The organism is Flavobacterium sp. Arc2 (genome assembly GCF_041431385.1).
In the GTDB taxonomy this organism is placed as follows: domain Bacteria; phylum Bacteroidota; class Bacteroidia; order Flavobacteriales; family Flavobacteriaceae; genus Flavobacterium.
The window spans coordinates 1-45787 of record NZ_JASMRH010000030.1; the positions used below are offsets into that span (position 1 = coordinate 1).

Sequence of the window (45787 nt, forward strand, 5' to 3'; positions counted from 1 at the left end):
TTAAATGTCCTTTCTTTTGAAAAAATTATCCTATCTTTTTTCCTGAGAGTTGCATTAATTAATTGAATCTAGTATATAAAAGATGATTACTAGATTTCATTCCCTTAACCTCCATTTGATTTCCCACAGATTTTAATCCGTCAATAGCCTCTTCACTACCTAAACCTCGCAAAGTAATCTTTTCAATATTTTTAAGACTCACATCACTTTGCTCTTCTAAGCTAAATAGAATAGTCTCCTTTACGCCAGAATCTAATAAAAAGGTCAACTCAACGCCGTTGACATTTATGGGAATAAATACTAGGTTATTAATTAATTTAAAAGGAATACTTATTTTGTTAACCTCTTTTTCAAATCGAAATCCACCCTGAGCCGAAATACTAAGGGTAGATATGAAAAGAAAAAGTAAAAAGATCCATTTTTTCATAGAGTAACGTTTCCATAAAATTACTGAAAAAACTAAAGAATATTGCACATTTAACAATAAATAGGCTAGATAGTTTATTTAGTTCAAAAAAAAAATCGCAAATTTGCATTTCAACAATTATTACCATGCCAAAAATATCGAACAAGGGTACACAAATGCCTGAATCTCCAATACGTAAATTAGTTCCCTTCTCTGAAATTGCAAAGAAGAAAGGAAACAAAGTATATCATCTAAATATCGGACAACCTGATATAAAGACACCAGAGGTGGCTATGAATGCAGTAAAGAATTTTGATATCAAGGTATTAGAATACAGCCATTCAGCCGGTTTTGAAAGTTACAGAACTAAACTATCTCAATTCTATAAAAATCAAGGATTACCTATTGATTTTGAAGACATCATCATTACAACTGGTGGGTCTGAAGCATTGCTTTTTGCAATGGGAAGCACTATGGATCCTGGTGATGAAATTATCATCCCCGAACCATTTTATGCTAATTACAATGGTTTTTCTACTGCATCAGGAGTTAATGTAGTTCCAGTTATTTCATCAATTGACACTGGTTTTGCTCTTCCTCCAATTGCTGATTTTGAAAAACTAATTACGCCAAAAACAAAAGCAATCCTTATATGCAATCCAGGAAACCCAACAGGTTATTTGTATTCGAAAGAGGAAATGATGCAGCTTGCTGACTTAGTAAAAAAACACGATCTGTTCTTAATCGCTGATGAAGTTTATCGAGAATTCACTTATGACGGAGACATTCATTATTCTGTAATGAACATTCCTGGACTTGAAGAAAACGCTATCATGATTGACTCTGTTTCTAAAAGATACAGTATGTGCGGTGCAAGAATTGGTTGCATTGTCTCAAAAAACAAGGAATTAATGACTGCTGCAATGAAATTTGCACAAGCAAGATTAAGTCCGCCAACATTTGCTCAGGTAGCAAGTGAAGGAGCTCTTGATACTCCTCAAAGTTATTTTGATGAAGTAATCTCAGAGTATAGAGAACGTAGAGATACGCTTATCGCTGAACTTCATAAAATTGAAGGAGCAAAAGTAGCGACTCCAAAAGGAGCTTTCTACTGTATCGCTGAACTTCCTATTGAAAACGCAGATGATTTTGCAAGATGGCTTTTAGAAAGTTATGATCTTGACGGAGAAACAGTAATGGTTGCACCAGCAGCTGGATTCTACTCTACTCTTGGTGTAGGTCTAAACCAAGTTCGAATTGCTTATGTCTTACAAAAAGAAGAGTTAATTAGAGCAGTACAAATACTTAAAGAAGCAATTGTAGTTTATAACGCAAAGTAATTAGCACTGCAATTTGAAAACAGTGATACTATAATGCTATAAAAATAGCGATATAGCTCTCTTAATTAAAACAATACCCTACAACGGCAATAACCATTATAGTTATTGCCGTTTATTTTTAATACAAAACCGTAAAAATCGCTTTACCCAATCACTATGTTAAAGCAATCATTAATTATTAAAAGGGATAGAAATTCTTTAGTATTTATTAATTATCTTTACGGCTTAAATATATACACCCACTATAATAGTAGCTTTTAATGAAACATAATGAAGAAATTCATGACGAAATAGGAGATAATCATATTGGTTCATGCGCAACAAACCCTTTACGAGAAGACGCTTTTGATATTACTGATGACGAAAAAATAGAAAGCATAAAAAAAGATGTTGAAAGCATTCTACTCACACTAGGAATGGATTTAACAGATGACAGCATAAAAGGCACACCCAATCGTGTTGCTAAAATGTTTGTAAAAGAAATTTTTGGAGGATTGAATCCTGCTAGAAAACCAAAAGCATCTACATTCGACAACAATTACAAATATGGCGAAATGTTAGTTGAAAAAAACATTATCGTTTACTCCACTTGTGAGCACCACTTGTTACCGATTATAGGAAGAGCACATGTTGCCTATATCTCTAATGGAAATGTAATTGGACTGTCTAAAATGAACAGAATTGTTGAGTACTATTCTAAAAGACCACAGGTACAAGAGCGCTTGACGATGCAAATCGTTCAGGAATTACAAAATGCTTTAGGTACAAAAGACGTTGCCTGCGTTATTGATGCAAAACATCTTTGTGTGAATTCAAGAGGTATTAGTGATATCGAAAGTAGCACAGTTACTTCTGAATTTGGTGGAAAATTTAAAGACCCTCAAGCTCGTAGAGAATTTTTGGATTATATTAAGTTAGAAACAAAGTTCTAAAGTAATCTATATAGTCAATTACCCACAAACCATTAGCCCTGATTAAAGTGGAAATCCTTTTTATTTTTTCTTTAAAAATAAAAAGATTGAAACGGAAAGCAGGAAACAGCTCCTAAAAAAACAAACATGCCTTTATATACTACCCAGAAGTTAAAAATATACAATTCTCTTTCAGGAGAGAAAGAAACATTCGTACCTATTCATGAAGGCAGCATAGGTATGTATGTTTGCGGACCAACGGTTTACAGTAATGTACATCTTGGAAATGTGCGAACTTTTATGTCTTTTGACATTGTATTCAGATACTTACTGCATTTAGGCTATAAAGTCCGTTACGTACGTAACATTACTGATGTAGGACATATTGTGGACGATGCAGAAGATGGAGAGGACAAAATTGCAAAAAAAGCACGTTTAGAGCAGTTAGAGCCAATGGAAGTTGTGCAACGTTACACCGTTGACTTTCATGAAATTTTAAAGGCTTTTAATTTTTTGCCTCCAAGTATCGAGCCTACAGCTACAGGACATCTTATTGAGCAAATTGAGATTATAAAAACAATTATTGATAAAGGAATTGGATATGTAGCCAATGGCTCTGTCTATTTTGATGTCGTTAAATTCAATAAAACCAATCATTACGGTAGATTAAGCGGTCGCAATATTGAAGACATGCTTGCTAATACACGTGATCTTGATGGACAAACTGACAAAAGAAATCCACAGGATTTTGCACTTTGGAAAAAAGCCGAGCCGCAACATATTATGCGCTGGCCTTCTCCGTGGAGCGAAGGTTTCCCTGGTTGGCATTTAGAGTGTACAGCCATGAGTACAAAATACCTAGGGAATCATTTTGATATTCACGGTGGTGGAATGGATTTAAAATTCCCTCATCATGAATGTGAAATCGCACAAAACGAAGCTTGTACCGGCCAAACTCCAGTTAATTACTGGATGCACGCTAACATGCTGACTTTGAACGGTAAAAAAATGGCTAAATCTACCGGAAATAATATTTTACCAAGAGAGATTTTAACAGGAGAAAATTCTATACTAAGCAAAGCCTTTCCCGCTTCGGTAGCTCGATTCTTTATGCTACAAGCACATTATAGAAGTATCCTTGATTTTTCTGATGATGCTATTGTTGCAGCCGAAAAAGGGTATAAAAGACTAATGGAATCATTAGCTACTTTAAAACAAATAAATGCGAGTCCTAACAGCACGCTGGACATAGCTAGCTGGAAACAGTCATGCTACGATGCTATGAATGATGATTTTAATTCACCTATATTAATTGCCCAATTATTTGAAGGAGTTCGTTTTATCAATTTACTAAATGATAGTAAAGAAACCTTAAATGCGGTCGATTTAGAAAATTTGTCAACAACAATGAATGCTTTTGTATTTGATGTATTAGGACTAGAAGATGAAAAAATAGCAGACGGTAGCAACGATAAACTGGAAGCAGTTGTAAATATGCTTATAGGCATGAGAAATCAAGCCAGAGCAGATAAAAACTTTAACCTTTCTGACCAGATAAGAGATCAATTGATTGCTTATGGAATTCAATTGAAGGATGGCAAAGAAGGAACTACTTTCAGTGTTTAGCGAAGAAACTCAAATGCTAATTATCTAAATATGTTTTCGAAAATAATCATATTTCCATTTATTGTACTAGTTCGCTTTTATCAAGTCGTGCTATCACCTCTAACGCCCGCAACCTGTCGGTTTGAACCAACTTGTTCGACCTACATGGTAGAAGCATTGCAAGTCCACGGATTGTTTTACGGAGGATTTTTAGGTATTAAACGAATTTTAAGCTGTCATCCATGGGGCAAGACTGGTTATGATCCTGTTCCTAAAAAGAAGTGCAATCACCATCAAAATACATAAAGCTAAAATTGTAATTTATAATTCTTGACTGCCTCAAGAAAACAAGGCATATCTTCAATATACTATTGAAACTCAAAACAAAAAATGTATTTTTACATAAAATAAAAAATAATGACACACGCTTTAAACATAGTTTGGAACCCATCAGAAGGTATTGATTTAGGTTTTTTTATAATCCGTTTCTACAGCCTAATGTTTGTAATTGCATTTGGATTGGGTTGGTACATCATGAAAAACATCTATGACCGTGAAAATGAATCTATCGAAAAATTAGACTCACTTTTCATTTGGACTGTACTTGCAACATTGCTAGGAGCCCGTTTAGGTCACGTTCTCTTTTACGACTGGGAATACTTCCGCAATCATTTATTAGAAATATTCTTACCAATAAGAGAAAATATTAACGGTACTTTATTTGGATTTATTTCAGGATGGGAATTCACTGGATTTCAAGGATTAGCAAGTCATGGCGCAGCAATTTCGATAATAATAGCCATGTACTACTACAGCAAAAAAGTATTAAAAAGACCATTATTATGGATTTTAGACCGTGTGGTTATCGCTGTTGCGAGTGGTGCTATTTTTGTAAGATTAGGTAATTTTTTTAATTCTGAGATTATAGGAAAAGAGACTAGTTCCGCTTTTGGAATTAAGTTTATTCGTGATCAATTCAGTCCTAGAGATGCTGTAAGTGCAACTCAAATAGCAAATCCAAACGAGGCATATCATGCTATTGCAACTAACCCACAATTTGCCAATTTACTGGAACAAGTTCCGGCTAGACATCCAGCTCAGCTGTATGAAGCATTTTGTTATATTTTTGTTTTTGCGATATTGTTCTTATTGTATTGGAAAACAGATACAAGACAAAAATCAGGTTTCTTATTCGGTCTTTTTCTAGTATTATTATTTTCTGTACGTATTGTTGTTGAATTTGTAAAAGAAAGTCAAGGCGGATTTGAAAGTTCTTTAGGGTTACTTTCAACTGGACAATGGTTAAGTATTCCCTTTATACTTATTGGACTTTATTTTATTTTCACAGCTAAAAAACCCGTTAACATTTAATATTTGTCTTAAAATATAATCAGACATAACAAAAAAAAGCTTCCGTATTCGGAAGCTTTTTTTGTTTTATCTCTTTAGCGAAAAATGAGATTTAAACTCCTTAGAAATATTGTCTTCTGTGTATTCGACAACAAACCAATAATCATTTCCCGGCATTGGACGACCGTTATAAGTACCGTCCCAACCAATTCCGTTAGGCCTAATTTCTTTTAGTAATTTACCATAACGGTCAAATATGCGAATTCTAGAAGCAACATCCGCTTGCAGTTCAAATATATTCCATCTGTCATTATAGCCATCTGCATTAGGGGTAAAAAATTTAGGATAGCCAATAACTAAAATATTATCATTTCGGTATTCACTACAACCATTTACGTCTTTAACCGTAATAGCATGTGTTCCCACAGAAACCATTTTAAAAATAGCTTCTTCCTGCAATGGACCATCATCCATTTGATACAAATAATTGGCCCCCAATGGATCTGTGATGGTGACTATTTGATCGTCGGAAAATGCGTCAGTAACAGTCCAGCCCAAACTCAAAATTGCGTTTGATGGATTTACGGTGACGTTTATTATTTTAGCGGTTGGTGCACAGGCTTGACCTGGATTTGGAGTAAAATAATAAGCTCCACTATTTACATTATCAATGCTTGAGGGCGCCCAAGTTCCAACTATCCCATTAGGTGACATAGTATTCAAACTAGGCGGTACCTCACCGGAGCAAATTGAAAAATCGGTAAAATTAGGATCAACTGGTCCGACTGTAACAGCTAACGTTTTAGTTTTCGCACAAGGAAAAAGTCCGGGGTTTGGAGTGAAAACATAATTTGTTGTGCCCGCTGTTGCCGTATTTACTTTAGCCGGAGACCAAGTTCCCGGAATTGCAGGACTATCTTCAGAACTAGTAGATAAATTTATTGTTGTTTCATTAATACAATAGGATGTTGGAATTAACGTAAATGTAGGCGTTATTGTGGAACTACCACAGGCTACACTACAAGTTTTAGATGCTGGAGGAATACAAGGAAAACCAACAACAGAAGTTATTGTCACGGTAACGGATTGACCAGGCAATACACCAGGCACTGTCAGGCTTGAATTATTTGCATTACCTATAAATAATGGACCTCCTGCTATTGAATAAGAATAATTATAAGCATTAGAAGGATGGTATAAAATATTTGCCCAATCAAAATAAATTGAATTGGGAGAAGGGTAGGTACAATTGATAAACTGAATGGTATCATAGGTATCAGCAACCACATTCACCACGATTTCAGCTTTAGGACTCTCGACAGTGCCGTCGGATTGACTTACATAGTATGTCGTTTGACCGGGATTAGTTGTTGAAGGAGTAGGCGCTATTGAGCTTCCAGTACCCCCAGTTACATCAGTACCATACCAAATTAAAGTAGCACCAGTAGAAGCAGTAGCAGTTAAAGCAGTTGCGGTACTATTTTGACATAAATAGACTAGAGAAGTGACAGTAGGTGCTAGCGGAGCAAAATTCATATTCCCTGTAGCGGATTTATCTGCTGAAAACAACATCAAAGAATCCTTTCCTTTGTTATTTAAAGAAATATTAGACTCAAGCCTTAAAGTTTCATTTCTTGTATTTGCGAAAATAGCATTATGGAATAAAAATGCGATTAACAACAAATAAGCTAATGACCTGAACTTTTTTTTCATTATTCGTGAGTTTTAAATTTGAGCAAACGTAAAAAAAGCTCATTAAATCAATAGCCCGTAAATATATAAATTTACCTAGTGTAATAAACTAAAAAACAAGATATTGTTGACCTATTCAAGAATAGCAAACCAAAAAAAAAGTTCCGTACGCTTCATAAAACTTCGTTTAATGCGATAAACTCATCTTGAAATTAATACTAATAACTAACGGTCACAATTACTTAAAATAATTAAAATGGCACTTTTAAACCGAATTCTAAATTAACCGAATTAAAACCATTATTCAACGGCTGCAGTCCAGCATTAGAAAGATGGCCAAAATTAGGTCTAAACTCTAAAATAGAATTGTATATTTTCAACGAAAACCCTACACATAAAACACTGGAAAAAGCAAATCCCTTAGAAAGTCTTTCCGTCTCCGTATCGGTAATCATAGGCCCAGTGCTAGCCAACATAAAAACATTTAATCTTTCAGACAAAGGCTTAGAAACTATCAGTCCAAAATTTAAACTATAATTTTTAATATTTTTCAACTTGCCATATTCCAACCTTTTTTCTTGATAATTTGGAACATCTACCTTAACGTAATACAAATTTAAAAGCTGATGTTCCGCAAAATCAACTTGCGGTTGGACTAGAAATTCATATTTCATTTTTTCTGATTCCTTAATTACTGTACAAAACTGCAATTTAAAATAACGACTACTATAGTTATAGTCTTTATTTTTAATATCATTCCCAAAACCATAATATACCCCAAGTGACATACTATGCTTTACATCCTGCGCATGTACTGCAGAAAAAATAAGCAATAACAATAAAGCAAAGCGCATATTTGTAATCATGATCAGTCTTATTAAAAAAACATATCCTACCAGATAATGCTATTAAAAATAATCAATTTAAAATTGATTGAAACAAAAATTATAAACAAAAAAAAGGCCCAACTTGCGTTGGGCCTTTTTAAATATGTTAAGAACATCTTAGCTTTCTTGATGTTGTTTTTCAATTAATTTTTTATCTTCTCTAGAGATTGTATCTACCAATACTGGAGTTGCAATAAATAATGAAGAATAAGTTCCAACAACAATACCTATAAGCATTGCAAAGATAAATCCTCTAATAGATTCTCCACCAAAAACAAACATTATTGCCAATACACCAATCATCGTTAACGAAGTATTAATTGTTCTTGACATTGTTGAGTTTATTGATTTGTTTACAATTTCTGAAAAAGTACCTTTAGTATTACCATCTAAGAATTCACGAACCCTATCAAATACAATTACAGTATCATTCATAGAATATCCAATTACAGTAAGAATTGCAGCGATAAAATGTTGGTCAATTTCCATACCGAAAGGCATAAACTTGTAGCATAAAGAATAAATCCCCAATACAAATATAACATCATGCGCTACAGCTGCGATTGCACCTAAACCATATTGCCATTTTCTAAAACTTACTAGCAAATACAAGAATACAATTAGCATAGCTCCAAGAACCGCCCAGTATGCATTAGTTTTAATATCTTCAGCTACAGTAGGTCCTACTTTTGATGCTTGTACAACACCGTATTTTTTACCTGCGTATGCATTTACAAATTTATCATACGTTATATCTGCAGAAAAATGATTTTTTAAACTTTCAAACAATAGTTTATTTACCTCTTGATCAGCCTCTACACCGTGATCTTCAACTTTATATTTAGTTGTAATTTTCAATTGATTATCATTACCAAATATTTTAGCTTCAGCACTACCAAATACCTTGGTAAGCTCTTCTTTTACAGCTCCTGCTTCAACTGGTTTTTCAAAACGAACCTGAAATGTTCGTCCTCCAACGAAATCAACACCTTGATCCAGTTTATTTGTTGCTAATGAAACAACGCTCACAACAACTACAATTGCTGAAAACAAATAAGCCCATTTTTTAACTTTCAAGAAATCGAAATCGAAATTTGTAAAAAAGTTTTTAGAAAAATTAGTTACAAATGTTAAATCAGCTTTTTTACTAATGTTTTTATCAATGAAGATTCTTGCAATAAAGATTGAAGTAAACAATGATGTTACAATACCAATTAACAATGTAGTTGCAAAACCTTTTATTGGTCCTGAACCAAAAATAAATAATACAGCACCAATTAAGATGTGCGTAACGTTCGCATCTACAATAGAACGCATTGCACCTGTCCAACTATAAGAAGATTTTACTGCTTCATCTAGTGATTTCCCATCTCTTAATTCTTCTTTTGCTCTTTCATAAATAATGATATTAGCATCCACTGCTGTACCCATCGTCAAAACGATACCTGCAATACCAGGCAATGTAAGAACGGCACCTAAACTTGCTAAGATTCCAAAAAGGAACAGTAAGTTAACCGCTAATGCAATATTAGCATACCAACCTGCTTTACCGTAATAAACCATCATCCAAAGCGATACTAAAAGTAACCCTACTATTGCTGAATTTGTACCGTGATCGATAGCTTCTTGACCTAAGGATGGACCTACCACTTCTGACTGAACAATATCAGCAGATGCAGGAAGTTTACCCGCTCTCAATACATTTGCTAAATCTTTAGTTTGTGTAACATCAAAAGATCCTGAAATTTCAGATCTACCTCCAGCAATTGGCCCACTAGATACTCCTGGTGCTGAATAAACAATATCATCAAGAACAATAGCAATATTACTTTTTTGTGTATAGGCTCTTCCTGTTAATTCTTCCCAAGCTTTTGCACCTTGACCATTCATTTGCATAGAAACAGCTGGCTTTCCTAACTGATCAAAAGTATCTTTTGCATCAGTAACAACTCCACCACTCATTGCAGCTACGTTATCTCTATTTCCTTTTAATGCATATAATTCTACTGACTCAATATCTTTTCCTTTTGCATCTTGAATGATAGAAGGAATACCCCAAACAAATTTAACGTAACGTTGATCTGCAGTCAATAAATTTTTAACATCTTGTCTTTTAAAGTAACCATTTACTGTTGCTGTATCTTGTGGTGAGAAAAGACCTAAAACTGGTCCTCCACCTTGAGCGATAATTTTATCAAGTAAAGGGTTATTTCCTTTTTTAGTAGCCGATGAATCTTTACCATCTGCTAATAAAGCACTCAATGAATCTTTAACTACTGGCTTAGACTCTACTGTAGTAATTTCGGTTTTTTTCAATACCTCATTTGCAGCCATTAAGAAATTACCAATTTCATCAACTTTGTAAGTTTCCCAAAACTCTAATTGCGCAGTACTTTGCAGTAATTTTTTAATTCTGTCTACATCTTTAGCACCTGGAAGTTCAACAAGGATTTGTCCTGTCTCTCCTAATTTTTGAATATTAGGTTGAGTAACTCCAAATTTATCTATCCTTTTTCTTAGTACTCCAAAAGCACTTTCAACAGATTCATCAACTTTTCTTTTAATTACTTTTTGAACTTCAGAATCTGACATTTGAAAATCTACTCCACCTTCACCTTGCAAACTTCTGTTTGCAAAAATATCTGGAGAAGCTAATTTCACAGTTCCTTTTGAATTAGCTTCAAAAGCATCAAAAAACTTGTCTAGGTAAGGCTTATTACCTTGTACTTCTGCCGTAGCATCAGCCAAAGACTTATTGAAAACTGGGTTTTTAGAATTATTAGATAATCCTTTCAATATATCCTTAACAGAAATTTGAAGTATCACGTTGATACCTCCTTCTAAGTCAAGACCTTTGTTAATTTGCTTATCACTTACTTCATTGAAGGTGAATTTTGTAAACCCAAGGTTAAATACGCTTTCCTTACCTATGGAATCCAAATATTTTGTTTCTTTTTCAGAATTACCTGCAGCATAAGCTTTGGCATCATTTTTTACTTTGCTTGCGACAAAAGTGAAAGAAAGTTGGTAAATACTCACCAATGCAAATAGAATTGCGAAAAATTTAATAAGTCCTTTATTCTGCATTATTACTAAAAATTAATTATTTTATATTTATTTGTTTATTTTCAACTCTTATAAAAGAACCCCTGACTACGATTTCGCTTCTAAAAAAGAAAACCAAGAATTATATTATTTATTTTTAACCGAGCAAATATATAATTAACGTTAAGATTAACCAATTTATTTATTAATTAATCTCAAAAAAAAGACTGCTAAAGTGCAGTCTTCTTTATTATATAAGGTATTGATTAACCTAAAATTGATTTAAGTGCATCGTTCATTGCTCGAACGGCCACTGCGCTTTTAGCAAACACGGCCTTCTCTTTATCATTTAGCTCAATCTCAATAATTTCTTCAACACCATTTTTACCTATTATACAAGGTACACCGATACAAATATCGTTTTGCTCGTACTCCCCTTCAACAAAAACAGAACAAGCAATCATTTTCTTTTGGTCATTCAAAATACTATCCACCAAATAAGCAACTGATGCTCCTGGCGCATACCAAGCTGATGTTCCTAAAAGACCTGTAAGCGTTGCTCCACCAACCATAGTATCAGCAGCTACTTTCTCTAAAGCCTCCTCTGAAAGAAACTGAGATACTGGAATACCATTATAAGACGCTAAACGTGTCAAAGGAATCATCGTAGTATCACCATGTCCTCCAATAACCATAGCCGAAATATCATTAGCTGGTTTACCCAAAGCCATTGACAAGTATGTTCTAAAACGTGAGCTATCAAGAGCTCCACCCATTCCTATAATTCTATTTTTTGGTAACCCAGTAGATTTAAGAGCTAGATATGTCATGGTATCCATTGGGTTTGAAACCACTACTATAATAGCATTTGGTGAATGAACCAATACATTTTCCACAACCGTTTTTACGATTCCTGCATTAATTCCTATCAATTCTTCGCGAGTCATTCCTGGTTTTCTAGGAATCCCTGAAGTAATAACTACCACACTACTATCAGCAGTTTTAGAATAATCATTAGTAACACCCGAAACTCTAGTGTTAAACCCTGTATTTGTAGCACATTGCATAATATCTAACGCTTTCCCTTCGGCAAAACCTTCTTTAATATCTAACAATACTACTTCACTTGCAATTCCTCTATAAGAAATTACGTCTGCACAAGTTGCTCCTACATTTCCTGCTCCTACAATAGTAACTTTCATCTTTATATATGTATTTCTGGTTAGTTAGTTGATTCGTATATTTTTATTATGCGTCAATATTAGCATAAACAGCATTTTTTTCAATAAATTCTCTTCTTGGTGGTACTTCATCTCCCATCAACATAGAGAAAACTCTGTCCGCTTCAGCTAAACTATCAATAGTTACCTGACGTAAGGTTCTGAAACTCGGATCCATTGTAGTTTCCCACAATTGCTCTGCATTCATTTCCCCAAGACCTTTATAACGCTGAATACCTGCGCTTCCACCCATTCTTTCATTGGCTTGATCTCTCTGTGCATCATTCCAAGCATATTCTTTCTTATTTCCTTTTTTAACTAAATATAAAGGTGGTGCAGCTATATAAACATGCCCTTCTTCAATTAGTTCCTTCATAAATCTAAAAAAGAATGTAAGTATTAAAGTAGAAATGTGGCTACCATCGACATCGGCATCACACATAATAATTACTTTATGGTAACGCAACTTAGAAATATTCAATGCTTTACTATCCTCTTCAGTACCAACAGTAACTCCTAGTGCTGTAAAAATATTTCTAATCTCTTCGTTTTCAAAAACTTTGTGATGCATTGCTTTCTCCACATTCAAAATCTTACCACGTAATGGCAAAATAGCTTGAAAAGCTCGGTCACGACCTTGTTTAGCCGTTCCCCCTGCCGAATCTCCCTCGACAAGATACACTTCACATTTTGCAGGATCTTGCTCTGAACAATCAGAAAGTTTACCTGGCAATCCACCGCCACCCATTACGGTTTTACGCTGAACCATTTCACGTGCTTTCTTAGCCGCATGACGTGCTTGTGCTGCAAGAATTACCTTTTGAACAATGATTCGAGCATCATTTGGATTTTCTTCCAAATAATTTTCTATCATTTCACTTACCGCTTGACTTACAGGAGAAACAACTTCTCTATTTCCAAGTTTCGTTTTAGTTTGTCCTTCAAATTGTGGTTCCGCAACTTTTACAGATATAATAGCTGTAAGTCCCTCACGGAAATCATCCCCAGAGATGTCAAATTTTAATTTGTCCAACATTCCCGAAGCATCTGCATATTTCTTAAGAGATCTAGTTAAACCAGTTCTAAAACCTTGTAAGTGCGTTCCTCCTTCGTGTGTATTGATATTATTTACATAAGAAAAGATATTCTCTGTGTAACTTGTATTATATATCAAGGCTACCTCAACTGGAATTTCCCCTTTTTCATGGTCCATAGAGATTACGTGCGCAATAATAGGCTCACGATTCCCGTCTAAATAACGTATGTATTCTTTTAAACCTTCATCAGAATGAAAAACTTCAGAAACAAAATTCCCGTCTTTATCTAATTCTCTTTTATCCGTAAATGTAATTGTGATTCCTTTATTAAGGTATGACAATTCACGCATACGAGCTGATAAAGTATCGTATGCAAACTCAGTTGTTTGAGTAAAAATAGTTTCATCAGGATAAAAAGTAACGATTGTTCCTCTTTTCGTTGTTTCTCCAATTTGTTTTACTGGATAAAGCGCTTTTCCTTTTTCATATTCTTGTTGATACACTTTTCCGTCACTACTATGAACAGTTGCTGTAAGATGATTTGATAGTGCATTTACTACCGAAACCCCTACACCGTGCAGTCCACCAGAAACTTTATAAGAGTCTTTATCAAACTTACCTCCAGCACCAATTTTAGTCATTACAACCTCTAATGCCGAAACTCCTTCTTTTTTATGAATCCCTACCGGAATACCACGACCATTATCTTCAACAGTAATCGAACCATCTTCGTTAATATCAACGCTAATGGTATCACAATAACCACCCATCGCTTCATCGATAGAGTTATCCACTACCTCATAAACTAAATGATGAAGTCCTCGAACCCCCACATCTCCAATATACATCGACGGACGCATTCTTACATGCTCCATTCCTTCTAATGCCTGAATACTATCTGCTGAATAATTGTCCTTCTTGATTTCTTCGCTCATATGATTTATTCTAATAATGTAATTTCGTCTAACACGCAAATATATAAAAATGTAAACTATATAACCGTTAAAATAGCGTTTTAAGATGTTAAGTTATTAACATCTTATTGATTTTTTCGCATAAAAAAACGCTCTCCAAATAGAGAACGTTCTTCTTTTTCATCAAACTTCATTTTTTTCTAAACATTTACGCCAGCCTTAGCAATTTCAGTATCTGCCTTTACGTGTGCCGAATTTGCTCTTCCACTTGGGTCTTGATTTTCCTGCCATTTCGGAATCCATTTTCTAACCGTTTGTGCCGCACTAACTTGCGGATAGTGTTTGTGAAAAATAGATCGGTAAAAATAGGCCTCTTTCGTAACTGGCGAATTGTATGGAAATTCCGCAATCGCTCCAGATAACTGTTCGTCGGTAACTTGAGAAGCACAATACTCTATCAATTGGTCTATCCAGTTGTAACCTACCCCATCAGAAAACTGTTCTTTTTGTCTCCATAACACCTCTGCAGGTAAATACGGATCTTCTGGAGTATCAAATGCTTTTCTTAATATGTATTTTTCTTTGCCATCATATGTTTTAGGCTGCTTCTCTTCTGGTTTAATACGCATTGCCACTTCCAAAAATGCCTTGTCCAAAAACGGTACTCTTGCTTCCAGTCCGTGAGCCATCGTAGATTTGTCAGCCCTTAATAAATCAGCCGTGAATAATTTCTGCACTCTTTCAATGGTTTCTTTTTGGAATTCTACCGCAGAAGGCGCACTTCTAAAGTACAAATAACCGCCAAAAATCTCATCAGCTCCTTCACCTGACAACACTACTTTTACTCCTGAATCACTAATTGCTTTTGACAAAAAATACATGGGCGTACTGGCTCTTATTGATGTCAAATCATAAGTTTCCAAATGCCAAATTAATTTATCCAAGATTTTTATACCGTCTTCAACTGTAAAATAAATTTCATGATGCTCAGTACCTAAAAAATCAGCTACTTTTCTTGCCGCTAAAACATCCGGAGCATCTGCATCTAATCCTATCGAAAATGAATGTAGTTTTTTCCCTTCCTCTGCCAACAATCTCGAAGCAATTGCAGACGTTAATGACGAATCCAAACCTCCTGACAACAAAACTCCGATAGGCACATCACTCATTAAACGCTTGCGAGTAGCCTCCGTCAAAGTAGTCCGAATTAATTCTAAGTCTAAGTTTTGATCAGCCTTTTCATAATCTTCGTATACTGGTCTATAATATTTAACAAAACCTGTTTTTTGCGTATAATAATGTCCTGGAGGAAAAGTAGAAAATGTTTTACATTGATCAGCGATAGATTTCATTTCTGAAGTGAAATAAATCCTACCTCTTTCATCTAAACCGTAATACAATGGCTTTACTCCTAACGGATCTCGAGCGGCGATAAAATCATCTCCGTTTATCACAACAAAAGCAAAATCACCATCTATCTTATTACAAAAATCATAACCAAATTCCTCGTATAAATGAACAATCACCTCCGAATCTGATTTTGTTCTAAAAGCGTGCTCTTTCAGAATACCATCTCTTAGTGCTTGATGATTGTAGACCTCACCATTATGAACTACATAAGCAGTGCTACTCCCTTGAATAGGCTGTTTACCTGAATGCAAATCGATGATCGACAAACGTTCATGACTTAAAATATGTCCGTTTTCCATAACGTGTAAATCACTTTCGTCAGGGCCACGGTGTGACATACTTTTTGAAAGCTTTTTTACCAGTTCCTCATCTTTTCCTTTTCCTATAATGGCCAGTATTCCACACATAATTCTACTATTTTCTTTGTTTTGATAAATCAAAGATGCGTTAGCGGTTATAAATACAAAACACAAGCAAGATATTTAGTTATACTTGAAAACCAAAAACAAGCAAATACAATAAAAATGAAATTAAAATAGACATAATCTAAAGGATTAGACTACAAATTGTAAAAGCTACTTTTAAGAAGTTTGTTTATTTGACTTTTACTCCTTTTAAATAGGTATTTGAAGGCTTCATTCTCAGAATTTCACTTTCTCGGATTGTCATAATATCTTTATTATACAAAACAAAGTCGGCCCATTTACCCACTTCAAGACTTCCTTTTTCTTTTTCTTCGAAATTAGAATAAGCAGCCCAAATAGTCATCCCTTTTAAGGTTTCCTCTCTCGTCAATGCATTTTCCATCTGGAAACCATCTCTAGGATACCCTTTACTATCTTTTCTAGCAACTGCCGCATGAAAAGTCAACATCGGATTCACTTCTTCGACAGGAAAATCAGTACCAAGGGCGATAACGCCCGCTTTTTTAAGTAATTTTTTATAAGCATAAGCATTTTTCAAACGCTCTTTTCCTAATCTTTGTCCTGCCCAGTACATATCTGAAGTAGCGTGCGTGGGCTGAACAGAAGGAATAATCCCCATTTTAAAATAATCAAAATCAGCCTCTTGTATTACTTGTGCGTGCTCAATTTTCCAGCGCCTGTCTTTTTTACCTTCTAAAGCGGCTTTATACACTTTCAATATTACTGTATTTGCAGAATCTCCAATTGCATGCGTATTTAGCTGAAAAGAAGAAGCTGCGATTCTATTTGCAATCACTTTCATATCCGTAATTGGAGTAATTAATGCACCATATTGTTCCGGACTGTCTGAATACGGTTTATGCAAGCAGGCGCCACGAGAACCTAGAGCACCGTCACCATACATCTTAAAAGAGCGAACATCAAGGTTATCCGTTTTGTAAATACCTTTTTTTAGATACAAATCCATGTTTTTTTGATTAACCGTAATCATTGCGTAGACATTAAGCTTCATCGCCTTTGCCTTTTGCAAGCTGTCCATTAAATCAATAACTTGAGGATCTAAACCAGCATCATTTACCGTAGTCAATCCATATTCGAACATTATTTTTTCAGCCTCCAACAATGCTGCTATTTGTGTTTTTCTGCTTGGTTTCGGAATTATATTAAAGACCAACTCCATTGGGTTATCAATTAAAATACCTGTTGGCTCTCCATTCACAATTTCTATCTGTCCGCCAATTGCTTTTGTGTCTTTTGTAATATTTGCTAATGCCAATACTTTACTGTTCACAACAATCGCGTGACCATCAACTCTATTTAGCACTACGGGAGTATTTGGAAAATACTTGTCTAAAATGGCTTTGGAAGGAAATTCTTTAACTTCCCAATCGTTTTGGTCCCAACCATTTCCAACAATAAATTTAAGGTTTTTCTTTTTTTGAAATGCCTGAATTCGACTTATCACTTCATTCATACTTTTAGTCCCCCTTAAATCGACCTCCTGCAGACTAAGTCCGTAGCCGTAAAAATGACAGTGCGCATCAATTAAACCTGGATAGATAAATCCTCCCTTAGCATCTATAGTATTATCAGACTTATACTTATTGCGTATCTCACCATTTGTACCTATGGCAACTATTTTACCATCATTGATAGCCATTGCCGAAGCAGTATCAAAAGAGTCGTTTACAGTATATATAGTGGCATCACTAATTATTGAATCTACAACGGTTTTGTCCTTTTTTAAACAAGAAACAAGAGTGAACAAAGTAAGAATTAAAATATAGCGTTTCATATTGTGCGGTTTAGATACGCTAATATAAAAAAGAAGAGCAAATAAAAAACAACAACTCCCTATTATTTTCGTAGCACCTAGTCCTAAAACTTCATTTTTTACTTCAATATATTTACACCAGTCTAAACATTCAAGAAAAACCAACCCTAAAAAAGACAATTGACCAATCCCGCCATATACTGGTTCAAACAAAAAAACGCTCTCATAAATGAGAACGTTTCCTTAACTAATTATAAATAAACTTTAATTTACGCTTTTGAATAAGCATCAGAATGCACATTAGCAACTGCTCTTCCAGAAGGATCATTCATGTTTTTGAAAGCTTCATCCCATTCCAATGCGATTTTTGTACTACAAGCCACGCTAGCTTCCTGCGGCACGCATAAGGCTGCAGCATCACTTGGAAAATGTTCATGAAAAATAGAACGGTAGTAATATTCCTCTTTAGATGTAGGTGTTTGTAATGGGAAACGGAATTTAGCATTTGCTAATTGCTCATCAGTTACCTCAACAGCTACTACTTCTTTTAATTTATCAATCCAACCATATCCTACTCCATCACTAAACTGTTCTTTTTGTCTCCAAGCAACACTTGGCGGCAACATATCTTCAAAAGCTTTACGAACTACCCATTTTTCCATTGGGTGTTCTTTGTTGATCATTTTGTCTTGTGGGTTGGTTCGCATCGCTACATCCATAAACTCTTTGTCTAAGAATGGAACACGTCCTTCAATTCCCCAAGCCGCTAAACTTTTATTCGCTCTTAAACAATCGTACATGTGTAATTTTCCTAATTTACGTACGTTTTCTTCATGGAATTCCTGTGCGTTTGGCGCTTTGTGGAAATATAAATATCCTCCAAATAACTCATCAGCACCTTCACCAGACAGTACCATTTTGATACCCATTGATTTAATTACTCTTGCCATTAACCACATTGGAGTTGATGCTCTAATAGTAGTTACGTCATATGTTTCTAAGTTATAAATTACGTCTTTAATCGCATCTAAACCTTCTTGAATTGTAAATTTAATTTCGTGGTGAATCGTTCCAATATGATCTGCTACAATTTGAGCTGCAGCTAAATCTGGCGAACCTTCAAGTCCTACAGAGAAAGAGTGCAATTGCGGGTACCAAGCATCAGCAGTATCTCCTGACTCAATACGTTTTTGAGCATATTTTTTGGCTACAGCCGAAGTAATAGACGAATCCAGTCCTCCAGAAAGTAATACTCCATAAGGTACATCACTCATCAATTGTCTGTGAACCGCAGCTTCTAATGCTACTTTAATATCTTCGATTTTTGTTTCGTTGTCTTTTACCGCATCAAATTCAGTCCAGTCTCTTTTGTACCATTGAACAAATTCACCATCCTTACTAGTCATGTAATGTCCCGGAGGAAACAACTGTATTTTTGTACAATATCCTTCTAATGCTTTCAACTCTGAAGCTACATAAAAAGTTCCATGTTGATCCCAGCCAATGTACAATGGAATAATTCCCATATGATCACGTGCGATAAAATACTCATCTTTATCTACATCATAAATAGCAAATCCAAAAATCCCGTTCATTTCATCAACAAAATGAGGTCCTTTTTCTTTGTAAAGCGCTAGAATAACTTCACAGTCACTTTCTGTTTGAAAGTTGTATTTACCTTCAAATTGTTTACGTAATTCTCTGTGGTTGTAAATTTCACCATTAGCAGCCAAAATCAATTTTCCATCCTCACTTAACAACGGTTGCTTTCCTGAAGCTGGATCTACAATTGCCAAACGCTCATGAGACATGATTGCTTTTTCATCACTGTAAATTCCGCTCCAGTCTGGTCCACGATGACGAATGATTTTAGACATTTCTAACACTTGCGGTCTTAAAACTTCCGCTTTTTGTTTTAGATCAAAGGCACATACTATTCCACACATAACTATATATTTTAAACTGTTTTATTTATTTTGATAAGACAAAGATGCAATTACAGTTACAATTACAAAACACAAACAACCTATTTGATTATAAATATAAACCATATATGTAAATTATATGTGAAATTGTAACTAAAAGAAGTGTAAGAATAGTTTTCAAGTTGAAAATAGCAATTTCATAATGTCTTCTATAATCATATGAGCATCTAAGAGGAGCAACTGCAGTGAATATTATGCAATCTCTTCTATCAAATACTTCGTTCCATTAATTTCGAATGTAAATCCAACTGTATTCCCCATCAATTTATTTCCCAATGGTGATTGTGGAGACAAGGCGATAACATTAACTCCTTCAATATTTATTTTAGGTAATGCGAGACTAAGGTATAAGTATATTCCGTTTGCTTTCACTAAACTCCCTACGACTATGGTTCCGGCAACTTTAGAAGAGTCAATTTTATCCAAGACTGCTTTCTGCGTAACGACTTCTCGTAGTTTATTATTCAGTTTTTCCTGCTCAAGATGCATCATGGATAGTGCTGTTTCATGCTTGTCTCCAGCAGACCCTTTAGCATCATTTTTTGAATCTTCGGTCAGTGCCGCTATCATATCTCTAAAAACATCAATTCTGTCCTGAACGAGTTGTAAGTAATACTGATATATCTTTTCTTTAAAAGTCATGTTTTTTCATTTTAGAAGACAACAAGCAAAAATCAATAAACCCTTAAAGCTTGCTCTACGCGACCAAAGTTAGAGTAATATTCTAAAAATGCCTCATCTTTTTTAAAACCTATTTTAATTTATTTTCAAAATTTTAACATGAATTATTATCTTTATAAAAACACAATTGATAATTTTAACATTCTAATCATTTAATATACACTATGAAAAAATCGACAGTAGTAGCCACATTAGCTTTTGCTTTTACAATGCTTTTATCTTCAAATGCAAATGCTCAAAAATTTCCTGATCTAGATAAAAGTCCTATGGATGCGGCTTCATATCCTAACGATTATAAGAATGCTGACAAACTTGCAAAAGTAATCTATAGCAGACCGCAACTAAAAGGACGCAGTATTAACGAACTTGCTCCAGCAGGTAAAGTATGGAGAACAGGTGCAAATGAAGCAACAGAAATCACGCTTTACAAAGACATGAAATTAGGAGAAAATAAAGTTAAGGCAGGTACTTATACTTTATATGCTATTCCAGAAAAAGACAGCTACACTATAATTATCAATAAAGACTTGAATGTTTGGGGTTCCTACTCCTACAAAGAAGCCAATGATGTTGCTCGATTAAAAGTTCCCGTAACTGAGGGCGCTGATTCATTAGAGTCTTTTTCTATGGTTTTCACCAAAGCAGATAAAGGTATCATTCTAAACTTAGGATGGGATAAAGTTAGAGTTGCAGTTCCATTTACTGAATAACACTATTTTTAGAATATACAAAAAATGGCTTCCCATATAGGAAGCCATTTTTTTATGCTGTCGTTTTAGCTTATTAAAGCCAAATTAAAAATCAAATTTATAGTTTGCACCTACCACGATTTGAAAACCTTGAACACGGTAATTCAACCATTTTTGATAATCATTATTCGATATATTATTCGCTCTTACAAAACCGGTCAACTGACTGTTGTATTTATAACCTATGTGCGCATTAGCATCAAAATAACTATCTAATATTACTGGAGAAGAGTTTAATGCAAAAGCGGTATTCGATTGAATATCTTTACGCTCTCCTACATAAAAAACAGTAGCTCCAGCAAACCATTTTTGAGTAATATTAACATCAATACTAGAATTTAATTTAACGGTTGGCAAATTCCAAGCTTCTTGCTGGAAATCGTTTGTATAACTATTGACAGTTCCACTGATACCAAAAGTTACATTATCTGAAAAATCAGCTTTCAAGTCTGCAGATAAACTTAAAGTTTTCATATCATCATAAACGACTTTAAATGAATTCCCATACTCATAATCTTCATTTGATGCATTTTCACTGTAATCATTACTTTTATACAATGCTTTATTTTTTTCGTTCACATAAGACCCGCGAATATTATAACTCACGTTGTTCACTATTTTCCCTTTTAAACCAGCATAAACATCATATTGCTTGTCTGTAGGCGCAATATTCAAGGTTGGTGACAAGAATGTATTTTCATTAGCAAAATCCATATAAGAATTTTGCTCTAAGTTTCCTTCGGCACCAGCATAAAAAATCATTAAGTCCCCAACTACCTTGTAAGAAGCACTAATTTGAGGATACAAATACAATTTATTATCACTGTTTTCATTATCTAAACTATAGAAAACTTTAGCACCGATATTCAACGTCCAATCCTCTTTTTGCATCACAAAACTAGGCGCAATACCAAAATTTGTATACCCGTATTTTAACGGTTGAACATTATTCCTGTAATATTCCTTAAAACTACCACCTACATAGTCAACTATTACATCTGTTTTAACTGACTCGTCCATCACGTCAAATTGCAAAGACGGCTTGATGTAAAATCTGTTTTCAGATGAACCTAATGCATCCGTAAAACGATTAAACTTCATGCTTGCTTCATTCAACACACCTTCATTAAAATCAACTTTACCCCCAAAAGAAATCGTGTTATAGGTATGCTGTGGGTCAATTCCATAAATCAAATCTGATCTATCAGACGCATTTAAAGAAGCTCCAAAATTTTCCGGTAATCCATACCAGTTATAGATCTGATTTTTATACCCTAAATCCACATTCCAAGACATATCATTATAGTTAGCCCCATAAGTCAAATCGATTGACGAGTCATAAAAGCGATCGTCTAACTCTGCACTGCTTATTCCCCCTTGCGAAGAAAGATGACGAAACATTCCGCCTACGTAATCATTATTATCGAGCTCTTGGTTGACAAACAATTCGGCATTTAAAGTTCTGTAACTTCCAAATCCAAGTGTCGCATAATTATCATACATATGCTCTTGTTTTGTCTTTTCTACACCTTCCGCTTTTCCTTTTGAAGGTGTAAAAGTAGAGGCAACTGGAAAAGAGAAAATAGAATATTTAATTGTTTCTTTTTTAGCATTCCCTTCATCATCCAGAACTGGAGTCTCCTGTACCTTGAAAGCATCTGAAACTGCAGGAGTATAAGGTTTCACAACGTTTACAACCTCAGAACCTATATTTTCTTCTTTCTTTTGTGCGAAAGAAACCTGAAGTACTAGAAGTAAAAAGGCAATTGTTATTTTATTTTGGAAATTAAATTTCATGTATTTTTGTTTTATTATAAAAAAGGCATCTACAAGGCTGTTTTCTTGCTTCCGGCATTTTGTACTTTATCTAATCTTTTTTCTTTTATCTTATTTTTTAAACTACTTCCCATTCTCCCTGCGCAACAAATTGAGATTCTCCTCCAATATTTATATCAAATAGATTCTCCTCTAGTTGCCCTTCAAAATATATTTGAGAATTTCGATTGATGCATTCTCCTTGGTTGTTCACCATTTTTATTTTAGTTGAGTGATATTTTAATAAAAAAGCTTGCAAACAAGTACTAGCACTTCCTGTTGCTGCATCTTCTATAAGCTGATTGTTTTCAATACACAACATTCTACTCGTAAGCATTTCATTTTCTAAAGTAAAAAAATACAAAGCTTTGTGGTCCGTTTTACATTTTGCTTTAAGCCATTCTGCAGTTTTATCTTTATCTATTTTGACCGCGTTCAAAGTCTCTTTATCTTTCAGCGGTACCATTACAAAAGCACTTCCTGTAGTTACTTCCTGAACCACAAAACGATTATCAAAATCAGTCACACTCAAATTACTAAAAGACGCAAAATCTTCCTTCATAAAAACATCCAGAAAATCTGGTTGAGCTGCTTTTAACCAAACTAAATCTTTGACTTGACGGACTGAAATTTCTCCTATTAGAACATTTAATTCAATCGCTTTTGGATGATGAGCAAATATTCTATTCATCAAAACCCACGATGTCCCTATTATTGGATGTCCTGCAAATTGCATTTCATGTGCAGGAGTAAAGATTCTAATTGTTGCTTTATTATCTTCAGCAGCCATAGCTGTAACAAAAGTACTTTCGGCAAAATTAATTTCTCTTGCTATTTGCTGCATTTGATCCGTCGTTAAATCAGCTGCATCTAAAAAAACAGCCAGTTGATTTCCAGCATATTTTTTTTTACTAAATACATCTATAATATAAAAAGGAATAGTCATTTTTTAAATAATTTTAAATTCACAGCAACCGCATTATTCCAGTTGTTTTTTAAATATTCCTAATTCGTTATCGATGAATTTGTTTTTGACTCTTCCGTTTTAATGGCACCTAATTCTCTTTTCGCTTCAGATATTACATCTGGGAAATCAGTGAAATTTTCAATTACATTATCTAAAATATAAGTCGCCTGAAAACTATCTTTCAAACCGTAGAAATTCTTAGCCATTAGAACTAAACCTTTGGCACCAAAATATCGGTAACCTGAATAATTTTTAGCTAATTTTTGAACCGCTGTATTTGAACTCTCAAACTTTCCGTCTTTGTTTTTAAAATAAGCATCATAATACAACGCTTCTGCTGCTAATTCTCCTTTAGCGATTGTTAGCAATTTAGCATATCCTGATCTCGCTTTTGCCTCATCTCCTGTTTGAATTGCTGAACGAGCAATGATGATTTGTGCATCACTCTTCACATTATCGTCCGTTTTAGGATTACTCAAAACTTTATCTGCATAGATAACTGAGCTTGAATAATCTTTCTTATCGTAGTAACATTTCATCAAATTAGATTGTGCAAACACTTTGTTTTGAGGAAAGTCAGCTTCATTCTCAAGACGAAGCAATACCGGAATCGCTTTTGCATTATCTTTATCTTTCAATAAAACTTGAGACAAACGAGCTAAAGATTGTTCTGTAAATTCATTTCTAGGCTGTCCTACTACGAATTCATAATTAGGAACCGATTTAGCCTCTAAACCTTCAGAGAAGTATGCTTGAGCTAAATAAAAGTTAGCCTGTAAAGAATGAATCCCCCTTGGAAAGCTAGCATTGTATGCCGTAAATCCAGAAATAGCCTGCTTGTTATTATTCTGCTCAAATTGTTTTAATGCTGATTCATACGTATCGTTATCTAAATCTGCATCAGTAACTGCAACAAAATCTAAAGTTCGCACCCAAGTAGCATATTCAGCCACTCTTCCACCGTCAACATAAATCAACCGTGCTGTTGAAACCGCCTCAAGTGCCTCTGGAGTTTTAGGGAAATCAGCCGCTACTTTTTTAAATTTCGTCAAAGCATCTGCATTTCGATCAGAATTGTAATAAATTAACCCTTGACGCAAAATTGATTTTGCAGTATAAGATCCGCTCTTAAATTCAGAAATTAGACGGTCAAATGTTTTCAAAGCCAAATCTTGTTTTCCACTTGCAACATAAGTATTTGCTAATTCATACATCGCATCATCTCTATAGTTTGATCTTGGATACAGCTGTATAAAAGAATTCAACTCTTCAATTTTTTTATCGTTTCTGGCAACAAAGCCATAACAAATTGCTTTTTGATAAAAGGCATAATCAGCATCAACACCCTTCATCTCGATTGCTTTATTATACGCCTCCATTGCAGGCCAATATTTTGAGGTTACAAATTGACAATCCCCTAATCTTAGGTAAGAATCTGTCAATCGCACTTTGTCCTCTTTCGCGGTTTCAATTTGGTTTTGAAAATAGGTAGCCGCCTGATCGTATTCTTTCAATTTGAAGTACGTGTATGCAATATTGTAATTAATGTTTTTATATTCTGATGCAGAGGAAGCACGAGATGATCCTGCAAATTGTTTAAAGCTCAATAATGCATTTTTATAATCACCCAAAACATATTCGGTTTCCGCTTTCCAGAAAGTGGCTCTTGCTGTAATAGCAGCGTCAATTTGCCCGTCTATAGATTTTTTAAACATTTTTAATGCTTCTGCATAGTCTCTGTCAGCATAGAATTCTAATCCTCTGTAAAAAGTAACTTTTTGATAAGCCAATTTATTTTCAGGACTTTTATTTTTTTCCAATAAAATTAATGCTTCCTTGTAATTTTTTGAAGAGATGTACGAATCAATCAACAATTTTTCTACTACGGAACGGTTGGCATTATCAGGATATTTTTTTATAAAACCCAACAAAACTGCTGGCACACTTTGATACGAATTCCCAATTTCATAACTTAATTTCGCATAGTTCAAACTCGCATCTTCTTGTATCGAAGCATCGAATGACATTTCAGAAGCATTTTTAAAAGCATTCAAAGCTTCTTGTTTTTTATCTAACTTCAGGTAACTTTCACCTAAATGATAATAGGCATTTTGTGCTACAAAATCTTTCCCGCTTACAATCTTATTGAATTGTGAAATGGCATTTTCAAAATCATTTTGCTTGTAATAAGCATAACCCAATTGATAAAAATCAGTATTATTCCATCTGCCTTTTTTTCCTTTGTATGCTGCCAAATAAGAAATCGATTGCTCGTACTTTTTTAGGTTAAAATAGCTCTCTCCAATAATTTTATTCAGTTCAGACTTTTCAATCGCATTCGATTTAGCCATGGCTTTTTCGCCTAGCTCAATCGCTTTTTGAAAATTACCTAGCTTAAAATTCATATCAGCTTGATAGTAGGAAAGCTTTTCTTTGTATTTTTCTTCACCAGACACGGCATCAAAATACTTCGTTGCTTCCTTATAATCATCACCCTCATAAGCGATAAAACCTAAATAATACTTCGCTTGGGAACCATATTCTTGGGAGTTTACAACCTTATTAAAATAAGTAGTTGCCTCTTTTTTATTTTTCGAATTAAAGAAACTATATCCTTTTTGGAAATTAAACTTATCTCTATCGCTAGAACTCAGTTGGCTTTCATTTACCTTTTCGAACCATTGTAGCGCTTGAGGATAGTTTCCTTGATCAAAATAATAATGAGCCACTTCTATAAAAGCCTGATTGCTCTTAGCGCTTGTAGGATAGTCTGAAACGAAACGATCCATGAGCATATCAGCATTAGCCTGATTCATACGGATCGCGCAAGTAGCATCATAATAAGAACAATCTGATTTTATCTCGTCATTGTTAGTTTCTGACTTTACTTTTTCGAATATAATTTTAGCCGAAGCATATTGTCCGTCATTAAATAACGAAAGGGCTTTATCAAAATCTTTTAATTCATGGGTATATATTGTTGATTTTTGTGCCGAAACAGAAAAAGATGTAACAAAAACCAGTAAAAAGAGAAGCCAAGAAATTTTACGCATTTTATTTTTTTTTAATATTCAAATGTATCATATTCTATGGTCTATAACGAATCCCCTTTCGGTTTTATTATGAACAAATGTTTTAACAATGGAATTATTAGCGCTTAATCACTCTTCAAGCTACTTATAAAACTACAAATCATCGCTCATTTTGATTTCGACAACTATCATTATCCATTGATAAATTTATATTCGGACTAATCCCAGTTATTACATGAAATTTATTTTGAATACAACCGTTATCTTATTACTTTTACCCAATAAACAAATGCTAATTATGTCTCAAGCTATACTGTCTTTAAAAAACGTGACCATTCATCAAGAAGATAAAGTGATTTTATCTAATATTAATTTGGACGTAAACCGTGGTGAATTCTTATACATCATTGGAAAAACAGGATCAGGAAAAAGTAGTTTGATGAAAACGCTTTATGCTGATATGCCATTGACAGAAGGCGAAGCACACATTGTAGATTTTGATTTAGCAAGCTTAAAAGAAGATGACATCCCTTTTTTGAGAAGAAAAATTGGTATTGTATTTCAGGATTTCAAACTGTTACCAGACCGTACTATTAAAGACAATATGTTATTTGTGCTTAAAGCTACAGGATGGACTGTTAAAGATGAAATGGACAGAAAAATTGACGAGGTATTAGATAAAGTTGGAATGAAAGAATACGCCAGCAAAATGCCACATCAAATCTCTGGTGGAGAACAACAACGTGTTGCCATTGCCAGAGCATTGCTTAATGACCCGGAACTTATCCTTGCCGATGAACCAACCGGAAATCTAGATCCACAAACAAGCGCCGAAGTACTTGAAGTATTGAGAAAAATCAATGCTAATGGAAAAACAATAATAATGGCTACCCATGATTATGCTTTGTTAATGAAATTCCCATCGAAAACATTAAAATGTGAAGACACTAAAATATTTGAAGTAGTTCAAAGAGCAGTGTAATGCTTTCCATCCTTATTCCAATCTACAATTACGATGCATTTCCTTTAGTAAAAGAATTGTATAGTCAGTGTTTGGAAGCCAAGATTGATTTTGAGATCCTTTGTCAGGATGATTGTTCTAGTGAATATCTAAACGAAAATCAAACAATAAACACCTTAGAAAACTGTACTTTTTCCAGAAACAAAACTAATCTAGGAAGAGGCCACAATATAAATACACTCGCTAATCAGGCTGCTAAAGATTATTTGTTGCTTGTAGATTGCGATACTTTCCCAAAAAACAGACTTTACATTCAAAATTACGTCGACTGCATTCAAAAAGGAAATGCCACAGTTCTTTATGGCGGAATTATATACGAAAGCAAAAAACCAAGTACAGAAAAATTATTGCGTTGGGTGTACGGAAACAAAAGAGAGGCGCTTTCACTAGAACTCAGGACTAAGAATCCAAACAGGAATGCCTTAACTTCAAATTTAGTAATTAAAAAAGAGATTTTCACAAAACACCCTTTTGACAGTACAATAACAAAATACGGTTATGAAGATTTGTGTTTTCTAGTCGAGTTAGAATCGAATGGATTTGTGGTCAATCATATCGAAAACCCTACTTATCATCTAAACTTAGAAACTTCAGAACAATTTCTAAAAAAGACAAAAACAGCGTTAGAAAATTTAGCTTTTATCTTTGAATCAAAAAAACACGTTACTACCGAGAGCAAAATAATTACCGCTTATACACTGTTAAAAAAGATAGGGATTACTAGATTAATTGCGCGTACCTTTAAAAAAGGCGAAAACGTTCTAAAAAACAATTTGCTTTCAAAAAAGCCTTCATTGTTCGTTTTTGATCTTTATAAGCTGGGCTATTTCTGCCAATTGCAAAATCAAAAATCAATTTTTACTCGCTAACTCCAAGAACAATTCGTTCCAGTGATTCAGTATAAAATCGCTATTATACTGAGTAACACTTTTAGCCGCCTTACTCCCAAATGATTTTCTCAGCTCTTCCTCTTGCATTAATTGCTGTAGTTTTTCTACAAAAACATCCTCATCGCCATCGGGAATCAGGAATCCGTCATCATCATTCTTTATAATTGCTCTAGGACCACAAGGACAATCGTAAGCAATGCAAGGCAGTCCAGAACTCATCGCTTCAATCAAAACCATCGGAAAACCTTCTTGCCGTGAAGTCATAACAGACACAGAAGCTTCTTCATATTTTGCAGCAATATTTTGCACCGGTTCATAAAAATGCACGCTTGAATCAATGCCTAACTTCTCGCCTACTGCTTTTAAGGAAGTCACCTCTTTTCCATAAATTTCTAAAACCCAATCTGGGTGTTTGACCACCACTTTTTGCCAAATTAACAGGAGTCGGTCCAATCCTTTTTCATATGAATTTCGAGCAACTGCTATTACTTTTTTATTCTTTAATTCTGCTGTTTTTTTGGGTTGCAACCAAGAAGGGTTAGGAATTACTATCGAATTATTCAAATCCCATTCTGCCAAACTTTCGTTAGACAATGCAACGAATTTCGTGAATTTTTTAGCGCCAAAACTTTTAAAATTATATTTTAAAAACCGAATCCCTTTAGACAAAAGCCCATACTTGTCTTTTGACTCTTCAATGTATTTTGATCCATGACATTCAAAAACGATTGGCACTTCGCTTTTAATCAAAAACGGAATTGCAAATGCTTTTATACCGTTGTCACAAACAATAACAACATCTGGATTTACTAAGGCTATTTGTTTTAATAGTGACTTGTTATAGGTGTTTAAAAATTGAAATAGATTTCCCTTTAAAATCATATCATGAAATATAATTTTATCGTCAAAATCATAAAAAGGAGTGGAATTACCGTTGTTTTGGGTAAGAACATGCACTTCATAATTCCACTTCTCTATAAGCACTTTCGTTTTTATAGCTAATGTTCTGGCGACCCCACCTTCATTATTTATATTGGGTACTATATAAAGTAGTCTCATTTTTTTGAATCCATAAATTCACTAAAATCTCTGATATAATCTTCTTCTATAAATACATCAGAAGCAAAAACCAGACATATCGAGCCCGAAGAGAAATTCTCTAATTCTCTCCATATACCTGTTGGTATGTACAATCCAATATTGGGTTTATTTAAAACAAATGATTTTTTACTGTATCCGTCATTAAGGACAACCTCAAAACTTCCGCTTAAAGCAATCAATACCTCAGCCTGTTTAATATGCGAATGTCCGCCTCTAAAAGCAGTACTCGGCACATCAAAAAGATAATACACTCGTTTAAATTCAAATGGCAAAACATCCTTTTGAATAAAACCTAAATTTCCGCGTACATCTTCGACGACCGGAATTTCCAGTAATTGTATTTTCTCTAGTGTGCTCATTTGTTTACTCAATATTAATTTTCATCAAATCTAACCATTGCTGTCCAATTACGTCTAATAGAAAAGGCTTAATACTATTTGCTGCATTCTGCTTGCAGTGTTGATATAAAGTTTCATCAATGACCATTTCGTTCATCGCTGCTGTAAGCTTATTAAAATTTTGATCCTCTACTAAAAGGCCGTTTTCTCTATCTAAAATCATTGTCGAAGGCCCTGACGAACAATTAAAGGAAACGACAGGCGTACGACATGCTAACGATTCTAAAATAACATTAGGCATCCCTTCATTTTTACTGCTTAAAGTTAAGAACTTCGCTTTTTTCAAGTATTTATAAGGGTTTTCCTGATAGCCTAAAAAACGAACAAAATCTTCAACATTATTCTCTTTTGCTACACTTTCTAATGTGTTTCTATCCCCGTTTCCTAGTATTAAAAGATGTATTTTTTTTTCTGGTAAAATAGAATTCGCATAACTCATAATGAGTTTATCAAACTGCTTTATCGGGTTTTCAAACTGCCCAATAGCGATACAATAGCGAAATGGAAGTGATTCTTCTTCATTACTCTTTTCATTGATTTCTTGAGTATTAATAGGATTTGCAATCGTAACTACATTTTCTAATTGATGCGTTTTTACAATCAATTCCTGCATCTGATCTACTAAAGCCACATTAGCATAACAGTGATTGTACATTAATCTTGTTAGCCATGAATTTCTTGGCATATAATGATCTATCAAAAAACTATGTACTGTAAATATTGTTTTGGTATTATAAATTAATCTCGAAATTATAAGTTCTTGAAATACTTTAGTTCGAAAGCGAAAATCAATGATAAAATCAAAATCATTAGCCTTTAGATACTTTTGCAGTGCAATCAATCGCTTGCCTTTATTAATAATCCCATTGCTTTCATTTTTCAATAAACCTAGATTAACCAGTTTACCTGCATAAGGAAAAGAAACTTCATCAATTACAATGATGTTATGGATTTCAATGCCTTTACTTTCGAAAAAAATAGACAAATTAGCCATCACTTTATCACTTCCACCAGCGCTCAGACGGTAACCAATTAAAGCAATTTTATGTTTTTTGTTAGGCAATATCATTATCGATTTCTTATTTTCGTATCAAATATATAACTCTTTTAAAAAGATATGCAAGATAAATCATTAGTTACTATTATTTGCTTGTGTTACAATCAAGAGCCCTATGTTATAGAGAGTTTACAATCTGTTATCAATCAGGATTACAAACTGATTGAGCTTATTATTGTGGATGATTGCAGTACTGACCACTCTAAATCAGTAATAGAAAAATGGCTTCTTGACTATCCGGAAATTCAATTTATAGCAAACGAAACTAATCTAGGAAGCACCAAATCATTTAATAAAGCCCTAAAAATAGCCAAAGGAGCGTATATCATTGACTTAGCTGCCGATGATGTTTTACTAAACAATTGTGTAAGCCTGCAATGTAATGCTTTTACCAATAGTCCTTTTAAAAACTTAGGAATGGTTTATGGAAATGCAGCATTAATCAATGAGAATGGTGATTTTGACTCTTATTATTTTGCAGTTGACCACCATAAAAATGTGATTCAAAAAAGAGTAACTGGTGACATCTATTTATCCGTAATAACGGGTGGCAATAGCATTTGTTCTGTTTCGTCAATGGTTAAAAAAACTGTTTTTGACGCACTTAATGGCTATGATGAAAATCTAGCGTACGAGGATTTGGATTTTTGGATTCGTTCTTCCCGCGTATATGAAGTTGATTTTATTGACAAAATTTTAATTAACAAAAGAAACGTAGCCAATTCATTAGGAACCACATTTTTCAAGAGAAGGAACAAAATCAACAATTCGACTTTTATAATATTGAAAAAAGCGATTCAGTTAAATCGAACTAACGAAGAAAACAAAGCGATTTTAAAACGAATTCATTTTGAGATAATTTTAGCTTTTCGAACTTCAAATTTTGAGTTAGTACTAAAGTACATCGCCATGGAGATTAAGCTTCGAATAAAAATTCTACTTTAAAAAATCATCGAATAGTTAGATAATCCTCTAATGATTCGCGTTCCGCTTTCCAGTCTCTCGAAATCATATTTCGTATCAATTTAACCGGCATACCCGCTAGTAATATGTTTTCCTCTAGCTTAGAAAAATCTTTATTGCACAAACTATTTGAAGCTACGGTACAGTAATTTGGCGTATGAGTACCTGGCATAACAGACACTCTGTTTCCAATATAATTATAGTTCCCTATAACTACAGGCTGCGTAACTTTATATCGCTCTCCTGTACTTGTATCAATCATTTGATGAAAATTAGTATCCATAATTTGAGATTCTGAGCCAAAACGAGCAAAATCTCCTAAAACAACACTTTCAATAGCAATCAGTTTAGCATTAGAAGCCATTGATGCCATATGTCCAAATTCACAATAAGCACCCTTTCCTATGTAGATAAAATAATCTTTTCCAAATTGAAGATGTCCTTTAAAAACTAATTTTCCTGTAAGACTAATTTCCGCAATTCCTTTATGTAAGGTGTTCATTTCATAAGGTTGCCCAAAGCCAATCATCCCCTTTCTAATAGGCGCAGTGATTTCGATCTTACCAGAAATATCTGTTAATTTTACTTTCCCGTAAAAAAATACAGGCAGTTTCTTAGCGGTGCGATAAGGAAACTTCTTAAAATTAAAATAAAGCGTTTTAGGCCAGTTCACACCGGAGTAAAACTTCAACTTATGGTAGCCTATTTTAAGATTATTGATCATTTTTTTTCTTTATTATAGTATTGAAAAATGATTTTAACTCCATTTTTTTATTTAAGTGATATAACACATATAGTATTGACAACAAAGCCATCAGCAACATTGAGGTGTATTTTACAAATGTATTTGGCACATATCTTAGCGCAAAAGTAGTAATACACATTGCAATGCAGACGAAATAAAGAATATAAAAATCACTCTCGAAATAAAAATCATATCTCTTTTTAGTAATTACTTTTAAAGCAACAAAATGAATGCTATAATAGATTAAAAAACTAATCCCAAGTCCTTCAAGTCCATAAAAATAATACCCCAAAACATTCATCACCAAGGAAAGCACATTAAAAACTACAGCTGTTAGTATAAACATTTTAGAATCTCCTTTGGCAATCAGAATAAACCCCATCGACCAAGATACGGCTCTAAACAACATCGCTAAGATACCGAAACAAACCATTGGTATAATGGAAATGAATTTAGGAGTATATATGACTTTTACAATCATCGGAATAAATGTCAAAAACAGAATCACTATTGGCGTTATAATCAAAATTGAAATGAACGATTGCTGAATAACACTCGCTCTCACTTTTACATTATCATCACTAATAGAAGACAATCTCGGAAAATAATCGGTACTCATTACCGTAAAAATGATTCCAACATAAGAATTCAACAGTGTAAAACCAGCAGTGTAAAAACCTACTTCTACTAAACCGCCTATTTTCCCAACATAAATCTGAATTAAATAACTAGACAGCAAAGTTAACAATCCGCTTATTGTTAATAGAATACCCAGCTTAACTATGCCTTTTCCTTCAATTAGTAACTCTTTGGTTGTGAGATTATTTTTTGGAATTTCTATTTTTTTCGAAAAATAAAATGCAAACAAAAATGAGCTTAATGAAATAATAATCATTGTTGGTATTATTGCATCTATTCTGTAATAATAATATACTGGAATTGAAACAAGCAAGCCCATTAAATTTCCATAGAAATTGGCTTTCGCCAGAAGTCTCATTTTTCTCAAGCTTTGCAAGACCACTAATTGGCCTGAAGCCAATTGTTTTAGCAAAACCGTAACTGAAATCAAGACAAAGGCCAAAGTATAATCTGTATTTCCAAAAGTAATCGTGCTCAACCACGAGGAAAAAAATATGGCCAGTAGCGCACCAAAAATTCCGGTACCCAAGACTAGTTTTTTAACCGTGGAGACCATCGTAGAAACACTACTTAAATCATTTTCCTTATACTTGCCGGAAATATGCTTGACAGCACTAGTTTCAATTCCCAAACCCGAAACACCGCTAATGATATTTATAGCCGAATTCAATAACGAAATTATTCCCATCCCTGCTGGACCAATAAACACGGCAATCAGCTTTATACGAACTATTGAAATGATAATATTCAAAAATTGCACCCCTCCGAAAAGCGAAGTGGTTTTTACAATTTGTTCGTAGGATGCTTTGTCACTCACTATTTAGTACTTATTTAAAATTGCTATAATAAAAGTTACTTCTTCGGCTGTTAAAACGGGACTTATAGGTAAACTCAACACCGTTTCATGTATTTTTTCAGTAATAGGAAGTGATATATTATTCCACTCTAGCAATGCTTTTTGCTTGTGTGGAGGAACGGGATAATGAATCACGGTCTGTATTCCATTTTGATATAAATACTTTTGTAATTCTTCCCTGTTTTCTGTTCGAATAACAAACAAATGAAAAACATGATTGTTTGAAGAATCCCATTTGGGCAGCATTATTTTATCATTCTTAATTTCAGATAAATACCTACGTGCGATTGCTCTTCGTTGGTCATTCTCTATATCTAAATGCGGTAATTTCACATTCAAAAAACCAGCTTGCAACTCATCTAACCTTGAATTTACTCCAGCATAATCATTGTAATATTTGGTTTCTGAACCATAATTACGAAGTGAAAATACGATTTTGGCTAATGCCGAATCATTTGTAACTATCGCACCACCATCACCTAGTGCGCCTAAATTTTTACCGGGATAAAAACTAAAAGCAGCAGCATTGCTTAGATTCCCCGCTTTCTGAGGTTTATAATTTGCGATAGCGCCATGAGACTGAGCCGCATCTTCTAATAGTAGTAAATTGTGTTGAATTGCGATTGCGTTTATAGAATCCATCTCGGCTAATTGTCCGTACAAATGAACGGCTAGAATTGCTTTGGTTTTTGAAGTAATTTTTCCTTGAATTAAATCAGGGTCGATGTTATAGGTTTCCAACTTTGGCTCGACCAAAACCGGAATTAAATCTGCTTCGAGAATAGCTAGAATACTTGCGATATAGGTATTGGCAGGAACAATGACTTCATCTCCTTTTTCTAACTTTCCTAATTCAATGTAGCCTTTAAAAATCAAAGCCAAGGCGTCAAAACCATTCCCTACCCCGATGCAATATTTAGCCCCGCAATAAACTGCAAAATTACTTTCAAAAGCGCTGACTTCTTCGCCCAGAATGTACCAGCCATTTTCTAAAACTGCTTTCATCTTCTCTTGAAAAGCAGTTTCATACGGAGTGTTTATTTTTTTTAAATCTAAAAATGGTATCATATGAGATTCATTTTATAAAAATCCTGACTGTAAACAGCGCAACCTAATTCTTCTTTTTGTTTCAAAAGACCAGCATGATATCCTTTTTCATTATCGTCATTCACAATCCCCATATCAAAAAACTGTTTTCCTTCTCGCTTGTATTTATGTATTAAATTAATAAATAGAAAATCCAATGCACGCAACTCCTCCCCTTTCTTAGTAGTAGCACCATATTGTGATTTCACCACTGTATCTGTTTCAAAAAGTGTAATTCCGGCAATTATATCATTGTTATAATACACAGAAAACTGCTTGATGTAATCCGGAAAATTACTCTTTAACTTTGTTATTTCTTGTAGGGTATGAACTGGTTGAGCATCGTATTTATCCAGTAATCTAGGTTCTAAAACCAATTCCCAGAAAGATTGTAATTGCTGTTCTTCAACTATTTCTAAATCGAGATCTTCAATTTTTCTAAAATGCTTTAATTTACTTTTTGAAATCGTTAATGGCAGTGCTAAATTGACAGCCAAATTCATTTCTTTTTTATCTAGAAACGCTCCGTTTTTAAATAGAAAAAAATCTATTTCATGATTTCCCCCAGAAGAATAAAAAAAAGGAATAGGTTTAAAATAAAAAAACTGCATTCCTTTCTCTTTTAGAAAAGATAAAAGAGATTCAATAATATCTCCTACTACTTCTCCATTTATTTTAGAGGAATACACCAGTCCGCCATAAGTCAAACCTTGATGAGAATAAACGGTCTCTTCAACGCGGTTTGCAGGCAATACTGCAATAAGTTTATCGTCTTTAAAAATAAGTATAGAATAATCTTGAAATCGGTCTGAATGGTATTCCATAAAATCCCGATGAAAAAGAAAGGTAGCATTTTTGGCTTTGCTTATAAAAGCATTCCAATTTGCATAATCACTACCTTGATATTGTTTGACGGAATAATTTTTCACTGTTAATTTTTAGACTTCGTGAAAGTAATCATTTTTTACTCGTTTACTAAAGTGGGTAAATACCATTTGAATCTTACCGCCATCAAACGAACTGAAATAATTACCATTGAGGTTATTAAATATAAAATATCATTATCTAAATTGAAGTTTTTCAGCATAAAAAATACAATTCCGCCCAGAATACAAATAGTGGCATAAATTTCTTTTCTAAAAATCACTGGTATCTCAGCACATAAAATATCCCGAATAACACCTCCAAAACAAGCGGTCATGGTTCCTAAAGCAATACAAACGATAGGATGTAGACCAACACTAATTCCTTTTTCGAGACCAATTAGCGTAAAAACACCAAGCCCAATAGTATCAAACAAAAATAGTGATGTACGGAGTCTCTCGAATTTCTTTCTAAATATCAGTGCTAAAGCAAAAGCAATGCATATCACATATACATACTCTAAATTAAGCATCCATCCCACAGGTGTTGTTCCAATCATTACATCCCGCAAAGTCCCTCCGCCTACAGCAGTAACAAAGGCAATAATAAACACACCAAAGAGGTCCAATTTTTTACTCATCGCAGTCAACGCTCCCGATAACGCAAAAGCAATTGTCCCTATGATATCCAATAAATGAAACATGTTTTTTTTGTGAGTTTAAATTGAGAAAAATGTATTGTTTTTTCTAAAAACAATTGCTGCAAAATTAAAGAAAAATACTTGTGGAAAGTAGTTCTGACAGACATATCTGTAGAATCTCTTTTCAGGTTTACAAATATTCTGTTTCAAATTTTTAAAACTGCCCGTTCTCTGCGTATCTTTGTTTCCTCAATAATAATTAAATTTTAGAATCACTTGAAACAAATCACTTCAATTCAAAATCCATTCATAAAATCTTTGGTATTATTACAAGAAAAAGCTAAAAACCGCAAGCAAACCGGTACTTTTTTAATTGAAGGAAAACGAGAAATTTCCTTAGCACTTAAAGGAGGTTATGAAATAGAAACGCTCTTATTTTACCCTGAAATCTGCACTGAAATTGAGGCAAAAAAGATATCAAATACTACGGAGCTAATTGAAATAAACAAAGATGTATTTCAAAAACTGGCTTATCGTGATACTACTGAGGGTATTTTGGCCATAGCCAAAGCAAAATCACAACAGCTGTCTGATTTAAAATTATCAGACAACCCATTGATTCTTGTTGCCGAAGCTACTGAGAAGCCTGGAAATATTGGTGCTTTATTGCGAACAGCAGATGCTGCTAATCTTGATGCCGTAATTATTGCCAATCCCAAAAGTGATTTGTACAATCCAAACGTTGTGCGTTCGAGTGTCGGTTGTTTATTTACCAACCAAATTGCAACTGGAACAACGGCAGAAATCATTGCTTTTTTACAAGAGAAAAAAATCAATTTCTACTGTGCTACTTTGCAAAACTCAACATCATATCATACCCAAGATTACACGACACCAACAGCGCTAGTTGTTGGTACAGAAGCAACAGGCTTAACGCAAGAATGGCGTGATGCTGCTACCCAAAATATTATAATTCCTATGCAGGGCGAAATCGACAGCATGAATGTTTCGGTTGCCGCAGCGATATTGATTTTTGAGGCCAAAAGGCAAAGAGGATTTTAAAATAACATTTATTAATTCCAGAATTAAACAAGAAAAAAAACAAGAGTATGAAAAATAAATTATTCGCACTAATAACGCTAATCACAACAACACTTTCTTTCGCTCAAATAACAGAGCCACAAGTGGACGCATTGGTAAATAAAACCTTAACTGCATTTAATGTCCCTGGAATTGCAGTAGCCATTGTAAAAGACGGAAAAGTAGTTCTTGCCAAAGGGTACGGAGTAAAATCTATCGATACTAAAGAAAAAGTAGACGCCAATACTTTATTTGGTATTGCTTCTAATAGTAAAGCTTTTACAAGTGCATCATTAGCCATACTAGTGGATGAAGGAAAAATAAAATGGGATGATAAAGTCATTAAATACCTTCCTAATTTTAGAATGTACAATGATTATGTAACTCAGGAATTCACTATTCGTGATTTATTAACACACAGAAGCGGACTTGGTCTTGGAGCAGGTGATTTAATGATTTGGCCTGACGGAAGTAATTTTACTGCCACTGACATTATTCAAAACTTACAATATTTGAAGCCTGTTTCGGCTTTTAGAACTAAATATGATTATGACAATCTGTTGTATATTGTAGCGGGAGAAGTGATTCATGTAGTTAGTGGAAAAAGCTGGGGTGACTTTATTGAAGAGCGTATTATGGAACCATTAGAAATGAATCACAGCGCAGCTTCATTTGTTCGCTTAAAAGACTCCACTAATATTATTGCCCCTCACGTACCTATAGATGGAAAGCTAAAAGTAATCAAACGCTACAAAAACCAGCTTTTTGATGCAGCGGCCGGAATCTATTCTAGCGTAAATGACTTAAGCAAATGGGCGATTATGCAAATGAATAATGGAAAATATGGTCCTGAAAACAAGCAGTTATTTTCAGAGAAAGAGCATGATGAAATGTGGCAATTGCAAACTATTATTCCAACTAAAACGAAAGCTCCCTATAACACACATTTCAATGGTTATGGATTAGGTTGGTTTTTAAGCGATGTAAAAGGGTACAAACAAGTTACGCATACTGGAGGTTTAGAAGGAATTGTAACTCAGACTACTTATATTCCAGAATTACAGCTCGGTATTATTGTATTGACAAACCAGCAATCAGGTTCTGCATTTAATGCGATTACAAACACCATAAAAGATAGTTATTTAGATATTGTTTCAGAGGATTATGTTACAATATACAGCAACCGCATTAAAGCTAATGAAGAGAGCGCTGATAAAGTAACCGATGAAGTGTGGGCTACCGTTGCAAAAAACAAAAAAGACAAAGTAAAAGTTGACCTAGCTTCAATTACAGGAACCTACCAAGACAAATGGTTTGGAGATGTTGTTATAAACGAGAAAAAAGGGAGGTTATTCTTTGAATCTAAACGTTCTTCTCAGCTTAGTGGAGAGGTGTTTTTCTATAAAAAAGGAAACTATGTGGTAAAATGGAACAATGCTTATTTACATGCAGATGCCCATCTCTTTTTTACCTTTGATGAAAACGAAAAAGCTATTACTCTAAAAATGAATCCTATATCTAATCTAACCGATTTTAGTTATGATTTTCAGGATTTGGATTTTGTTCGAATTGAAAAAAAATAACCCTAAAATATCCTTGAAAGAGCAGGCAAAATATAAAATATCAGGCCTTAATTTATCGCTTGCATATATGCTAACTTATAGTTATTTTTAGAAAATGAACCATGCCGCTATGACAGAAATAGATATAGAAAAAGAGAACAAAGCAATTGCTCAGGAATACAAAGAATTACTTCGTATCAGTTACCAAACCTTGTCTCCAGAAGACAAAAAACTAATACGTAAGGCATTTGACGTTGCTGTAGAAGCCCATAAAGAACAAAGAAGAAAATCAGGAGAAGCCTATATATTTCATCCTATTGCTGTGGCAAAAATAGTCGCTTCAGAAATAGGTCTTGGTGCCACTTCTATTGCTGCAGCATTATTGCATGATGTTGTAGAAGATACTCCTACTTCTGTTAAAGACATTGAACGGATTTTTAATCCAAAAGTAGCGCAACTTGTCGAAGGATTAACTAAGATTTCTCTAGTTCAAAAGGACATGAACGTATCGATGCAAGCCGAAAATTTCCGTAAAATGTTATTGACGCTTAATGATGATGTGCGCGTTATCCTGATAAAAATTGCCGATAGATTGCACAACATGCAAACCATGGAATCCATGGAAAACCATAAACAAGTCAAAATTGCCTCTGAAACCTTATATATCTATGCACCGCTTGCCCATCGTCTAGGGTTATACAACATCAAAACACAACTAGAGGATTTAGGGTTAAAATATACTGAACCACCCATTTACAATGATATAGTAAGTAAAATAAAAGAGACCAAAGACCAACAGGATGCCTATATAAAAGACATCTCTGACGTGATTAAAACCTCTTTAGATGCTGAAGGTGTTGAATACATTATAAAAGGTCGTCCAAAATCGATCTATTCAATCAGAAGAAAAATGCTGACTCAAAATGTAAGTTTTGATGAAGTCTATGACAAGTTTGCTCTTCGCATTGTTTACAAAGCAAACCCGCATGATGAGAAGTTTCTTGCTTGGAAAATATACTCTATTGTAACCGACCATTATCGTCCAAGTCCAAGTCGTTTACGCGATTGGATTTCCTCGCCTAAATCTACCGGATATGAAGCATTGCACATTACGGTAATGGGACCAAAAGGACGCTGGGTAGAAGTACAAGTTCGCAGTGAACGTATGGACGAAATTGCAGAAAAAGGATACGCAGCACATTACAAATATAAAAACGGCGCCACAGAAGAAGGTGGTTTAGATGTTTGGTTAAACTTACTTAAAGAAGCACTCGAAAATTCAGAAACCAGTGCCGTAGATTTTGTTGAGGATTTTAAAATGAATCTTTATTCAAAAGAGATCTATGTTTTCACTCCAAAAGGAGACATCAAATCCTTACCTAAGGGAGCTACTTCGCTGGATTTTGCCTTTGGCATACATTCTGAAATAGGGATAAAGACCCGTGGAACGCGTGTAAACGGAAAATTAGTTCCTCTAAATTATGAATTAAAAAATGGGGATCAGGTAGAAATTATCACTTCCCAAAATCAAAAACCAACAATCAACTGGCTTGATTACGTTACCACGTCCAGAGCAAAAAATAAGATTAGAAATGTCTTAAATGAGAATACTAAAAAAATTGCTGAAGACGGAAAAGAAGTTCTAACACGTAAATTAAAACATCTTAAAATAACTTTAAACGAAGGTGTTGTTAATGAATTAGTCAATTTTTTTAAACTAAAAACCAGTTTAGATTTGTTTTATAGAGTTGGTGTGGGCTCAATTGACAACCAGCAACTGAAAGATTATGCTGCTCAAAAAAGCAATACTTTAATCAATTTCTTTAAAAGTAAAATGAAACGTTCTGGACCAACTGCTGATGCAGACGTCCACAAACAAGTATTGAGCAGCAACTATGACATGCTTGTATTTGGTAAGGAACAAGATAAACTAGACTACAAACTATCAACCTGCTGTAACCCCATTCCAGGAGATCCTGTTTTTGGATTTGTTACCATTAATGAAGGTATAAAAGTGCATAAGAAAGACTGTCCAAATGCAATCGCAATGCAGTCCAACTACGCCTATCGTATCATGCAAGCTAAATGGATTGATTCTTCACAACAAGAATTTAAGGCCATCATAAATATTACAGGAATGGATACTTTAGGACTTACAAATGAGTTGACTAAGGTAATTTCGAATAATATGCAGGTCAATATTCAAAGTATATCATTAAACGGCGATGCCGGACTATTCAAAGGGCAGTTAATTGTTGTGGTTCAGAATAGCACTTTACTGAATAAACTAATCGATAATATTAAAAAAATTGACGGAATCGATAAGGTGACACGTGTTTACAAAAAATAAAAGCATTGGGATGAAATCATAATTATCGATTTTTTTGATACATTCAAGACTACAGGATTTAAGTTCTTTTTGTTTCAAAACTCACAAATTATGCTCTTATAAGTCCTTAAACTTGAAAACTATTAGAATAAATAATTTATCTTTGCCAGATATGACACTCATTTCAACAGATAACAACAAAAACCAAGAAATTGTAAAAAATGTATTTACAATGTATCTTGAAAAAAAAGGGCACAGAAAAACTCCTGAACGTTATTCCATCCTACAAGAAATTTATGAAAGTCAGGAACATTTTGATATCGAGAATCTTTATATCAAGATGAAAAATAAAAACTACCGTGTTAGTAGAGCGACCTTATACAATACAATTGAGTTGTTATTAGACTGTGCTTTAGTTCGCAAGCATCAGTTTGGTCAAAATCAAGCACATTACGAAAAATCATACTTCGACAAACAACATGATCATATTATCATGACAGATACTGGAGAAGTGATTGAATTTTGTGATCCAAGAATACAAAGCATCAAAAAAACAATCGAAGAAATATTTGATATTGAAATCACAAATCACTCCTTATATCTATACGGAGTTAAGAAAAAACCAAAACTCGAAAGCGAAGTTGAAGCTGAAGTTGAAGAACAAAAACTTGACTAAAGGTTAAAATAGTATAGCAAAAATTAATTAGTACGGACAACATAAAAGTGGTCTCAATAACAAATAATAATTAGAATGACTGTAGATTTATTACTAGGATTACAATGGGGAGATGAAGGAAAAGGGAAGATCGTTGATGTTCTTACTTCAAAATACGATATTATTGCTCGTTTTCAAGGTGGACCAAACGCGGGACATACTTTAGAATTTGACGGAATAAAACACGTCCTTAGAACTATTCCTTCTGGAATTTTTCACGACAATAATATTAATGTTATTGGAAATGGTGTTGTAATTGACCCAGTTGTTTTCAAAGGTGAAGTTGACGGTTTAGCTAAATTTAATTTAGATATTAAATCGAAATTAATCATTTCAAGAAAAGCACATTTAATTTTACCAACTCACCGTTTACTTGATGCAGCTTCTGAAGCTTCAAAAGGGAAAGCTAAAATTGGTTCTACTCTTAAGGGAATTGGACCAACTTACATGGACAAAACGGGTAGAAACGGAATTCGTGTTGGAGATATTGAACTAGAAGACTTCAAAGAAAGATATAGAGCGCTTGCTGACAAGCATGAAGCAATGATTGCATTTTATGATGTGAACATTCAATATAATCTAGAGGAACTTGAAAAAGAATTTTTTGAATCTATCGAAGATTTGAAAAAATTAGATTTTATTGACAGTGAAGAATATTTACACCAAGCTCAAAAAGCAGGTAAATCAATACTATGTGAAGGAGCGCAAGGTTCTTTACTAGATGTAGATTTTGGAACATATCCATTTGTAACTTCTTCTAATACTACTGCTGCAGGAGCTTGTACAGGTTTAGGAATTGCTCCTAACAAAATCAAAGAAGTTTACGGAATTTTCAAAGCTTACGTAACACGTGTAGGTAGCGGACCATTTCCTACTGAACTTTTTGACGAAGACGGTACTACAATGGCACGCGTAGGAAACGAATTTGGATCTGTTACAGGAAGACAAAGACGTTGTGGATGGTTAGACTTAGTTGCACTTAAATATGCAGTTCAAGTAAATGGCGTTACACAATTGATGATGATGAAAGGTGATGTTCTTTCAGGATTTGAAACGTTAAAAATATGTACTGAGTACACCTATAAAGGTAAAAACATCGCTCACTTCCCATACAACATTGAACCAGAAAATGTAACTCCAGTTTACAAAGAATTCAAAGGTTGGGAAGCAGATTTGACTGGTATGACAACATACGAGGAATTGCCTATCGAACTAAAAGAATATATCGAATATATTGAGCAAGAAATTGAAGTTCCTATAAAGATTGTTTCTGTAGGACCAGATAGAAAACAAACTATCCTTAAATAAGTTTAACTAACGTCCCGATTCATCGGGACGTTTTTTATTTTAACTTTATCCAAGTCCATTTCAAAAAACAAAAAAAATAAAACTTTAGTTTACAACTACATACGAATGAAGGATCCTATAATAGACATAAAAAAAACCGAACTACTTTCTGACAACTGGTATATACTAAACAAAGTAACTTTCGACTACCAAAAAAACGATAATAGCTGGATTACTCAAAAGCGAGAAGTGTACGATCGTGGAAACGGAGCCGCTATTTTACTTTATAATTCGAAACAAAAAACAGTAATTCTTACAAGACAGTTTCGTTTACCAACCTACTTAAACGGAAACAAAACGGGGATGATGATTGAGGTGTGTGCGGGTATGTTAGACCAAGACAATCCAGAACAATGCGTCATTAGAGAAACGGAAGAAGAAACAGGATATCGCATTAAAAAAGTCGAAAAAGTAATGGAATCCTATATGTCTCCGGGTGCTGTTACTGAAATTCTACACTTATTCGTGGGCGAATATGACGAATCTATGAAAGTGAATGAAGGCGGCGGAGTAGCACATGAAGAGGAAAATATCGATGTGATGGAAATGTCTTATGACGAAGCTTATGCGATGATTGCGTCTGGCGAAATTAAAGATGCCAAGACAATCATCTTATTGCAGCATGCTAAAATTAACAAGCTCATATAAAACCATCCCTTTTTTTAAGAATAAAAATAACTACGCAAAAGGTCTTTTATTCGCATTGTGCGCTACCTTACTTTAGTTAGTGAATTTTGTGATTGCAAGCGGTATAAAAGGCCATATTCCATCAGAAGACAGATAGGAAAAGAGCGTATTATTGGATTTTTTTACTTTCTAGATCTTGATTGCCGCTGCTCTTTGTGCGGTAGAATACAATTCTGCGCCAACCTCTGCGCATATGGGAGTGGGTCGGGTTTTACTCAATGGTTCCGTTAAAACTTTTTGATTCACTATACACTGTAATTCCAAAAAGATTCCATTTTAAAATTCCGTTAGCAATAAATTCAGATTTTGAATTCGTTTCGTAATTATTCGTTTCAATTGAATTAAATTCCCAAACATAACCACTAACCAGTCCTGTCAAAAAACTGTTGCTTTCTATTGGAATGTATTTATTTACGTCAATCGAGTATTTGACAATCATATTTATGTCAAAAGTCAAATTATCTTCAAGTACTATTTGTTTAATTTGCTGGATTCAAGTTACTAATGCAACTTTTTGGTTAAACATATAATTTGGTGTTTCAAAATTAAATCTTTTTCTCGG

37 protein-coding genes are annotated in these 45787 nt (G+C 34.1%); 15 read left to right on the top strand and 22 right to left on the bottom strand.

Annotated features, from left to right (window positions below; translation table 11 throughout):
* Positions 1–58: 58 nt before the first annotated feature.
* On the bottom strand, positions 59–427 hold the full coding sequence (locus QO182_RS16865) for a hypothetical protein (RefSeq protein ID WP_371562944.1): 369 nt from the start codon (positions 425–427) through the stop codon (positions 59–61).
* Between the two features lie 125 nt (positions 428–552).
* Between QO182_RS16865 and QO182_RS16870 the strand changes: the two genes are divergently transcribed.
* The 5 genes from QO182_RS16870 (at position 553) to lgt (ending at position 5633) form a co-directional block, all read left to right on the top strand.
* Positions 553–1746 carry a pyridoxal phosphate-dependent aminotransferase gene (locus tag QO182_RS16870; protein ID WP_371562945.1) on the top strand — a complete coding sequence of 398 codons (1194 nt, stop codon included), beginning with the start codon at positions 553–555 and terminating at the stop codon, positions 1744–1746.
* 260 nt (positions 1747–2006) lie between these two features.
* The gene (gene folE, locus QO182_RS16875; RefSeq protein ID WP_371538980.1) at positions 2007–2678 is read left to right on the top strand and encodes a GTP cyclohydrolase I FolE; all 672 of its coding nucleotides are present in this window, start codon (positions 2007–2009) and stop codon (positions 2676–2678) included.
* Between the two features lie 126 nt (positions 2679–2804).
* Positions 2805–4283 carry a cysteine--tRNA ligase gene (cysS, locus tag QO182_RS16880; RefSeq protein ID WP_371562948.1) on the top strand — a complete coding sequence of 493 codons (1479 nt, stop codon included), beginning with the start codon at positions 2805–2807 and terminating at the stop codon, positions 4281–4283.
* A 30-nt stretch (positions 4284–4313) separates the two neighbouring features.
* Positions 4314–4568 carry a membrane protein insertion efficiency factor YidD gene (gene yidD / locus QO182_RS16885; protein WP_371562950.1) on the top strand — a complete coding sequence of 85 codons (255 nt, stop codon included), beginning with the start codon at positions 4314–4316 and terminating at the stop codon, positions 4566–4568.
* A 111-nt stretch (positions 4569–4679) separates the two neighbouring features.
* A complete protein-coding gene (gene lgt / locus QO182_RS16890) occupies positions 4680–5633 on the top strand; it encodes a prolipoprotein diacylglyceryl transferase (RefSeq protein ID WP_371562953.1) in 954 nt (317 codons plus the stop codon).
* Positions 5634–5699: 66 nt separating this feature from the next.
* Here the strand turns inward: lgt and QO182_RS16895 are convergent, their stop codons facing one another.
* The 9 genes from QO182_RS16895 to QO182_RS16935 form a co-directional block, all read right to left on the bottom strand.
* Positions 5700–7325 carry a T9SS type B sorting domain-containing protein gene (locus QO182_RS16895; protein ID WP_371562956.1) on the bottom strand — a complete coding sequence of 542 codons (1626 nt, stop codon included), beginning with the start codon at positions 7323–7325 and terminating at the stop codon, positions 5700–5702.
* A 230-nt stretch (positions 7326–7555) separates the two neighbouring features.
* Positions 7556–8170 carry an acyloxyacyl hydrolase gene (locus QO182_RS16900; RefSeq protein WP_371562958.1) on the bottom strand — a complete coding sequence of 205 codons (615 nt, stop codon included), beginning with the start codon at positions 8168–8170 and terminating at the stop codon, positions 7556–7558.
* 138 nt (positions 8171–8308) lie between these two features.
* A complete protein-coding gene (gene secDF, locus QO182_RS16905) occupies positions 8309–11278 on the bottom strand; it encodes a protein translocase subunit SecDF (protein WP_371562959.1) in 2970 nt (989 codons plus the stop codon).
* A gap of 224 nt (positions 11279–11502) precedes the next feature.
* Positions 11503–12438 carry a malate dehydrogenase gene (mdh, locus tag QO182_RS16910; RefSeq protein WP_371562961.1) on the bottom strand — a complete coding sequence of 312 codons (936 nt, stop codon included), beginning with the start codon at positions 12436–12438 and terminating at the stop codon, positions 11503–11505.
* Between the two features lie 46 nt (positions 12439–12484).
* A complete protein-coding gene (gene gyrB / locus QO182_RS16915) occupies positions 12485–14428 on the bottom strand; it encodes a DNA topoisomerase (ATP-hydrolyzing) subunit B (RefSeq protein WP_371562963.1) in 1944 nt (647 codons plus the stop codon).
* 179 nt (positions 14429–14607) lie between these two features.
* Positions 14608–16224, bottom strand: coding sequence for an asparagine synthase B (gene asnB, locus QO182_RS16920; RefSeq protein WP_371562965.1), 1617 nt, complete (start codon positions 16222–16224; stop codon positions 14608–14610).
* Between the two features lie 187 nt (positions 16225–16411).
* Positions 16412–18037, bottom strand: a complete 1626-nt coding sequence (locus QO182_RS16925) for an amidohydrolase (protein ID WP_371562967.1) — start codon at positions 18035–18037, stop codon at positions 16412–16414.
* Between the two features lie 248 nt (positions 18038–18285).
* On the bottom strand, positions 18286–19962 hold the full coding sequence (gene asnB, locus QO182_RS16930) for an asparagine synthase B (RefSeq protein WP_371562969.1): 1677 nt from the start codon (positions 19960–19962) through the stop codon (positions 18286–18288).
* 231 nt (positions 19963–20193) lie between these two features.
* Positions 20194–20643, bottom strand: coding sequence for a hypothetical protein (locus QO182_RS16935; RefSeq protein WP_371538959.1), 450 nt, complete (start codon positions 20641–20643; stop codon positions 20194–20196).
* A gap of 203 nt (positions 20644–20846) precedes the next feature.
* On the opposite strand from QO182_RS16935, the gene QO182_RS16940 reads away from it, so the two are divergent.
* Positions 20847–21392, top strand: a complete 546-nt coding sequence (locus tag QO182_RS16940; RefSeq protein WP_371538956.1) for a DUF2911 domain-containing protein — start codon at positions 20847–20849, stop codon at positions 21390–21392.
* Positions 21393–21476: 84 nt separating this feature from the next.
* Here the strand turns inward: QO182_RS16940 and QO182_RS16945 are convergent, their stop codons facing one another.
* From QO182_RS16945 to QO182_RS16955, 3 genes are all read right to left on the bottom strand, one after another.
* Positions 21477–23228 (bottom strand): TonB-dependent receptor, encoded by a 1752-nt coding sequence (locus QO182_RS16945; RefSeq protein WP_371538954.1) that lies wholly within the window; start codon positions 23226–23228, stop codon positions 21477–21479.
* Between the two features lie 97 nt (positions 23229–23325).
* Positions 23326–24192 carry a PhzF family phenazine biosynthesis protein gene (locus tag QO182_RS16950; RefSeq protein ID WP_371538952.1) on the bottom strand — a complete coding sequence of 289 codons (867 nt, stop codon included), beginning with the start codon at positions 24190–24192 and terminating at the stop codon, positions 23326–23328.
* Positions 24193–24251: 59 nt separating this feature from the next.
* Positions 24252–27266, bottom strand: a complete 3015-nt coding sequence (locus QO182_RS16955) for a tetratricopeptide repeat protein (RefSeq protein ID WP_371538950.1) — start codon at positions 27264–27266, stop codon at positions 24252–24254.
* A gap of 277 nt (positions 27267–27543) precedes the next feature.
* Between QO182_RS16955 and QO182_RS16960 the strand changes: the two genes are divergently transcribed.
* Together QO182_RS16960 and QO182_RS16965 are read left to right on the top strand one after the other, a co-directional pair.
* Complete coding sequence (locus QO182_RS16960; protein WP_371539112.1) at positions 27544–28227, top strand: cell division ATP-binding protein FtsE; 684 nt, start codon at positions 27544–27546, stop codon at positions 28225–28227.
* Positions 28227–29135, top strand: a complete 909-nt coding sequence (locus tag QO182_RS16965; protein ID WP_371538948.1) for a glycosyltransferase family 2 protein — start codon at positions 28227–28229, stop codon at positions 29133–29135. The genes QO182_RS16960 and QO182_RS16965 overlap by 1 nt, the downstream gene beginning before the upstream one ends.
* On the opposite strand, the gene QO182_RS16970 is transcribed toward QO182_RS16965, so the two are convergent.
* Genes QO182_RS16970 through QO182_RS16980 form a run of 3 tightly spaced genes read right to left on the bottom strand, consistent with a single transcriptional unit; the run spans position 29118 to position 31724 of the window.
* Positions 29118–30215, bottom strand: coding sequence for a glycosyltransferase family 4 protein (locus tag QO182_RS16970; RefSeq protein WP_371538946.1), 1098 nt, complete (start codon positions 30213–30215; stop codon positions 29118–29120). The genes QO182_RS16965 and QO182_RS16970 overlap by 18 nt on opposite strands.
* Positions 30212–30616, bottom strand: coding sequence for an FdtA/QdtA family cupin domain-containing protein (locus tag QO182_RS16975; RefSeq protein ID WP_371538943.1), 405 nt, complete (start codon positions 30614–30616; stop codon positions 30212–30214). The genes QO182_RS16970 and QO182_RS16975 overlap by 4 nt, the downstream gene beginning before the upstream one ends.
* 4 nt (positions 30617–30620) lie before the next feature.
* A complete protein-coding gene (locus QO182_RS16980) occupies positions 30621–31724 on the bottom strand; it encodes a glycosyltransferase (RefSeq protein WP_371562972.1) in 1104 nt (367 codons plus the stop codon).
* Between the two features lie 48 nt (positions 31725–31772).
* Between QO182_RS16980 and QO182_RS16985 the strand changes: the two genes are divergently transcribed.
* Positions 31773–32657 (top strand): glycosyltransferase, encoded by an 885-nt coding sequence (locus QO182_RS16985; RefSeq protein WP_371538938.1) that lies wholly within the window; start codon positions 31773–31775, stop codon positions 32655–32657.
* Positions 32658–32661: 4 nt separating this feature from the next.
* Here the strand turns inward: QO182_RS16985 and QO182_RS16990 are convergent, their stop codons facing one another.
* From QO182_RS16990 to QO182_RS17010, 5 genes are read right to left on the bottom strand one after another with little or no spacing between them, the layout of a single operon-like run.
* Entirely contained in the window at positions 32662–33399 is a 738-nt protein-coding gene (locus QO182_RS16990) for a transferase (protein WP_371538935.1), read from the bottom strand.
* Positions 33389–34876, bottom strand: a complete 1488-nt coding sequence (locus tag QO182_RS16995) for an O-antigen translocase (RefSeq protein ID WP_371538933.1) — start codon at positions 34874–34876, stop codon at positions 33389–33391. Before QO182_RS16995 ends, QO182_RS16990 begins: the two co-directional genes overlap by 11 nt.
* Before the next feature lie 3 nt (positions 34877–34879).
* Positions 34880–35983, bottom strand: a complete 1104-nt coding sequence (locus QO182_RS17000) for a DegT/DnrJ/EryC1/StrS family aminotransferase (protein WP_371538930.1) — start codon at positions 35981–35983, stop codon at positions 34880–34882.
* Positions 35980–36930, bottom strand: a complete 951-nt coding sequence (locus QO182_RS17005; RefSeq protein ID WP_371538927.1) for a FemAB family protein — start codon at positions 36928–36930, stop codon at positions 35980–35982. The genes QO182_RS17000 and QO182_RS17005 overlap by 4 nt, the downstream gene beginning before the upstream one ends.
* Before the next feature lie 35 nt (positions 36931–36965).
* Positions 36966–37568, bottom strand: coding sequence for a trimeric intracellular cation channel family protein (locus QO182_RS17010; RefSeq protein WP_371538924.1), 603 nt, complete (start codon positions 37566–37568; stop codon positions 36966–36968).
* A 213-nt stretch (positions 37569–37781) separates the two neighbouring features.
* On the opposite strand from QO182_RS17010, the gene QO182_RS17015 reads away from it, so the two are divergent.
* The 6 genes from QO182_RS17015 to nudK all read left to right on the top strand — a co-directional run bounded on the left by QO182_RS17015 (position 37782) and on the right by nudK (position 45186).
* The gene (locus QO182_RS17015) at positions 37782–38567 is read left to right on the top strand and encodes a TrmH family RNA methyltransferase (protein ID WP_371538922.1); all 786 of its coding nucleotides are present in this window, start codon (positions 37782–37784) and stop codon (positions 38565–38567) included.
* A 47-nt stretch (positions 38568–38614) separates the two neighbouring features.
* A complete protein-coding gene (locus tag QO182_RS17020) occupies positions 38615–40168 on the top strand; it encodes a serine hydrolase (protein ID WP_371538920.1) in 1554 nt (517 codons plus the stop codon).
* A gap of 109 nt (positions 40169–40277) precedes the next feature.
* On the top strand, positions 40278–42497 hold the full coding sequence (locus QO182_RS17025) for a bifunctional (p)ppGpp synthetase/guanosine-3',5'-bis(diphosphate) 3'-pyrophosphohydrolase (protein ID WP_371538916.1): 2220 nt from the start codon (positions 40278–40280) through the stop codon (positions 42495–42497).
* Between the two features lie 151 nt (positions 42498–42648).
* Positions 42649–43152: a Fur family transcriptional regulator gene (locus QO182_RS17030; protein WP_371539109.1), complete on the top strand. Its 504-nt coding sequence runs from the start codon at positions 42649–42651 to the stop codon at positions 43150–43152.
* Between the two features lie 75 nt (positions 43153–43227).
* Complete coding sequence (locus QO182_RS17035; protein WP_371538914.1) at positions 43228–44499, top strand: adenylosuccinate synthase; 1272 nt, start codon at positions 43228–43230, stop codon at positions 44497–44499.
* Between the two features lie 105 nt (positions 44500–44604).
* Positions 44605–45186 (top strand): GDP-mannose pyrophosphatase NudK, encoded by a 582-nt coding sequence (gene nudK, locus QO182_RS17040; protein WP_371538911.1) that lies wholly within the window; start codon positions 44605–44607, stop codon positions 45184–45186.
* 250 nt (positions 45187–45436) lie between these two features.
* Here the strand turns inward: nudK and QO182_RS17045 are convergent, their stop codons facing one another.
* A complete protein-coding gene (locus tag QO182_RS17045; RefSeq protein WP_371538909.1) occupies positions 45437–45664 on the bottom strand; it encodes a hypothetical protein in 228 nt (75 codons plus the stop codon).
* Positions 45665–45787: the final 123 nt, after the last annotated feature.

Coding starts and splice junctions, on each gene's coding strand:
- QO182_RS16865 (WP_371562944.1), bottom strand. CDS start 427: ATGAAAAAATGGATCTTTTTACTTTTTCTTTTCATATCTACCCTTAGT.
- QO182_RS16870 (WP_371562945.1), top strand. CDS start 553: ATGCCAAAAATATCGAACAAGGGTACACAAATGCCTGAATCTCCAATA.
- folE (WP_371538980.1), top strand. CDS start 2,007: ATGAAACATAATGAAGAAATTCATGACGAAATAGGAGATAATCATATT.
- cysS (WP_371562948.1), top strand. CDS start 2,805: ATGCCTTTATATACTACCCAGAAGTTAAAAATATACAATTCTCTTTCA.
- yidD (WP_371562950.1), top strand. CDS start 4,314: ATGTTTTCGAAAATAATCATATTTCCATTTATTGTACTAGTTCGCTTT.
- lgt (WP_371562953.1), top strand. CDS start 4,680: ATGACACACGCTTTAAACATAGTTTGGAACCCATCAGAAGGTATTGAT.
- QO182_RS16895 (WP_371562956.1), bottom strand. CDS start 7,325: ATGAAAAAAAAGTTCAGGTCATTAGCTTATTTGTTGTTAATCGCATTT.
- QO182_RS16900 (WP_371562958.1), bottom strand. CDS start 8,170: ATGATTACAAATATGCGCTTTGCTTTATTGTTATTGCTTATTTTTTCT.
- secDF (WP_371562959.1), bottom strand. CDS start 11,278: ATGCAGAATAAAGGACTTATTAAATTTTTCGCAATTCTATTTGCATTG.
- mdh (WP_371562961.1), bottom strand. CDS start 12,438: ATGAAAGTTACTATTGTAGGAGCAGGAAATGTAGGAGCAACTTGTGCA.
- gyrB (WP_371562963.1), bottom strand. CDS start 14,428: ATGAGCGAAGAAATCAAGAAGGACAATTATTCAGCAGATAGTATTCAG.
- asnB (WP_371562965.1), bottom strand. CDS start 16,224: ATGTGTGGAATACTGGCCATTATAGGAAAAGGAAAAGATGAGGAACTG.
- QO182_RS16925 (WP_371562967.1), bottom strand. CDS start 18,037: ATGAAACGCTATATTTTAATTCTTACTTTGTTCACTCTTGTTTCTTGT.
- asnB (WP_371562969.1), bottom strand. CDS start 19,962: ATGTGTGGAATAGTATGTGCCTTTGATCTAAAACAAAAAGCGGAAGTT.
- QO182_RS16935 (WP_371538959.1), bottom strand. CDS start 20,643: ATGACTTTTAAAGAAAAGATATATCAGTATTACTTACAACTCGTTCAG.
- QO182_RS16940 (WP_371538956.1), top strand. CDS start 20,847: ATGAAAAAATCGACAGTAGTAGCCACATTAGCTTTTGCTTTTACAATG.
- QO182_RS16945 (WP_371538954.1), bottom strand. CDS start 23,228: ATGAAATTTAATTTCCAAAATAAAATAACAATTGCCTTTTTACTTCTA.
- QO182_RS16950 (WP_371538952.1), bottom strand. CDS start 24,192: ATGACTATTCCTTTTTATATTATAGATGTATTTAGTAAAAAAAAATAT.
- QO182_RS16955 (WP_371538950.1), bottom strand. CDS start 27,266: ATGCGTAAAATTTCTTGGCTTCTCTTTTTACTGGTTTTTGTTACATCT.
- QO182_RS16960 (WP_371539112.1), top strand. CDS start 27,544: ATGTCTCAAGCTATACTGTCTTTAAAAAACGTGACCATTCATCAAGAA.
- QO182_RS16965 (WP_371538948.1), top strand. CDS start 28,227: ATGCTTTCCATCCTTATTCCAATCTACAATTACGATGCATTTCCTTTA.
- QO182_RS16970 (WP_371538946.1), bottom strand. CDS start 30,215: ATGAGACTACTTTATATAGTACCCAATATAAATAATGAAGGTGGGGTC.
- QO182_RS16975 (WP_371538943.1), bottom strand. CDS start 30,616: ATGAGCACACTAGAGAAAATACAATTACTGGAAATTCCGGTCGTCGAA.
- QO182_RS16980 (WP_371562972.1), bottom strand. CDS start 31,724: ATGATATTGCCTAACAAAAAACATAAAATTGCTTTAATTGGTTACCGT.
- QO182_RS16985 (WP_371538938.1), top strand. CDS start 31,773: ATGCAAGATAAATCATTAGTTACTATTATTTGCTTGTGTTACAATCAA.
- QO182_RS16990 (WP_371538935.1), bottom strand. CDS start 33,399: ATGATCAATAATCTTAAAATAGGCTACCATAAGTTGAAGTTTTACTCC.
- QO182_RS17000 (WP_371538930.1), bottom strand. CDS start 35,983: ATGATACCATTTTTAGATTTAAAAAAAATAAACACTCCGTATGAAACT.
- QO182_RS17010 (WP_371538924.1), bottom strand. CDS start 37,568: ATGTTTCATTTATTGGATATCATAGGGACAATTGCTTTTGCGTTATCG.
- QO182_RS17020 (WP_371538920.1), top strand. CDS start 38,615: ATGAAAAATAAATTATTCGCACTAATAACGCTAATCACAACAACACTT.
- QO182_RS17025 (WP_371538916.1), top strand. CDS start 40,278: ATGACAGAAATAGATATAGAAAAAGAGAACAAAGCAATTGCTCAGGAA.
- QO182_RS17030 (WP_371539109.1), top strand. CDS start 42,649: ATGACACTCATTTCAACAGATAACAACAAAAACCAAGAAATTGTAAAA.
- QO182_RS17035 (WP_371538914.1), top strand. CDS start 43,228: ATGACTGTAGATTTATTACTAGGATTACAATGGGGAGATGAAGGAAAA.
- nudK (WP_371538911.1), top strand. CDS start 44,605: ATGAAGGATCCTATAATAGACATAAAAAAAACCGAACTACTTTCTGAC.
- QO182_RS17045 (WP_371538909.1), bottom strand. CDS start 45,664: ATGATTGTCAAATACTCGATTGACGTAAATAAATACATTCCAATAGAA.